Here is a 52,501-nt window from a genome sequence, read left to right on the forward strand (position 1 = left end):
CAGAGCTATGGGTTCGGCACCGTGGACACTCCCGCGTTCGCCGACATGCACGACGTGTCCGCGTTGATTGCGGGCGCCTCGATCGCCGCGGCCGACGCGGTGTGGCTGGGCCCGGAACACCCGGACGGCGCCGACCACGCGATCAACTTCGCGGGCGGCCTGCACCACGCGATGCCCGCCTCGGCGGGCGGTTTCTGCGTGTACAACGACCCCGCGCTGGCCATCGCCCGCCTGCTCGAACTCGGCGCCGAGCGGGTCGCCTACGTGGACATCGACGTGCACCACGGGGACGGCGTGCAGCAGGCGTTCTGGAACGACCCGCGCGTGCTCACCATCAGCCTGCACGAGAGCCCGCGCTTCCTGTTCCCGGGCACCGGCTTCCCGGACGAGGTCGGCGGGCCGGACGCCGAGGGCTTCGCGGCCAACCTCGCGCTTCCGCCCGGCATCGCCGACGCCGCGTGGCTGCGCGCGTTCCACGCGGTGGTGCCGCCGCTGCTCGCCGCGTTTCGCCCGGACGCGCTGGTGACCCAGCACGGCGCGGACACCCACGTGGAGGACCCGCTGGCCCACTTCGCGCTGAGCGTGGACGCGCAGCGCACGGCGCATGCCGCGTTGCACGCGCTCGCGCACGAACACGCCGGCGGGCGCTGGATAGCCACCGGCGGCGGAGGCTACGCGGCGGTGGACGTGGTCCCACGCACCTGGACGCACCTGGTGGCCGAGGCGGCCGGCCACCCCATCGAACCCACCCGGGACGTACCGCTCGACTGGCGCGAGGAGGTCCGCATGCTCACCCGCGAGTCGGGACCGCAGCGGATGACCGACGGCGGGACCGGCGATTTTCGGCCGTTCTCCACGGGGTACGACCCGGCGGACCGGACCGACCAATCAATTCTGGCCACCCGCCGAGCGGTCTTCCCGGCCCACGGCCTCGACCCGATGTTCGATCTGTGACCCGTGGTCGCGATGCCTCCCGTGACCTCGACCCGTGACTCAAGGAGCTGTGCGTGACCGTTGCGGTTCCCACCCCCTCGGAGCTTCGCTCCCACCTCGTGCGCGGCCGGATCGCCGGTGACGTGGCGACGTCGAGAGAGAACAACCTCCGGCACTACCGACTGATGAGCGAGCGGCACCCGGGCCATCTGTTCGGCCTCGAACCGGACGGTCGGTGGAACGCGGACGACGTGCTGGCGCTGATGGTGCGCCGTTGCGGAGTGGTCGCCGACCCGGCCCACCGCAGCGGCCAGGACACCATCGACCCGGACCTGACCATCGCCGCCCTGGACGCCTACGCCGATCGGGTCGCCCTCGCCGCGAAGCGCCGCGAGCGGGTCATCGTCGCGACGGGTCACCCGGACGGCCTACAGGATTGGTACCGCACGCTGGCGCGCGTGCTGCGCGACGCCGGGTGTACGCTCCTGCGCCCCGCAGCGGGCTGGACCTATCGCACGCCGACCGCCGAGGGCGGGCAGAGCCGCACCGTGCGCTACCGGGGCGACGTGGCGATGGTGGTCGACGACACGGGAGATTTCCGGCACACCCACTCCGCGCGCGGCGTTCGGGCGATGCTGGCCGAGCTGGCGGCCCGCAACGAGCCGCTCCCGGATCTGCTGATCGGCGACCACGGGTGGGCCGGCGGCGCGGGTCAGGCGGGGGTTCCGGCGATCGGATTCGCGGATTGCAACGACCCCGCGCTGTTCGTGGCGGCCGAGGAGGGCCGGGTCGAGGTGGTCGTTCCGCTGGACGACAACGTCGCGCCACACCTGTACAAACCGCTCATGGCCTACGTCCTCGATCGGTCCGGACTGTCCGGAATCAATCCATAAAACAGCCTGATGGGCGATTCAGGTGGGATAACTACTCCTCTTCCCCACTGGTACCACACGCCACTACTCTGGAGGGACGCACGTGCGTGTGGCAGTCGCCGGAGGGGAAGCCGGCGCCCGACGCGTGCTGAATGGTTCGGTGCGTCATGGCTTCTGGAGAGAGGCCTCTCAACGAGGTCAACTTCTTGACTGTGGCCGAGGTGGCCGCGGTGATGCGGGTGTCCAAGATGACGGTGTATCGCCTGGTCCACAGTGGCGAGATGCCGGCCATCAGGGTTGGTCGGTCCTTCCGGGTTCCGGAGCAGGCCGTCCACGACTACCTGCGAGACTCCTACGTGGAAACAGCGTAGGGGGGCATTACGGACCGCCTCGTTTAGAGGTGGGCCGGGGCGGCGAGTAGGCTGGCCCCCAGTTGTGCGGGCTGATCCGGCTCCGCGCGGTAGGAACGTCACGTGAGCGAGGGTTGTCGGTGGGCTCTGTCATCAAGAAGCGTCGCAAGCGCATGGCGAAGAAGAAGCACCGCAAGCTTCTCAAGAAGACGCGTGTGCAGCGTCGCAACAAGAAGTAGGCATCCCACCGGCGTATGCCGCTGAAGCCTTGGGCGACCGCCCGTCGTGTTCCCTTCCGGGGGGCGCGACGGGCGGTCGTCGTGCTTTTCGGGGCGTTGCCGGTGGGTTTCCCGATCCGCATATGTGCACCACCGGTGTGAACGCCTCGTAAACGTGCGTCCGGTGGGTAGTCGGTACGGATACGTTGGGAACCTGTCGTCTCGCGTATGCGTTCCGTCACCATTCGAGCGCATGGCGATCACCTGGCGAGCAAACATGGGCGGGGGGAGGCACAGCGTGGGACGTGTCGTGATGGTCACCGGGGTCGCCGGCGACCCGGGGGCCGATTTCGTGCGGATGATCCGCGACGAGCCGGGAGTCGACCGGGTGATCGGAGTCGACCTGGTCGAGCCCGGGTCCACTCCGGACGGCGTGGACTTCGTGCTCGCCGACATCCGCAACCCGATGATCGCCAAGGTGGTCGCCTCGGCGGCGGTGGACACCGTGGTGCACCTGAGTCCCAGTGAACTGCCGTCGACCCAGGGCGGTGCGGTCTCGATCAAGGAGACCAACGTCATCGGCACCATGCAATTGCTCGCCGCCTGCCAGAAGGCGCCCTCCATCCGCCGCCTGGTGGTGCGCTCGACCACCGCCGTCTACGGCGGTTCGCCGCGCGACCCCGCGCTGTTCGCGGAGGACACCGAACCGCGCGTGCAGCCCTCCGCCGGATGGGCCAAGGACGCCGTGGAGATCGAGGGCTACGTGCGCGGCTTCGCCCGGCGCCGGCCGGATGTCGCGGTCACGGTGCTGCGGTTCGCGCCGCAGCTCGGGCCGCGGACCGACTCGCCGATGGGCTCCTACTTCGCGCTCCCGGTGTTGCCGACGGTGCTCGGCTACGACCCGCGCCTGCAGTTCGTGCACGAGGACGACCTGCTGGAGGCGCTGCGGATCGCCGTACTGGCCGATCGGCCGGGCACCTACAACATCGCCGCCGAGGGGGTGCTGTTCCTGTCCCAGGCCGCGCGTCGGCTCGGTCGACCGGTGCTGCCCTTCCCGGCCGCCGCGGTCGGCCTGGTCAATCAGGGTTTGCGCCGCGCGGGTTCGGTGCACCTGTCCGCCGAGCAGGTGCGACTGCTCACCCATGGGCGTGTGGTCGACCCCACGCGCGCCCGGGAGAAACTGGGCTTCGTCGCGGCCAGGAGCACGGCCGAGACGTTCGCCGACTATGCCTGGGGTCGACGTTCGGCCGGCCTGCTCGACCCCAGGCGCCTGGCACAGGTGCCCGATCGACTGGCCACGTTGCTGCTCACCAGGAGGAGCCCCGATGGGTGACGCCCGGATCATTCCCTTCGACGGCGCCGCCTCCGGAGCGCGGACGCCCGCGCCCCGGTCGGCGCGGCGGCCCGCCCGACCCGCGCGGGCGGTCCGGGTGCCCGAGCCGGTCGAGGGCGAGGTGCCGGTGCGGTCGATCGAGGGGCGGGCGATCCGCGAGCGCGAGGAGGCGCCGGGCGCCGGGCCCAGGCGCGCGCCCGGGACCGGGCGCTCGCTGCTCGGCTCGCTCGCGGGCGCGGTGGGCGGGGTCGTGGGCGGTGCCGCCGCCGGACTCCTGGACGGTGTGGCCGGACCGGGCTGGGAGGACAAGGCCGCGGACGGGCTGGCCTTCCTGCGACGGCGGATCACCGGCGACTACGAGGTGGACGAGTTCGGCTTCGACCCCGAGCTCAACGACAAACTGATGGCCGCGCTGCGGGTGGTGTACGAGCAGTACTTCCGGATCGAGGTCAGCGGCCTGGAGAACATCCCGGCCAAGGGCGGCGCGCTGATCGTCGCGAACCACTCGGGCACGCTGCCCGTGGACGCGCTGATGACGCAGGTGGCGGTGCACGACCACCACCCCGACCAACGCAACCTGCGACTGCTCGCCGCCGACCTGGTCTTCCAATTGCCGCTGGTGGGCTCGGTGGCGCGCAAGAGCGGACACACCCTCGCGTGCCACGCGGACGCCGAACGGCTGCTCGCCAAGGGCGAGTTGGTCGGGGTGTGGCCGGAGGGCTACAAGGGCCTGGGCAAGCCGTTCAGCGAGCGGTACAAGCTCCAGCGTTTCGGGCGCGGCGGGTTCGTCTCGGCCGCGCTGCGCACTCAGGTGCCGATCGTGCCCTGCTCGATCGTGGGCGCCGAGGAGATCTTCCCGATGGTCGGCAACGTGCGCACGCTGGCCCGGTTGCTGAACCTGCCCTACTTCCCGATCACGCCTACCTTCCCGCTGCTCGGCCCGCTCGGCCTGGTGCCGCTGCCCACCCGGTGGCGGATCGAGTTCGGCGCGCCGATCCACACGGACGCGTACGCGGAGGAGGCGGCGGACGACCCGATGGTCGTTTTCAACCTGACCGACGAGGTGCGCGAGACCATCCAGCACACCATCTATCGGTTGTTGATGCAGCGGCGGTCGGTCTTCTTCTAGGGCTTCACGGGTTCCCCGGCTTCGCGGGCGCGCTCCGGCTTCGGCCTCCTCCGGGGCGCGCCTCCCGGGCTTCGGCACACGGCGCGAGCGGCTCGTGGACACTCGTCCACGAGCCGCTCGCGTCTTCACCGGTCGACCGGGCCCGGCCCGGTCGGGGTCAGCCCTGCGGTTCGTCCTCCGCGGGGCCGAGCAGGTTGAGCCCGATACCCGGCAGGCCGGGCAGCAGCGGCGGCAGGATCTGACCCTTGGGCGTCTTCGCCGGGGTCGGCGTCGTGCCCGCGCCACCGGACTGGGCACTGGGGCTCTGCGCGGGCGGGCCGCCGAGCAGCGGGATGTTCAGCCCCGGCAGCAGGCCGCCGTTCTGCGGCTGCTGCTGTGGAGCGGAACCGCCCGGTGCCGCCGAGCCGTTCGGCTGCGGTGCGCCGTTCGCCGCGGTGCCGCCCGAGCCGGGCGGTTGCGGGGCGAGCGGGTGTGACCCGGTGTCCGGCCCGCCGGGCGGGTTCGCGCCCGGAGCGGCCGGCGAGCCGCCGGAGCGCCCATTCTCGGCGGGTGCGGACGAGGTCTTGCCCGCGGTGCCCGCGATCGGGGCGACCTGTTCGTTGATCGCGGTGAGCAGGGTACGGACCCGGTCCCGCTCGGAGGCGAGCTCCGGTGGGAGGCGGTCGCCGATCCGGTCCATGCGCTCGTGGCCGGACCGGGCGAAGTCGGCCAGATTGCGCATCGGGCCTTCGCTGCCGCTCTTGCGGAAGTGGTCGGTGAGCAGCGCGCGGCCCTTGTCGGCCTCTTCGCGCCAGTCGTCGAGCACCTGCCGCAGGTGCCGCACCGTCGCCTTGTCGGCGGGGGTTCGGCCGGTCCGCTTGAGCAGTTGTTCGGCCTCGCCCATTCGGGTCTCGGCCTGCTGGAGATAGCGCTCGCCGCGCTCGTGGTCGTTGTCCGCGAGCGAGATCTTGAAGTCTTCGACCGTGCGCTTGACGCCGTACGTCATGTCGCCGGGCAGCGCGTCGGAGCTGGCGTACGCCACCCCGCCGAGGCCGCTGCCGGTGACCACGACGAACGTGCCCGCGATGGCCGCGCGCCGACGCCAGCGCACGGTGCGCGGCGGGGCCACGAGCTCCTTGCGCCGGTGCGCGCCGCGGGGCGCGGGCACGGTGGCGCTGCCCTCGGTCGCGGGCAGCGCCGCAGCCTCGTCCAGCAGCCGTTGCCGGAGCGCGGTTCGAAAGTCCGTGCTCGGCACGGGTGCCGACTCGGACCGATCTCGCAGCAGCTCGGCGGTCCGCAGTAGCGGGGCCAGCCCGGGCGGGGGCTCTGCCGATCGGTTGTTGCGGTCGTTCTCGTCGAGGGCTCGCGCGAAGGCGTTCGCGGGTCGCCGATCCAGGGCCGCAATGCTCACAGGCCGCACCTCCTCTCCCCGGATGTCCGTCCAGGGAAGTCTCCGGGTCGGGGGCCACAGGGCGGCTCCCCGCCGCAACGATCCCCGAAGGGGTTCGCTATCGAGGAGAACGATCCGGCGACCCCGAAGGTTACGGAAGTGTGATTCACCGCACGTCCTCGGGCAGCAGTCGGGCGAGGGTCCGTACGGCGCGGTATTGCAACGTCTTGATCGCCCCCTCGTTCTTACCCATGATCTGTGCGGTCTCCGCGACCGAGAGTCCCTGCAGGAAGCGCAGGGTCACACATTCCTGCTGCTGGGGGTTGAGCTTGTGCACGGCGTCCAGGAGGGCCGCGTTGGACAGCGATTCCAGGACACAGTCCTCGGGGCTGGACTCGACCTCGTTCGCGTCGAGCATCTCCCCGGTGGTGACCTCCAGGCGGAACCGGCTGGACTTGAAGTGGTCGGCGACCAGGTTGCGCGCGATGGTCACCAGCCAGGCGCCGAAGTCACGGCCCTGCCAGGTGAAGGTGCCGATCCGACGCAGCGCGCGCAGGAAGGTCTCGCTGGTCAGGTCCTCGGCGACGGCGCGGCCGCCGACCCGGTAGTAGATGTACCGGTAGACGGTGTCGAAGTAGTTGTCGTAAAGCTGGGCGAATGCGTCGCCGTCGCCGTCCTGGGCGAGTTCGACGAGGGCCATGATGCGGCGGGCCTCGCCGTCCGGACCCGGTCCCCGGGTGTACCCGGATCCTCGGGTCGGACGGGTCGGTTCGGTGGTGCCGGCGCGCGACGCGAGGGCGAAGCCCACGGGTCCGGCCGGGGTCGCGTAGCAAACCCCCGCGCCGTAACCGGCGGTGGCGGCGAAGCCGACGGACGGGGGGGCAAAGCTCGCGCACACCGCCGCACGCAGTGTCGCCAGCCCGGACACGTCAACCCGGACGATTCGGTGCACGGGACTCCCTGTTGCTTCAGCGGTAATTACGTTCGGTGCGGAATCGATCACCCATAGTAGGGAACTTGGATACCGCCGTGCGCCGATCGAGAATAACGCTTAGTAAAGGAAGGGATACCAAGTGTGCCCATCGGCGTTGTGAAGCTACCGGGATCGACCGCTGTTGTGTGCTCTTTGCGTGTTTGCCGGGTTGTCACGGGTCGGGTGTGCTATATGCGGACAACTCGCCGTCGATCGGGTGTCCCGGGACAGCCGCAAACGACCCCCTCGTCGCAGGTCGCGGGGGGTGTGGGGGTGTTCGGGCGGACCGCTCAGACGCGGCCCGGCACCCGGCGCCGAACGGCGGTGCCGGCGGCCAGCGCACCCGCGACCGCGCCCACGCCGGCGGCGGCCGGCAGCCCGATCCGGGCGGCCTTGCGACCGGTGCGGTAGTCCTTTACACGCCACCCGTTCGCCCGGGCGTGGCGGCGTAGTCGGGCGTCCGGATTGACCGCGCACGGATCGCCCACCAGGGTCAACATCGGGATGTCGTTGGCCGAGTCGCTGTAGGCCGAGCAGTCGGTCAGGTCCAGGCCCTCGCTCACCGCGAGCGCGCGGACGGCCTCCGCCTTGGCCTCGCCGTGCAGCAGTTCGCCGACCAGGCGCCCGGTGTACACGCCGTCCCGGGTCTCGGAGACGGTGCCCAGCGCGCCGGTCAGACCCAGTCGGCCGGCGATCGTGGTGGCGATCTCGATCGGTGCGGCGGTGACCAACCACACCTGGCGACCCGCGTCCAGGTGCATCTGGGCCAGTCCCCGGGTGCCCGGCCAGATCTTGTCCGACATGCACTCGTCGAAGATCTCCTCGCCGATCACCCGGATCTCCTCGACGGTGTGGCCCTTGGCGAACGACAGCGCCATCTCCTGGGCGTCGCCGACGTGCCCCATGTGCTCGCCGCCGAGCCGGAACCGGGCCTGCTGCCAGCCGAACCGGGCGATGTCGCGGGTGCCGAAGAACCGGCGCGCGTACAGCCCCCGGGCCAGGTGGAAGATCGACGCGCCGCGCATCACGGTGTTGTCGAGGTCGAAGAACGCGGCGCCGATCCGCGGCGGCAGGCCGTCGTCGCCGAGGGCGCGCGGCGGGACGCTCGCGTGTGCCGCCGCGGCGGCGGCCTCACCCGCCCGCACGGCACTGTCGTTGGTGTTCTTGGTCGTCGATCGCCGGCGCAAGAGAACCATGGAGCCGAGCGTAGTAGGCGCGTATTGCGGGTGTGTGGCGGTCGTCTTGCGACGGCGCGCCGCCCGGATGAAGCCCGGCCTCGTCCGGCGCGTCGCCGGGACCGGATCGGGCCGGTCCGGGAGCGGCCTTCTGGCCGGCGCCCTCGGCGGGTGACAATCGAGGACGTGAATCTCTTCCGCCGCCGTACCGACGCCGCGACCCGCACCGTGACGCTGTTGAGCAAGCCCGGTTGTCACCTGTGTGACGACGCCCGCGCCGTCATCGAACGGGTGACCGGGGAGCTGGGCGTGACCTGGACGGAGGTCGACATCACCCAGGACGCGGAGCTGCAGCACAAGTACTGGGAGCAGATCCCGGTGACCATGGTGGACGGCAGGCAGCACGACTTCTGGCGGGTGGACGAGCGGCGGCTGCGTCGCGCACTGGGCGGCTGAGCGGATCCCGGTCCCGGGCCGGCCACGTGGCGGACGCCGGGCGAGGGGCCGGCGAAGGGGCCGCCGGAGGGAAATATCGCCGACACGTACGGTGAGGGGGCGTGCGCGATCGGAGACCACGACTACGCATGGACCACGCGAAGGTCACCTCGTGTGATCGAGTTCACGCTCCGCTTCGGAACCAAGGCGTGACGAGCATCACGACAGGCGCGCAAATCGGACACCTACTTTGTGCGTACGTTCACAAAAGCCTAACCTGGCAATCGAAATCCCAGGTCCCACCCACAGGAGCAGCGTGGCTACAGGGCGTACCGAGCGACCGGCGCAACGGGGACGTGGCATCCCCGAGGCGACGGTGGCGCGGCTTCCGCTGTACCTCCGGGCGCTCAGTGCGCTGTCGGAGCGGGGTGTTCCCACGGTCTCGTCCGAGGAACTCGCCGCTGCCGCCGGGGTGAATTCGGCGAAGTTGCGCAAGGACCTGTCGTATCTCGGCTCCTACGGCACCCGCGGGGTCGGTTACGACGTCGAGTATCTCGTGTACCAAATCTCGCGTGAACTCGGGCTCACCCAAGACTGGCCGGTCGCCATCATCGGCATAGGAAACCTGGGTCACGCCCTCGCCAACTACGGCGGGTTCGCCTCCCGGGGATTCCGGGTCGCGGCGCTTCTGGACGCCGATCGGGCGGTCACCGGTCAGCGGATCGCGGGCATGGCGGTGCGCCATATGGACGACCTCGAGCAGATCGTGCGCGAGGACCATGTGTCGATCGGCGTGATCACCACGCCCGCGCCGGCCGCGCAGGAGGTGGCCGATCGGCTGGTCGCCGCCGGCATCACCAGCATCCTGAACTTCGCGCCCACGGTCCTCTCGGTGCCCGAGGGCGTGGACGTGCGCAAGGTGGATCTGTCCATCGAGTTGCAGATCCTGGCCTTCCACGAACAGCGCAAGTCCGGTCTCGATCCCGTCGCGGGACCGGTTCCGGCGCGACCCTCGAAGCCGGGGGAACGCGGCGACCTCCCCGAGGTGATGCCGGCGTGACCGGCTGTCGCGTGGGTGTCGCGCCCGCGAACACGGCGAACAACGGTAGGAAGACACCATGAGTGTCCTGGCGGTCGGTCTGAGTCATCGGACGGCCGAGGTCAGTCTCCTGGAACGGGTCTCGGTCACCGGGCAAGCCCAGGAGGCGCTGCTGCACGACCTGATCGCGGCCGAGCCGGTCGGCGAGGCCGTGCTGCTGTCGACCTGCAATCGGGTCGAGGTCTACGCGGACGTGGACCGCTTCCACGGCGGGGTCACCGAATTGGGCAACCTGCTGTCGCGGCACACCGGCGTCCCGGTGTCCGAGCTGACCCCGTGCCTGTACGTGCACTACGAGGACCGTGCCGTCCAGCACCTGTTCTCGGTGGCCTGCGGGCTCGACTCGATGGTGGTCGGCGAAGGGCAGATCCTCGGTCAGATAAAGGCGGCGCTGGCGCTCGCGCAGACCCACGGCACCGCCGGTCGGGTCCTGAACGAGCTGACCCAGCAGGCGCTGCGGGTGGGCAAGCGGGCGCACACCGAGACCGGCATCGACCAGGCCGGCCGGTCGCTGATGACCGTCGGGCTGGCCCAGGCCGAGCTGTCGATGGGCCCGATCGAGGGTTGCCGGGCGCTGGTGGTGGGCGCCGGCTCGATGAGCGCGCTGGCCGCGAAGACGCTGCACCGCGAGGGCGTCGGACACATGGTGGTGGCCAACCGCACCTACGAGCGGGCCGAGCACCTGGCCGAGTCGGTGGCCGGCCGGGCGGTGCCGATGTCCGCGCTGCCCGACGCGCTGGGCTCGGTCGACCTGGTGGTCTCCTGTACCGGCGCGGCCGGTCTGGTGATCGGCCGGGACGAGATCGAGGCGGTGCTGGCAGCCCGCCGCGAGCGCGGGGTCGAGCAGCCGCTCGTGTTGATCGACCTGGCGCTGCCGCGCGACATCGACTCGGGTGTACGCGACCTCGACGGCGTCGTGCTGATCGACCTGGAACTGCTCGCCGAGGTCTCCGCCGGCACGGCCGGCGAGGCCGACGTGGACCTGGTGCGCAAGATCGTCTGCGAGGAGGTCGCGGCGTTCGCGACCGCGCAGCAGGCCCAGCAGGTCGCACCGACCGTGGTCGCGCTGCGCAGCATGGGCTCGGACGTGGTCCGGGCCGAGCTGGACCGGCTCAGTGGCCGGGTCCCGGAGATGGACGACCGGGTGCGCGCCGAGGTCGAGCAGACCGTGCGGCGCGTGGTGGACAAGCTGCTGCACGCGCCGACGGTGCGGGTCAAGCAGTTGGCCGGCGAGCCCGGCGGATCCTCGTACGCGGACGCGCTGCGGATGTTGTTCGATCTCGACCCCGGCACCCCCGAGGTGGTCCGCCGGGCGGACGCCCCCGACGCAGTGGAAGGTGTGGCGTGACCGAAGCACCGTTGCGACTGGGCACCCGGCGCAGCAAGCTGGCGATGGCCCAGTCGGGCCATGTCGCCCAAGCCGTCACGCGCCTGACCGGCCGTGCCGTCGAACTGGTGGAGATCACCACGCACGGCGACGTCTCGCGGGAACAGCTCACGCAGATCGGCGGCACCGGCGTCTTCGTCAACGCGCTGCGCGACGCGCTGCTGGCCGGCGAGGTCGACTTCGTCGTGCACTCGCTCAAGGACCTGCCGACCGCCGACCCCGAGGGCATCACCCTGGTCGCGGTCCCGCCGCGGCACGATCCGCGCGACGCGCTGGTGGCCCGGGACGGGCTCGCGCTCGCCGAGTTGCCGGCCGGCTCCCGGATCGGGACCGGTTCGCCGCGCCGCGCAGCGCAGTTGTTGCTGCTCGGGCTCGGCCACGAGATCGTTCCGATCCGCGGCAACGTCGACACCAGGGTCGGCTTCGTGACGTCCGGCGAACTCGACGCCGTCGTCCTGGCCAAGGCCGGTCTCGGCCGCCTGGGCCGTGCGGAGGAGGTCACCGAGACCTTCGATCCGCTCCACATGCTGCCTGCCCCCGGTCAAGGGGCACTGGCCGTCGAGTGCGCGACACACGATGTCGCCCTCGTCGAACTGCTCGCCGGTTTGGACGACTCGGACACCCGAGCCGCCGTACTGGCCGAGCGCACGCTGCTCGCCGTGTTGGAAGCCGGATGTTCGGCTCCGGTCGGCGCCCTCTGTGAGGTCGCCGAGGGCGAGCAGGTCACCGAGCTGTACCTGCGGGCCGTAGTCGCGAATGTCGACGGCACCGACAGCGTACGGTTGTCCGCCACCGGAACCCTCGACGAGGCGCAGAAGATCGGTCGCGAACTCGCGACCGAACTGCTCGCCCGAGGGGCCTCCGGTTTGATGGGGGAGCGCGTCCCTTGAGCCCCAGAGCGAAGAAGAAGCCCAGCGGCATCGTGACCTTTGTGGGTGCCGGTCCCGGCGACCCGCGACTGCTCACACTGCGGGCCATCGAGGTGCTGGCCGAGGCCGATGTGGTGATCGCCGACGAGGCGACGCTGCGCCAGGTCCTGTTCCACTGCAAGAGCGGCGTCGAGGTCCTCGACCCGGTGACCGGCGACGACGGGGAACTCCTGTCGGCCGTTGCCCGGGCCAAGGTCGTCGTGGCCGCCGCGCGATCGGGCAGGCAGGTCGTCCGGGCCGTGGCGGGTGACCCGTGCGTGGACCAGTCGGTCACGGACGAGATCACCGCGGTCGCGAAGGCGAAGATCGTCTTCGAGGTCGTCCCGGGTGTCCCGGTCAGCACGGCCGTTCCCACGTACGCGGGCATCCCGCTGCACGCGGCCAAGGGCAGCGGTGGCGTTCGCGTCCTCGACATGGCCGAGGCCTCGATCGACTGGGCCACGGTCGGCTCCGTCGACGGCACGCTCGTGTTGCGCGGTGCGCTCGACTCGATCGCCGAGATCGCGCAGGAACTGGTCGCCGGCGGCCGCAAGCCGGCCACGCCGGTCTCGGTCACCGTCAACGGCACCACCACCGAGCAGCGCACCCTGGTGAGCACGCTCGCGCAGGTGGCGTCCGACGTGCGGTCCGCGAAGATCACGCTGCCGGCCGTCGTGGTCGTCGGCGAGGTGGTCGCCCAGCGCGACACCCTGTCGTGGTTCGAGACCAAGCCCCTGTTCGGCTGGAAGGTGCTCGTTCCGCGCACCAAGGAGCAGGCGGTCACGCTGTCCGAGCAACTGCGCTCGTACGGCGCGGTGCCGCACGAGGTGCCGACCATCGCGGTCGAGCCCCCGCGCACACCGCAGCAGATGGAGCGGGCGATCAAGGGCCTGGTCACCGGCCGCTACGAGTGGATCGCGTTCACCTCGGTCAACGCCGTGCGCGCGGTGCGCGAGCGGTTCGAGGACTACGGCCTGGACGCGCGCGCCTTCGCCGGGATCAAGGTCGCGGCCGTCGGCGAGGCGACCGCGCGGGCGCTGGTCGAGTTCGGCGTCAAGCCGGACCTGGTGCCGTCGGGGGAGCAGTCCGCCGCCGGATTGCTGGAGGACTGGCCGCCGTACGACCCGGTCTTCGACCCGATCGACCGGGTGTTCCTGCCGCGTGCCGACATCGCCACCGAGACGCTGGTGGCCGGTCTGGTCGAGTTGGGCTGGGAAGTCGACGACGTCACCGCGTACCGCACGGTGCGCGCGGCGCCGCCGCCGGCGGACACCCGCGAGGCGATCAAGGGCGGCGGCTTCGACGCGGTCCTGTTCACGTCGTCCTCGACGGTGCGCAATCTGGTCGGCATCGCGGGCAAGCCGCACGCGGTGACGGTGATCGCGTGTATCGGCTCGGCGACCGCGAAGACCGCCGAGGAACACGGTCTACGCGTGGACGTGATGGCTCCCGAGCCGTCGGTGTCCGCGTTGGCCGAGGCGCTCGCGGAGTTCGGTACGGCGCGGCGGGCCGCCATGGTGGAGGCGGGTGACCCCGTCACCCGGCCGAGTGAACGGCGGCCGGGGTCGCGACGGAAGGCAAAGTAGGTTACGTGGAGTGGCGCTCAGGATTCGTGGGGTGCCTCTCAGGGCTCGCGGGGTGACTCCGGGGCTCGCGGGGTGACCCTCGGGAGTCGTGGAGTGGCGCTCAGGTTTCGTGGGGTGGCCCGCACACCTCGCATGAGGAAGGCCGAGTAGTTCCGATGTCGTACCAGGCTGACGCATCGTCAGGGTTTCCCGCGCACCGTCCCCGGCGGTTGCGCACGTCCCCGGCGGTGCGCCGCCTGGTCGCGGAGACCCGGCTGCATCCCGCCGACCTGATCCTGCCGCTGTTCGTGCGCGAGGGTGTGCGCGAACCGGTGCCGATCTCGTCGATGCCGGGCGTTGTGCAACACACGCGCGATTCGCTGCGCAAGGCCGCGCACGACGCGGTCGCGGCGGGGGTCGGCGGGCTGATGTTGTTCGGCATCCCGACGGTCAAGGACGCGGTCGGCTCGGCCGGCTTCGACCCCGAGGGCGTGCTCCAGGTCGCCATCCGCGACGTGGTGGCCGAGGTGGGCGCCGACGCGGTGGTGATGTCCGACCTGTGTCTGGACGAGTTCACCGACCACGGGCACTGCGGTGTGTTGGCCGCGGACGGCTCGGTGGACAACGACGCGACGCTGGAGGCGTACGCGCGGATGGCCGTCGTACAGGCCGACGCGGGCGTGCACATGGTCGGCCCCAGCGGCATGATGGACGGTCAGGTCGGGGTGGTCCGGCGGGCGTTGGACGGCGCCGGGTATCAGGACGTGTCGATCCTGGCGTACAGCGTGAAGTACGCGTCGGGCTTCTACGGTCCGTTCCGCGAGGCGGTCGAATCCACGCTCAAGGGCGACCGGATGACCTACCAGCAGGACCCGGCCAACGCCGAGGAGTCCGTGCGCGAGGTCCTGTTGGACGTGGCCGAGGGCGCGGACCTGGTGATGGTCAAGCCCGCGATGTCGTACCTGGACATCGTCCGGCAAATCGCCGACGAGGTGCACGTGCCGGTCGCGGCGTACCAGGTCAGCGGCGAGTACGCGATGGTCGAGGCGGCGGCGGCGAACGGCTGGATCGACCGGGACCGGGTGGTGCTGGAGACGCTGACCTCGATCAAGCGGGCGGGGGCTTCGTCGATCCTGACGTATTGGGCTGCCGAGGTGGCGCGGAAGCTGCGCTGATGGTGCCGATGCGGCGTCGTCACTCGATCGGTTGATCGACATCGATCCGGACTCACGATGGCACGGCTGCCGGTTACGGTCGAGCGAAAGCTTGTCCGCTACCGGCGACCCGTGGTCCGGACTGGGTCAGGAGGTGTTTTCCGATGGCGATCGCGACGCATGAGTTTCATGTGACTGCTTCCGGCTTCGACGCGCTCGACGATGTGCTCTGGCAAGCGTGGAACGAGATGACGCTGCCCGAGGGACTGCGTGCCGAGATCATCGAAGGAGCCATCGAGGTGTCTCCCACCGGGTCCCGGCGCCATGGGAAGGTAGCGAACCGTCTGCGTGACGCGCTTGGGGATCACTTGGACGCGGATGATTCGCTCGCGGCCTACCAGGACATCAACGTCATTTGTCGCCGCAAGGTGTATATCCCGGATGTTTTCGTGGCTCCCGAGGATGTGGACGAGGCTCCGGATCCCGACGGGCTCGGCGTGTCCGCATCGGGTGTGATCCTGGTTGCCGAGATCGTGTCACCCGGGCGAGAGGCCGGGGCACGCGATCGAGACCGCAAGCGTCGCGCCTATGCCGAGGCCGGCATCGACGTCTACGTGATCATCGATGACTTCGATGAGGACGGGGTCGTTACGGTGCTGAGCAAGCCGGACGCTGTCAAGGGCGAGTACGGAATGGTGATTCGGGCGGCCTACGGAACTGTGGCCACCATTCCGGACGGCCCGCTGAAGGGCTTTGCGATCGGTCCGGAGATCACCGCCCGCTGATTCGGCGTCAGGAGCGTAGTCGGGTCAGGGTTGTCGGCGGCAGGTGCCGGCCAGGAGGGCCCGTGCTGCGGCGACTTCGGTGATCACCTGTTCGTCGGTGGTCGCGAGTGCCCGCGGGCGTTCGCGACCGGGCTGCGCGAGGTTGTGGGTCGCGTGGCCGGTGAGGTGGTCGTCGGGTGAGATTGCTGGGTGGCCCGGCCCGTAGTGCCCGTAGTGCCCGTAGCGCCCGTTGTGCCGGTTGTTCGGGCTTGGGTTCGCACTCGGGTTCGGGGGCTTGGGCTGGGGCTGGGGTGGTCACTCGTACGTGGGATTTTCGGGGGTTCGCTCGGGGTGATCCACTGGGCGGCGCCAACCTTGCGCCATGGCCAACTCTCGGTTCGCGGCGCGGTGTCTGCTGGTGGCATGTGTGTGCGTGCCGGCTGCTGGGGCCTGCGGTACGGCGGGCGCCGAGGGTGGTGGGCGGGCGGTCGTCGAGGTCGAGTCCGGTGGGGGTTCGGGCGGCGCACGGTACGAGGCGCGGGTTGGGCGGACGGGCGCCGGGTACGCGCCGGGGAGTGAGCGCTTCGAGGGGTCCGGGATGGCGCAGGGCCGGTGGTGAGGGTCGGGGGTGTCACCAAACCGCCGACGAAACCGACGAATCCGCGGCCACCTCGGCCTCCGGCGACCAAACCGCCGAAGCCGCCTGTGCCCAAGCCGCCGGTGTTGGGGTCGTCGGTGTCGAAGTGGTCGGCGCTGCGGTTGTTGGTGCTGGACCCGCCGGAATCGGCGGTGTCAGGGGTGCCGGTGGGGTCGACGCAGTGGCCGATTGCCGGATTGGTGATCGGGCTCGCGCCGGCTTTGCTGATATCGGTCGGGTCCGTGGCGCTTGTCGTCCCCAGGTCGGGAGTCGGTGGGCACGCGCGACGTTCGTGAGGGGACGAGAATGCCGTCGAGACTTGACGGCTAACGGTGTTAGCCGGATGATGGACGCGAGCGGCTAACATTGTTAGCCTCAGGCGAACGGAGGCGGCGGCATGAGCACCATTGCGCACACGGGAATCGGTGGCTCGGCCGTGGTCCGACGGATCCGACGCGGAGCGTGGATCGCGTTGACGTTGTTCCTGGCCGCCTTCGCGGTGTTCGAGAGCGTGAAGTACGGCTTCGTCACCTCGGCGGCGGCGCTGCTCTTCTTCGTGCTGCCCGACCTGACCATGTTCATCGGCGCCACGGACGCGGCGCGCGACGGTACGCACCAGCCCGGTCGGCTCCAGCCGCGCGCGGTGCCGTTCTACAACGCGCTGCACCGGGCCTGGGTCCCGCTGATCGTGCTGGTCGCGTACACCGTCACGCCCGTCGTCTGGCCGCCGCTGTTCACCGCCGGCCTCGGCTGGCTCACCCACATCGCGATGGACCGTGCCGCCGGGTACGGACTGCGCACTCCGGAAGGATTCCGCAAGCATGTCTGACGTGTTGTCATCGCCCCTCAGCGCCAGGGCTCGCGAGATCGTGGTCGCCGCGCGGGAACTCCTGGAGGGGGAGGGTCCGGATGCGGTGTCGATGCGGCGGATCGCGGACCGGATCGGCATCAAGGCGCCGTCGTTGTACAAGCATTTCCCGGACAAGTCCGCGGTCGAGAACGCACTGATCGCCCAGGGCATGGCCGAACTCGCGGAGGCGCTGGAGGCCGTCGAGGTGGCGGACGGTCCGGGCGATCGGGGGGCCGATGGCGTAGTCGGCGGGGCCGGCGGGGCCGGGGCGGGCAGTCGGGCGGGTGGCCCAGCGGCCGGGGGCGGCTCGTCCGGAGCGGCGAGTGCGGGTCGGGTGGCCGACGTGGTTCGGGGTGAGGGGCGGATCGCGGCGCTGGCGGGGGCGTACCGCGCGTACGCGCTGGCCCATCCGGATCTGTATCGACTGATGAGTGACCGGCCCCTGGACCGCGGCGCGTTGCCGGCGGGACTGGAGGCTCGCGCGGCGGCGCCACTGGTGCGAGCCGTGGGCGGCGACGCCGACGCCGCGCGTGCCGTATGGGGCTTCGCCCACGGCATGGTCGCGTTGGAACTGGCCGGCCGCTTTCCACCGGGTGCGGACCTCTCCGGAGCCTGGACCAAGGGCTGCGGCGCCTTTTCCGCGTACCCGACCGCGATCTGAGCGCGCGGTTGTCGGCTTCAAACGCCGGCCGGGCTGGGTGGGGCGTCGGTTGGGTTGGGGTGGCCTCAAACGCCGGCCGGGCTGAATTGGGTGGCTCGGGCTGTGGGCGTGGGTCGGGTGGGTGGTACTGAGTGGCCTCGCGTTTTTCGGGTGAGGCGGCTTTTTGGGCTTGGGGCCGCCAAGTGGTCGGGGGCCGCTCGGGTTCAAGCGCCCGTCGTTGCCTGCCCGCCTGCCCGCCGTCGCAGGCCGACGTCCGTCGCGCGGTGCTGCCTTCTCGTCGCCGGCCTGTGGTTTGGGAGCCGTGGCTCGGGGGGTCAGGGGGAGTCGAGGGGCGGAGTGGGGTTGGGGCAGGGGGATTTCTGGGCTTTGCGGGTGGGGCGGGGAGTGGGGGAGTGGTAGAGGAGGCCGTCTTGGAGCCAGGAGGTGTAGGTGTGGAGGGGGCGGCAGGGGAGTCGGCCGGTGGAGCGGCCGGTGGCCAGTTCGAAGGTGGCTTTGTGGGCCGGGCAGGTGAGGTGTTCGTTGGTCAGGGTGCCTCTGGAGAGGATCGCGCCGGCGTGGGGGCAGCGGTCCTCGAAGACGTGGACCGTGTCGCCGTGGCGCAGGATCGCGACCGGGGGGCTGGTGGCGACCCGGGTCGGGACGTCCTCGGGGAGGCTCGCGAGCGGGCCCAGGCACACCGGCGGGCGCTCCCGGCGGAAGGGTGACATTTTGCCCCCGGGGTAGGCGGTACCGCCCCAGGTTAGGCAGTCCCGGGTCGGTTGGCCAGTACTCGATCAAGCTTGCGAACGATCCGGTTGTGATGCGCGTGACCACGCGAAGTCTTTCTTCCCGCAAAGCTTCTGACGTACCGTCAGGTCAGCACCCGGGCGCTGGCCCCGCCATGCCCGGGCTCCGTACCCCCGGCCCCGGCTTCCCGCGCGGAGGACACGTGTCTGACCCGATCTACGACGCCACCACTCTCTGGGAGCTGGTGGAGCGCCGCGCGGCGGCGACTCCCGATGTGCCCATGTTGCTCGACCCGGAGGACCGTACGGTCACCTTCGGTGAGTTCAAGGCGTGGGCGGAGCGCGTGGCCGCGGGCTATCACGCGCTCGGTGTCACCGCCGGTACCCGCGTGACCTGGCAGTTGACCACGCGGATCGAGTCCATCGTGGTCTCCTTCGCGCTGGCTCGACTGGGCGCGGTGCAGAACCCGATCATCCCGTTCTACCGGGAGAAGGAGGTCGGCTTCTGTCTGCGGCAGACCGGCGCCGAGTTCTTCCTGTGTCCGCGTAGCTGGAAGGGCTTCGACTTCCTGGCGATGGGCGAGTCGCTCGCGAAGGACATGGCGCAGCCGCCGACCGTGTTGGTGGCGTACGACGAGCTGCCCGAGGGCGACCCGGCCGGGCTCCCGGCCGCGCCGACCGACGGGGACGAGGTGCGCTGGCTCTACTACACCTCCGGCACCACCTCCGACCCGAAGGGTGTGCAGCACAGCGACTCCACGCTGCTCGCGGGCGGCAAGGGCCTGGCCGTCGCGCTCGACATGTCGCGGTCCGACGTCGGCTCGATCGCCTTCCCGTACGCGCACATCGCGGGCCCGGACTACATCGTCACGGTGCTCGCCTCCGGTTTCCCGGCCGTGATCGTGGAGAACTTCGACCCGGCCGGCGTGGTGCCCGTGTACAAGCGGCTCGGCGTCACCATGGTCGGCGGCTCGACCGCGTTCTACGTCGCGTTCCTGAACGAACAGCGCAAGCAGCCCGGCGAGAAGATCATCCCGACGCTGCGGATCGTCTCGGGCGGCGGCGCGCCCAAGCCGCCGGAGCTGGTCGCCGAGGTTCGCGACGAGATGCGGGCGATCCTGTGCCACGGATACGGGATGACCGAGGTCCCGATGATCGCCCAGGGCGGCCCGCACGACTCCGAGGACCAGCGTTCGTACACCGAGGGCAAGCCTGTCACCGGTATTCAGGTGCGGATCGCCCGGGCCGACGGGAGCGTCGCGGAGACCGGCGAGGAGGGCGAGGTCCGGCTGCGCGGGCCGATGGTGTTCAAGGGGTACACCGACCCCGCGCTGACCGCCGACGCGTTCGACGAGGACGGTTTCTTCCGTACCGGCGACCTGGGCAGGCTGCGGGCCGACGGACACCTCTCGCTCACCGGTCGGCTCAAGGACGTGATCATCCGGAAGGGTGAGAACATCTCGGCCCGCGAGATCGAGGATCTGCTCTTCGCCCATCCGAAGGTCGCCGACGCGGCGGTGATCGGCCTGGTCGATCGCGAGCGCGGCGAGCGGGTGTGCGCCGTGGTCGAGCGGCAACCGGGTGAGGCCGACCTGGAGTTCGCCGAGATGGTCGGATACCTGCGCGAGGCCGGGTTGATGACGCAGAAGATCCCGGAGCAGTTGGAACTGGTCGACGCGTTGCCCCGGAACGAGACGCTGCGCAAGGTGTTGAAGTTCAAGCTTCGTGAGGAGTACGACAAGAAGCCCTGGACGCCCGATCGCTGACGGCCGGTCAGCCGTAGCCGCCCGGAGCGATTCTTCGATCGGGCGCTCTTCGATCGGGTCTGCTCCGGATCGGGCCCCACCCCCGGATCGGGCCTCCCCGGATCGGTGTTCGCCCGATCGGGTGCTTCCCGAATCGGGTGTTTCTCGGATCAGGCGTTCCGCGCTTCGCCTGATGCCCCGTCACCGACACGGTGACGGGGCATCAGGTTTCAGTTCCAGGCGGCCAGTACGGCGTCCACCGTGGTGATCGTGGCGATCGCGTTGAAGGTGTTCGCGAGCACCGCCTCGGCGTATTCGGGGGGAAATCCGGCCACCGCCTCGCGCGGGATGACGAACTGGAATCCGGCGTTGACCGCGTCCATCGCGAAGTTGAGCATCCCGACGTTGAGCGAGACGCCGACGCCCACGATCGTGCGTACGCCCATGTTCCGCAGTACCGCGGCCAATCCGGTGTCGGCCATCGGGCCGAGCCCGTGATAGCGGGAAAGCACCAGGTCGGAGGGCTCGACGGTGATTCCGTCGGCCACGTCCGCGGCGGGTGAACCCGGTTCCAACAGGATCGGTGCCTTGGCCGCGGCGCCGAACATCCGGGCGTTGGTGTTGGCGCCCAGACCGTCCGGCCGGCGGACCGCGAGGCAGTGCACGACCGGGAGTTCGGCCCTGCGGGCGGCCTTCGCGAGTCGGTCGACGGCCGGAATCAGCTCCCCGGTGTGGGCGGTCAGCGCGGGGAATACCGCGTGTGCGCCGATCACTCCGTTCTGGCATTCCTGGGTGATCAACGCGGTGTGCCCGGGGGCGATCAGTTCTTCGAGGCGCAGGGCCATCCGTGATTCTCCTGACGTTGAGTCAGCTTGTGGTTCCCTCCGCCCAGAGATTACGCTAAATCTGACGGTCCATCAGATTTCAGTGAGCGGGAGGGGCCGATGAGCACCAACCAGCCCGGACAGGCTGCCACGCGGTCCGGAAACTCCTTCGGTGAACTGCCGAAGATCATCAGCGTGGATGACCATGTCATCGAGCCGGCACATCTGTTCGAGCGCTGGTTGCCGAAGAAGTACCACGAGCGTGGCCCCAAGCCGGTCACCACCGGCATCGGCACGCTGGAGTACACCGGGGCGAGCTACAAGATCACCACCGACCCCGACGGCCCGCCGGCCGACTGGTGGTTCTACGAGGACCTGCGCTTCCCGTACAAGCGCAACATCGCCGCCGTCGGCTTCAGTCGCGACGAGATGACCCTGGAGGGCATCACGCGCGCCGAGATGCGCCCCGGGTTGTACGACCCGGCCGAGCGGCTCAAGGACATGGACGTCAACCATGTCGAAGCCTCGCTGTGCTTCCCGACCTTCCCGCGTTTTTGCGGCCAGACCTTCTCGGAGGCCGCGGACAAGGAGGTCGCGCTCGCGTGCGTGCGCGCCTACAACGACTGGATGGTCGAGGAGTGGTGCGGCGACTCCGGGGGTCGGCTGATCCCGCTGATCATCATCCCGCTGTGGGACGTGCGGCTCGCGGTCGAGGAGGTCGAGCGCAACCGGGCGCGCGGCGTCACCGCCGTGTGCTTCTCCGAGATCCCGGCGTTCCTGGGCCTGCCCAGCATCCACACCGGCTACTGGGACCCGTTCTTCCAGGTCTGCGCGGACCTGGGCGTGACGATCAACATGCACATCGGCTCGTCCTCGACGATGCCCGCCGCCTCGCCGGACGCGCCCGCGGCCGTGCAGGCGTCGCTGAGCTTCAACAACGCGATGGCCTCGATGGCCGACTTCATCTTCGCGGGCATCCCGGCCCGGTTCCCAAAGATCAAACTGGCCTACTCCGAGGGTCAGATGGGCTGGATCCCGTACGCGCTGGAGCGGATGGACGACGTCTGGTTGGAGCACCGCGCGTGGGCCGTCACCGGTGAGGTGCTGCCCGAAGCGCCGTCGTACTACTTCCGGCGGAACATGTTCGCGTGCTTCTTCCGGGACCGGCACGGGGTGAACTCGCTCGACGTGATCGGCGAGGACAACGTCACGTTCGAGACCGACTATCCGCACGTCGACTCCACGTGGCCGCACACCAAGAAGATCGCCGAGGAGCACCTCGCCGGGCTGAGCGAGGAGACGGTCTACAAGATCATCCGGGGCAACGCGATCCGGATGCTCGACCTCGACTTCGACAAGGGGCGGGTGGCCGCGACCGCGGTCTGAGTCGGGTTCGCGCCGGGATTCCTCGGGATCTCGTCGGTTTTCGGCGGGCCCGGTCGGGCTCGGTCGGGTTTTGGGTTCAGCGGCAAGGGGCGGCTCGTCGAATTCTCGGCGGGCCGCTTCCGAGGTATTCCGACTCGCGTCGGCACACGTCGTCAGTACACCGGAGGGGCCTGGAATGAGTGGGATCTGCGAGGGACGCGTCGTCATCGTCACCGGTGCCGGCGGCGGCATCGGGCGCGAGCACGCGCTGGCGTTCGCCCGTGAGGGCGCGCACGTGGTGGTCAACGACATCGGCGCCTCGCGCCAGGGCGACGGCCGTTCGCTCGGACCGGCCCAGCAGGTCGTGGCCGACATCGAGGCGCTGGGCGGCAAGGCGGTGATCAACGCGGACGACGTCGCGGACTGGGCGGGCGCGGAGCGCCTGGTACAGACCGCCATCGACGCGTTCGGCCGGCTGGACGTCGTGGTCAACAACGCGGGCTTCCTGCGCGACCGGATGCTGGTCTCGCTCGGCGAGGACGAGTTCGACGCGGTGGTACGGGTGCACCTCAAGGGCCACTTCGCGGTGATGCGGCACGCCGGCGCGTACTGGCGTGCGCGGGCCAAGGCGGGCGACACGATCGACGCGCGGCTGATCAACACCACGTCCGGCGCGGGCCTGATGGGCTCGGTCGGGCAGGGCAACTACGCCGCGGCCAAGGCCGGCATCACGTGCCTGACCCAGATCGCGGCGGTGGAGATGGGCCGGTACGGGGTGACCGCCAACGCGATCGCGCCCGCCGCGCGGACCCGGATGACCGAGGAAGCGATGCCGGACATGGTGCGCAAGCCCGAGGACGGCAGCTTCGATTTCTACGACCCGGCGAACATCTCGCCGCTGGTGGTCTGGCTCGGCTCGGCGCAGTCGCGCGAGGTGACCGGTCGGGTGTTCGAGGTCGAGGGCGACAAGGTCTCGGTCGCGACCGGCTGGCAGCACGGTCCCGAGGCGAGCGCGGGTCGGCGCTGGGAGCCGGCCGAGCTCGGTCCGGTGGTGGCGAAGTTGATCGACGAGGCGCCGACGCCGACGCCTGTGTATGGGGCGTGAGTTTGGGGTTGGGGCTCGGGGCCTGGGCTGAGGACTTGGGGTTCGGGCTCAGGGGCTCGTCCTCGGGGGCTTGGGTTGGGAGCTCGTCCTCGGGGGCTTGGGTTGGGAGCCCGGGTTCGGGCTCGGGGGGCTCGGGCCGAGGGGCTCGGGGCTCAGGGGTTGGGCTCGGGGGCTTGGGCTGGGCCTGGGGTCTTCGCTTTTTTGTTTTCCGGTCTTGGGGCCGGCCCGACTGTTCGTGACAGGGAGTCGAGATGGACCTCCGGTATACCGAGGCCGAGGAGAGATTTCGCGCGGAACTGCGCGCGTGGCTCGATCGGGCCATCCCGCTGCTGCCCGCCAAGCCCGATCGCAACGACTGGCCGGGGCGGCGGGCGTATGACACCGCCTGGCAGCGGCTGTTGTTCGAGGCCGGCTACGCGGGCCTGCACTGGTCGGTCGAGGCGGGCGGCAAGGGTGCCACGCCGACCGAACACCTGATCTTCCTGGAGGAGACCGAGCGGGCGGGCGCGCCGTACGTGGGCGCCAACTTCGTCGGCCTGCTGCACGCGGGACCGACCATCGACGCGGCCGGCACCGAGGAACAGCGTCGCCGCTACCTCCCGGGGATCCTGCGCGGCGACGACGTGTGGTGCCAGGGCTTCTCCGAACCGGGCGCGGGCAGCGACCTGGCGTCGCTGCGTACCCGGGCCGTCCGGGACGGCGACGACTACGTCGTCAACGGCTCGAAGATCTGGACCTCGCACGCCGAAGTGGCCGACTACTGCGAGATGTTGGTACGTACCGACCCGGACGCGCCGAAGCACAAGGGGATCACCTGGCTGATCGTGCCGATGGACACGCCGGGCATCACCATCCGTCCGCTGGAGACGGTGATGGGCACGTCGGAGTTCGCCGAGGTGTTCTTCGACGACGTACGCGTGCCGGTGGCCAACCGGGTCGGCGAGGAGAACGACGGCTGGCGGGTCACCATGGTCACCCTGTCGTTCGAGCGCGGTACCGCGTTCGTCAGCGAAGTGGTGGCCTGCCAGCGCTTGTTGCGCGAACTCGCGGCACTGGCCAAGAAGGTGACGCGACGTCAGGCAAGTGCCTGGGACGATCTCGCGTTGCGGCGCGAACTGGGGCACCTGACGGCGGAGTTCGAAGCGCTGTGGGCGTTGACCAAGTGGAACGTGTCCGAGGCGCAGCGCTCCGGCGTGCCCGGGGTCGGCGGTTCGGTGTTCAAGCTGCGGTTCTCCGAGACGAAGCAGAAGGTGTACGACCTGGCGCATCGGCTGCTGGGTCGGGCGGCCCTGGCCGTGGACGACGTCGCGGGGCTGCCCGGCGGCACGCTGATGGACGAGCGGCTGTCGTCGCTGTCGTACACGATCGCGGCGGGTACGTCGCAGATTCAGCGCAACATCGTGGGCGAGCGCATCCTCGGCCTGCCGAAGGAACGGTGATCGGGCGTGGGTTGCCGGCTGGGGGTCGAGGGGCGACCGGACGGGGATTTCCGGCCGAGCGTGGAGGGGCGACCGGGCGTGGGTTGCCGGCTGCGCAATGGGGTGGATTTCCGGCTGGGCACGGAACGGTCGGGCATGGACTTTCGGCTGAGCAAGGAACGGTGATCGGACATGGATTTCCAGCTGAGTGAGGACCAGCGCGATCTGCGGTCCGGGGTGCGGGAGTTCTGCGAGGGTCGGTTCGACCGGGAGCGCATGCGGAAGCTGGTCGACACCGCGCCGGTACCCGGGATGGTGGACCGCGCGCTGTGGCGGGAACTGGCCGAGACCGGCTTCTTCTCGCTGCGGATCGCGGAGGAGGCGGGCGGCGTCGGGCTGGGGGTGGCCGAGGCCGCGCTGGTGTACGAGGAGGCGGGTCGGGTGTTGTTGCCCGGGCCGTTGGTGGCCACGCATCTGGCGGCCTCGCTGCCCGGGGACCTGGGGACGGACGCGGCCTCGGGGGATGCGGTGGTCGGTTTGATCGAGGGCGACTCGTGGCCCTTGCTGGTCGAGCATCTGGACGCGTTGGACTGTTTGTTGGTGCTCACCGATGAGGGCATTCGGCTGGTCGACCCGAAGCATGTGCGCGGTGAGCGGGTCGCGCATCCGGTGGATCCGTTCACGCCGGTGACCTCGGTGGACGAGCTGCCGGTGGGCGAGTTGGTGGCCGATGCTCTCGTTGCTGAGCAGTGGCGCCGAATCGGAGCGGTGCTCACGGCGGCGCTTCAGCTCGGGATCGCGGGGCGGCTCACCGAGTTGGCCACGCAGTATGCCAAGGAGCGGGAGCAGTTCGGGCGGGTGATCGGCAGCTTCCAGGCGGTCAAGCACCTGTGCGCGGACATGCTGGTGCGGACCGAGATCGCGCGGGCCGCGGTGTATGCGGCGGCCGTGACGCTGGATGATCCGGCGGTGGGCGATCCGGAGGTCGCGGTACTCACGGCGAAGGTGATGGGGGACGACGCGGCGACGCGGAATGGGAAGGACGCCACGCAGGTGTATGGCGGGATGGGGTTCACCTGGGAGGTGGACGTGCACCTGTATCTGAAGCGGGCGTGGGTGCATGCGACGCAATTCGGTGGGGCGGAGGAGAACGAAGAGGCGTTGGCGGGGATGCTCTAGCCGGTGGGCGCGGGGTGGGATTTGGGGTTGGTTGGCCTCATGCGCGGGTCGGGCAGGGTTGGCCTCAAGCGCCGGCCGGGCTGATGTTGGCTGGGCGGTGTTGGTTGGTTGGGTGGGGTCGCCTTGTGTGTCGGGTGGGGCGGGGGACTTCAGTTTTGGCGCATTGGCCCGGATTTCGGAGGAGTGGCAGCGCGCGGTGCGGTCGTGGTCGCGCGGTCGGAGTCGACCGGTGGGCGGTACGCGCCATCCGGCCCCGTTGCCCCGGGGCCGGCGCCCCCAGGAAGCCGGGTCGACTCAGCCGAAGGGTGTGGCTCTCGAGTTCGTCGGCCGAAGGCGGATCCGGTCGGGATGTGAGCCCGCCCACCGTCGGGGCCCGGGCCCGGTGCGTCAGCCGGTTCCGCGTATGGCCGAGACGACCTGTTCGACCTGCTTTCGGACCAGCGCCTCGTCGGGGTGTTGCGGTGTGGCACCGTTGAGATTGACCCGCACCACCCGAATCACGGTGCTGCCGACGCGTACCAGGACGATCGAGTGCACCCAAGCCTGTCCGTTGTCGACTCGCGTCACGAATTCGGCGGCCAAGGTTTCGTCACCGAGCTTGTCCCACCGGATTTCCCGGGTCGTGAACTGCCCGGAGAGCTCGTCCGTCGTCAACCGCCGATCCCCACATCGCGGAATCAGCTCTCGGGTTACGGGGATGAGCCTTTTGGCGTCATCGACCGACAGGGACGTCAAGCCGGCGCCGAGAAGCGCGTACGCCTTGCCCCCGGGTGCCGGATCCCGAGCCGTGATCGACGCCGCCGCCAGGACGGGGTAGGCACCGGATATCGGATTGGCCATTCTCGTCAGTCGATCACAGTCGGCCGAGTTCGATTCCGTTTGCGAGTCGTCGCCACCTCGGTCGGTGTCGACGATCGATTCCCAGCCCTCGGGCATGTCGGTCTTCTTGAGGAGCGCGCGCTTGAGTTCGGCCGTCGTCAGTGGGGAGGCGGCGCCGGGTGCTCTTGGGGATGTGTTCGAAGGCGCGGACGAGGCCGGGGGCGTTGTGGACGACTTGTTCGTGGAGGAAGCCCTCGCGAGTTCCTCGGCCGGTCCCCCGCATGCCGTTGCCGTCGACAACAGGGCGATCACGAGCAGACCCGTCGGACGACGCGGGCGAACACGTACCAAGGTGGGAGACCTCCGCGAGAAGTGGCAGGGGGTGGGCAGGCCGGTTCAGTATGGCAGTGGCGTTTCCGGCCGTCGGCACCCCCGTGACCTGGGGAATCGCCGTATGGGTCACTCCTGTTCGGGGGCGGTGCCAGTGCTGGGGGCGGTGCTGGGGCCGGATTCGGGGTCGAGGTCGGGGCAGGCTGTGGAATTGGCGTGTCGTCGGTCCATCGGTTCGGGTGTTTTGGCTGGTCAGGGGTGGGATCCATTGACAGTTTCCCGGACTGGGGATATTCCTGACAGGTCGTCAGATTCGCGTGCAGCAGGGAGCCAGTCATGGAGCGCGACTTCGGGAAGCGGGCCGGCGCGGTCGTGGTGGTCGGTGCCGGAGGCGGGATCGGTGCGGCGATCTGTCGGATGTTCGCCGAGCGCGGGGCGGACCTGGCCGTCACCTATCGCAACGGCGCCGCAGGGACCGAGGCCGTCGCCGAGGAGGCCCGCGTCGAGCACGGTCGACGGGCCCGCGCGTGGCAGGTCGATCTCACCGACGCGGACGCCGTGGCGCGCTTCGTGGCGGAGGCGGCGGCGGAGTTCGGCGGCGTGCACACGGTGGTGTACGCGGCCGGCCCACACGTACCGATGTTGCACCTGAGTCGGGTCACGCCGGCGCAGTATCGCGAGCAACTCGACGGCGACGCCGCCGCGTTCTTCAACCTGGTCCATCCCTCGCTGCCGTACCTGCGCGCCGCCGGCAATGGCAGCCTGGTCGCGGTCACCACCGCCGCCACGAGCCGATTCCCGGTCCGGGACGGCCTGTCGTCGTGCACCAAGAGCGCGGTCGAGGCGATCGTGCGCGGCATCGCCGCCGAGGAGGGCCGGTTCGGGGTGCGCGCGAACAGTGTCGGCCCCGGGATGCTCACCGACGGCATGGCGGCGCGGCTGATCGACAGCGGCGACCTCGACGAGCGCGCGTTGGACGTCGCGCGCGCCAACATCCCGCTGCGGCGGTTCGGCGCGGCCCGGGACATCGCCGAGGCGGTCTGCTTCCTGGCCTCCGACCGGGCCGGCTTCATCAGCGGCCAGAAGCTGGATGTGGACGGCGGCTATGGTGTCTGACACGTCGTCATGAAGGGCCGAGTCGTGGACTCTGATCCGGACGCAACCGACGGAACTCGGGTCAGGCCGCGGCGGGCTCCACGGGGATCCATAGGGTCGCGTCGGCACGGGTGCCGTCGGAGGAGGGGCGGACGCGGAGGATTTCCGGACCCGGCCTGGTGCGGTACGGGTTGGACGGGAACCAATCGGTGAACACTTCGCGCCACAGGAACTGGAGCGATTCCGGGAATTGGCCCGAGTGTTCGAAGACCGCCCACATCCCGGCCGGCACGGCGAGGGCGTCCAGGTCGGCCGGCGCCTGAGCGTGCGTCACCACGCCGTGGTAGTAGTCGAGTTCGGTTCCCTCGGCGCGGTCGGGCGCGAGGTCGTCGGTGACCGCGACGAGTCCTTCCGGCTCCTGGTCGGACAGATCCTTGATCCGCCGGGTCGTCTCCTGGTCGATGCCTCGGACGAACTCGGCGATCGCCGGGTTCACCCCGACATGGACGAGTGGGACGCGGGCCTTCCTGCCGACCACCTGAAACGCGTCCTTGTGGACGATGCGGTATCGCATGCTGCTGCTCCCCTCGATGACGAGACGGAAGGACATCCGCTGCTGCGAGCTCAACACCGCACCGGTACGGCGGGCCTCGCCGGGACCCACACCGTGCATCGCGCGGAACGCCCGGGCGAACGCCTCGCCCGAGGAGTAGCCGTGGCGTACCGCGACCTCCAGCAGCGTTCGCTCGCCGGAGAGCACCTCGGCGCCCGCCAGCGTGAGCCGGCGGCGCCGGATGTACTCCGACAGCGGCATCCCGGCCAACGCGGAGAACATCCGTCGGAAGTGGTACTCCGACGTCGTCGCGATGCGTGCCGCCTCGGCGACGTCGATCTCCCGGTCGAGCCGCGACTCGATGTGATCCAGGGCCTGATTCAGGCGCTCCAGCACTGTGGACTCCTTCCCTTGCACCGACCACGGTAGGAAGCCTCGCGTATGCCGGACCCGACATCCTGTGCCCGGTTCGGTCGGGTAGGCGGGAGCGGAGCGGTGGCGAGGGCGTGGGGTGGCGAAGGGTGGGGGTTCGGTAAGTGGTGCGTGCGGCGTTGCGGGAAAGGTGGCGGGAGACGCGGGCGGCCTTGGATCAGGGCTGGTACGCGTATGGCGGGGGTCGGGTGGATCTAGCGGCCGGGCTCGATGAGATGGGTCGGGGGATTCGGCTCTTCGGACCCGAGGAGCTTCGTGGCCTGGGCTTTCCCCGGGGCTCGGGGGACACCCGGATCGAGGTGGTGCGGGAGACCACGCTGGAGGCCGTGGAAAGGCTGGGCGGGAGCGGACCGGTCGCGGCGCTGAACTTCGCGTCGGCGCGGAATCCGGGTGGGGGAGTCGAACGTGGGGCGCAGGCGCAGGAGGAGAGCCTGGCCCGGTCGAGTGGCCTGTACGACGCGTTGATCCGGTGTCCCGAGTTCTACGAGGCGCACCGGAACGATCGCGACCCGTTCTACAGCGATCGGGTCGTGCATACGCCGGGGGTTCCGGTGTTTCGCCGGGACGATGGGTCGTGGTTGCCCGTGCCCTTGCGGGTGGCCTTTCTGACGTCGGCCGCGCCGAATCGAGGGGCGATCGAACGGGATCGGCCCAGCGCGGTCGGCAGGACCGCGGGCGTGCTGGCGAACCGGGCACGCGGTGTGCTCGCCGTCGCGGCCCATCACGGTGAATCCCGTCTCGTGCTGGGTGCGTGGGGGTGCGGCGTGTTCGGCAACGAACCGGCGGAGGTCGCGGCGGCGTTCGCGGGGCACCTGCGCGGCGGGTTCGCGGGGGTCTTCGAACGGGTCGTGTTCGCGATCCCGGATCGGGACGACTCCACCCGCCGGGTGTTCGAGCGGGTGCTGGGCGACTCCCGGTAGAGGTGCATGGGGGCGGAGGGGGCGTTGGGCGGACCGGTTGGGCCGCCCTCGTCATCCCAGTTGGGTGTAGCGGGTGAGGGCTGCGCGGAAGGCGGTCGGGTGTACGGCGAGGGGGTCGGTGTAGGGGTTTCGCAGTTGGAGGACGAGCAGGATTCCGAAGGCGACGATCGTGCCCACGAAGGCCAGGGCGATGACGTGGCGGCGGTCTGCGGTCGGGACGACGAGCGCCGGGAAGACGATGGCGAAGATACCGGCGACGATCATGGCCACCGGTAGCACGATCGGTGTGGTGGAGGCCGGGTCGGCGAGGCGAACGTGGCGCTTGACGTACAGGTCTGCCACGGCCGCCTGGGTGTCGACGGCCCGATCGTGCGCCGTCTCCGAGACTGTGCCGACGCGGGCCGCGATCCGGTCGAGTTGGCGCCATGCGAGCGGGGTTTCGTGCTTGTCGGCCATCGCCGACCATTCCTTGTCGATCACCGTGCGGGTGTAGTCGCGTAGCCCGGTGCGCACGAAGTCCCGGTCCTGCGGCGGAAGTTGGCCGGCCGCCGCGTAGGTCTTGGTCAGCACGCGGGCCTCGTCGCTCGCGTGTTGGCGGACCGTGGACTGGAGTTCCCATGCTCCGACGATCTGGAAGCTGGTCAGCAGGACGAAGGAGGACAGGACGGCTCCGCCGCAGAAGGACAGCAGCTGGCCGTCGAAGCCGCTGTCCTTGGCACGTTCGGTGCGGCTCATCAGGATGACGGCCGTCGCGGCGATGCCGGCGCCGAGAAGGGCGCCGAGGATCCAGATGATCACGTCCGTACTCCTCGTCGGGCCGGGCTCGGAAGCAGCGCCGCCAGCGCGGCGGGGATGATCGACACGACCAGGACCGGCGTGATCCCGTCGGTGAATCCCGGGGGTGACGCCTCGTCCTCGGGCGGCACGGTGGTGGTGCGCAACGGCCGCCGGGTGGAGGGTGGTTCGGCGACGGGCGCGGTGATGCCCGGTGGTTCGGGCAGTGCGTCCACAGCGGAGGAGGCGTACGGGCGACGCATGGGCGCGGCGGGCGGCGGTCGGGTCCCGGAGGGTGCCTGCCCGGTGGTGGCCGGGGGCGCGGGTGATGCCGGCTTGCGGGTGGGCGGTAGGGCCGGCTCGGTCGCCGGCGGGCGGTGCGACGAGGTGGCGGAGGGTGTCGTGGTGGGCCGGGCCGAGCAGCCGCATCCGGGACGCACGGTCACCGAGACGTCGTCGCCGATCCGGACGGCAGTCAGCACGCCGGGTTGATACAAGACGTGTACGCGGCCGGCGTGCACCTCCGTACGTGGGCTCACGGGTCCGGACGGTCGGCCTGTGGCGGCCGGGTCGGGGCGGGTCTGCACGTTCACGGTGATGCGTTCGTCGGCGAACGCATCACCGGCGGCGGCCAGGACCGGCAGGCATCCGCACGCCACCAGCAGACACCGCGCCGCGAACCGAGAGTTGCCCATGGCGCCAGGGTGACGACGATGAGCCCACGCACTCGGATGAATACCCCGAAACCCCACTTTCGGGTGACTGGCGGCGGGAAGCCGAGCCGTCGCCCAAGGCGACGACTCCTCCGGGGCGGACGCGCGATCGCCCGCCCCGGAGCCGACCGGTCCACGGTTGCCTCGATCCACTCACACCCCACACACCACGAAGGCGGACCCGACCGGAGTCGGAGCCGCCTTCGTGGTGTGTGGCGTGTGTCGGGGTCAGCCCTTGTCGAGGACGTCCGCCGCGATCAGGTCTTCCAGGTAGCGGTCGTCCCACCAGTTGAGTTGGAGGGACTTGGCCCGGCGGAAGTAGAGCTGTACGTCGCATTCCAGGGTGAAGCCCATGCCGCCGTGTACGTGTACCGCCAGGTCGGTGACCTCGCGGTAGGTGCGGGCGGCGAAGAGCTTGGCCATCGGGGCCAGGCGCGCGGTGTCGCGACCCTTGTCCCGGGACCAGGCGGCCTCCCAGACCAGGGTCTCGGCGCCGTCCACGGCGGTCGAGGCGTCGGCCAGGTTGTGCGCGATGGCCTGGAACGCGCCGAGCGGCTTGTCGAACTGCTTGCGGTGCTTGGCGTATTCGACGGTGATCTCCAGGGCGCGCTTGGCGCCGCCGACGGCCTGGGCCGCGAGCAGGATCAGGCCGTCGTGCAGCACGTCCGACCAGACCGGCCAGCCGGCTCCGACCGCGCCGACCAACTCGCCGCGCGCGTCCGTCAGGTCGACCCGGTACTGGGTGTCCGAGGCGATCGTGGTCTGCTGGGTCAGGGTGACCCCGGCCGCCTTCGGGTCGACCAGGAACAGCGATACGCCCTGGGCGGGGTCGCCCGGGGTGCCCGCGGTGCCGGTCCGGGCGAGCACGAGCAGCACGTCGGCCGACGACGCGTACGCGACGTGCCGCTTCGTACCGGACAACACGTGGCCGTCGCCGTCCGCGCGGGCCGCCAGCGCCACGCCCTTGCCGCCGTAGCCGCGGTCCGGCTCCAGCCACGCGACGCTCGCGATGGTGGTGCCGGCCGCGATGCCCGGCAGGTACTTCTGCCGCTGCTCGTCGGAACCGGCCGCGGCGAGCACGCCGCCGACCAGGACCGAGCTGACGAAGTGCGGAGTCGGCGCCAGCGAACGCCCGAACTCCTCGTAGACCACGGCCGCGTCGAGCGTGGTCATCTCCGACCCGCCCCACTTCTCGGGCAGCGTCAGGCCGGTCAGGCCGGACTCGCCGAGCTTCTTCCAGAAGTCCTTGGGGTAGCCGACCGGGTCGTTCTCCAACTCGCGAACGACGGAGAGATCGGCGTGACGGGCCGTCAGGCCGCGCACGGTCTCCCGGAGGATGTCCTGTTCCTGGGTGAAATCGAGGTCCATCGCGCGTCTCCTCTAGGGCTTCCAGCGCTCGCCGCGCCGGTCCCACGGGTTGTCGTCGGGGTTGGTGGGCAACGCGATTCGCGCGGTGGCCGTGGTGCGGGGCGCGCCGTCCACGGTCAGCGAGATCTCGGCGCGGACCCAACCGCAGCCGGCCTCGTCCACCGAGACGTCGTCCACCGTGCCGGTGAGCAGCATGTGGTCGCCGGGGAAGACCGGCTTGGTCATCCGGAACACCATCCGGCCGATCCGGCCCTTGGGGCCGGTCCAGTCGTTGAGGTAGCGCTCGAACCAGGCGGCCTGGTTCGGGGTGTTCAGGAAGATGTCCTGCACGCCCTGGCGCTCCACCGCGAACTTGTAGTCGTGGTGCATCGGCCGCCAGTCGCGGCTGGCCAGCGCACCCAGGATGACCGTGGTCGCGGTGACGTCGACGCCGAACGTGGGCAGCGCGTCGCCCTTGGCCAACTGGTCCAGGGTCAGGTCGCTCATCCGGTGGCCTCCCGCCGGTAGCCGTAGCCGGTGTAGGACTCGGTGCCGAGCAGGGCGCCGTCCTGGTTGTGGTACTCGACGTCGATCACCCAGAAGCGGCCGATCCCGAGCTTGGTGCGCTTCTCCGGGCTGACCGAGCGGAGCACCTGATGCGACGTCACGATGTCGCCCAGGCGCACCGGTTCGTAGAAGACGTTGGTGTTGTCGGTCATGATCGCCTCGGGCAGTTCGAAGCGGATCTTCAGGTCGAAGTGCACCTGGAGGGAGAGTTGCTCGCCCTCCGCGCCGGGCGCCCAGTAGTGCGGGCGGGCCCACGCGGACAGCAGGCTCAGCGGGGCGATCGGGCCCCCGGTCAACTCCTTGGCGACCGCCTCGTCCCAGAACAGCGGGTTGCCGTTCTGCACGGACGCGCACGAGGTCCAGATGTAGCCGCGCTCGGCGGGGAAGTCACCCCGCTTCTCGTACTGGACCTTGCCGATGAGCGCCGCCACGTCCTCGGGCAGCGCGGTGTCTTGTGCCGTCATGCGACCACTCCTGAAGCGCGAAGCTCGGCGATGCGGTCCGGGCTGAGCCCGGCCGAGGCGAGCAGCTCGTCGGTGTCGGTGATCCCCGATTCCCGGACCGGGTACGGGTCCGCGGGTGCCTGCTGGCCGGCCAGCACCGGGCCCACCTGGCGGAACTCGCCCTGGACCGGGTGCTTGGCGGTGGTGAACGCGTCGCGCGCCAGGTACTGCTGGTCCTCCAGCAGTTCCGGTACGGACAGCACCGCCGACACACAGGTGTCGGCGGGGGCCAGCTCGGCCACCCAGTCGTCCCGGTCGCGAGTGGCGAAGGCCGCCGCCAGATCGGCCCGGATCGCGTCCTGCGCGTCGTCGTCGAGCTGGCGCGGGGCCCACTTGTCCAGCCCGGTCAGCCGGCACAGGTTCGCCCAGAAGCGAGCCTCGATCGCGGCCACCGCGAGCCACTTGCCGTCTCGCGCGCGGTAGGTGTCGTAGCACGCGTAGCGGCCGGTCAGGATGCCGTGCCTGGGCTCGGGTTCGACGCCGGTGGCCAGGTACTCGTCCACGCCCAGCGCCATCAGCGCGAGCATGCCGTCGGCCACCGAGACGTCCAGCCGGGCGCCCTCGCCGGTGCGCTGCCGGCGGAACAGCGCGCCCATGATCGCGATCACCGCGTGCATGCCGCCGCCCGCGCTGTCCGCCACGGTGGCGCCAGGGATCGGCGGACCGCCGTCCGCGCCGGGCCCGGACATGTGCAGGAAGCCGCCCACACCCAGGTAGTTCAGGTCGTGCCCGGCCTGTTGCGCGTGCGGGCCGGCCTGACCGAAGCCGGACGTCGAGCAGTAGACGATCCGCGGGTTGCGCGCCGCGGCCGCGTCCGGGCCGATGCCCAGGCGGTCCACCACACCCGGGCGGAAGCTCTCGATCACCACGTCGGCGCCCTCGACCAGGGTCAGGAACGCCTCACGACCCTCGGGCGCCTTCATGTCGACCAGCACGCGCTTCATCCGCCGATGCGCGCTGTACGAGTAGTAGGGCGGCGCGATCTGCACGCCGCTCTTGGCCGGGACCGGGCCGACCTTGATCACCTCGGCCCCGTAGTCCGCCAACCAGCGCGAGGCGCGGGCAGCGGGGCCCACGCTCGCGAGATCCAACACCGTGACGCCTTCCAGGAACTCTCCGGACATGACCGCGGCCCCGTCAGAAGTTCTTGGGAAGGCCGAGACCGCGGCGGGCGATGATGTTCTTCTGCACCTCGGAGGTGCCGCCGCCGATGGTGTCGAGCACGGTGTAGCGGTAGGTCGAGTCGGCGCGACCGGTCATCGGCGCGTCCTCGGTGCCCACCCGCAACTGGGTGCCCGGCGAGGCGATGTCCATCGACGCGTTCGCGAGCCGCTTGGACAGCTCGGTGGCGTACAGCTTGTAGCCGGACGCCTCGACCGTGGGCGGTTTTCCGCCACCGGCCGCGGCGGCGACCACGCGCAGTCCGAGCAGGCGCGCGACGGCGGCCTCGGTGACCAGCGTGGCCAACTGCTTGCGCACGATCGGGTCCTCGCGCAGCGGCTCGTCGTCGCGGGTGGCCTCCTTGACGTACTCGGTGAGCACGTTCAGGCGCTGCTGGATCGGAGCGAACGAGAACATCGTGAAGCGTTCCAGGTCGAGCGCCTGGGAGATGTACTGGAAGCCTTTGTTCAGCTCGCCGACCACATACTCGTCGGAGACCCACACGTCGTCGAAGAAGACGTCGTTGGTGCGCTCGTCGCCCATCGTCCAGATGCCCCGGACGGTGATGCCCGGGTGGTCCATCGGCACCAGGAACAGCGTGATGCCGTGGTGCTTGGGCGCGTCGGGGTCGGTGCGCGCGCCGACCCAGTACCACTCGGCGAAGTGCGCCGAGGTGGTCCAGGTCTTCTGGCCGTTGAGCCGCCAGCCCGCGCCGTCGCGGACCGCGCGCAGCTTCATCGAGGCGGCGTCGGAGCCCGCCTCGGGCTCGCTGTAGCCGACCGCGAACTCGACCTCGTTGTTGAGGATCTTCGGCAGGAACTCGGCCTTGAGCTTGTCGCTGCCGTGCGCCAGCAGGGTTTTGCCGATGATGCCGACGCCCTTGCCGATCTGCGGTCCGCCGCGCCCGGCGAGGGCTTCGTTGAGCAGGTATTCGTAGACCCCGTCGCCGTCCTGGCCACCCCATTCCTCGGGCCAGGTGATGCCGAGCCAGCCTTGGTCGGCCATCTTGCGCATGTACGCGCGGCGTGCGGGGGTGTCGACGACCTGGGCCATGTTCTCCCGGGTGACATCGAACACTTCAGGGTCGGGATTGGCGTCGAGAAACCGCTCGACCGTCTCGCTGAACGCGGTCTGGTCGGGGGAGAAGTCGAAGTCCACGGGTCGCCTTTCGGGGCGCGCCCATGCCGGCAGCCTCACCTGTGTACGTGCAGGTGAGGCAGCCGGCACAGAACCTGACGGATAGTCAGATCAAAGTAACACCGGCCCCGGTTCATTTCGAGTGGCGGTCGGCAATAGATGTGTGGGCCCCGTCTCGCTCCCGCGTGCGCGCCGGGCACGGCCGGGGCGCGACCGACGAACCGGTTCTGGACAAGTCCGGAAAAGTTACGGCGCGTCCGCGATCGACCACCTATCGTGGGTGGACATGAGCGGAAAAGCTTGCCCGCAATGTGGTCGTGATCACCCGTGGTGTGGGTTCGAGTGGTCGGCACGCGAGCCGGACGACGCGGACCGCCCGGACCCCGATGGCGGCGATGCCGAAGGGCCGCCGTACCGAGTCAGTGAACTGCTCCCCGACATCATCGACTTCCTGGCGCGCGGCAGCCGCGGGCCGGAGTGGGCCGGCGCGCGCGAAAGCCCGGGTCGGTCCCTGCGGGGACTGATACCCGGGCCCAGGCGCCGTTCTTGACGCCACGTCAGAGGCGGGGCGGCCGGCGCGCGGCGCGATGGGTCGCCGCGCGCGACCAGGCGACGTGCCGTCGGGTGCGTTGCGGTGACGTGCCGTCAGGCCCGCCGGAGTGACGTGCCGTCAGGCGCGTTGTGAGCTGACCGAGACGACCTCGCCGGTCATGTACGACGAGTAGTCCGACGCGAGGAAGACCATCACGTTCGCGACCTCCCACGGCTCGGCCGCGCGTCCGAACGCCTCGCGCGAGGACAGCTCGTCGAGCAGTTCCTCGGACGAGGCCTTGGCCAGGAACGCGTGCATCGCGATGCTCGGCGCGACCGCGTTGACCCGTACGCCGAACTCGGCCGCCTCCACGGCGGAGCAGCGGGTCAGCGCCATCACACCGGCCTTGGCCGCGGCGTAGTGCGCCTGACCCTTCTGCGCACGCCAGCCGAGCACGGAGGCGTTGTTGACGATCACACCCTTGCCGCGCGGCTGCATGTGCCGCAGCGCCGCCCGGGTGCAGCGGAACGTGCCGTTCAGCGTCACGTTCATCACCAGGTCCCACTGCGCGTCGGTCATGTCGACGAGGTTGGCCTCGCCGCCGAGCCCGGCGTTGTTGATCAGCACGTCTATGCCGCCGAGTTCGCGCGCGGCCGTGTCGATCAGGTGCTGCACCTCGTCCTCGACCGTGACGTCGCACGGGACGGCGAGCGGGGGGGATCCGATCAGCTTGGCGAGTTCGTCCGCGGCCTCGCCGAGGCGGCGCTCGTGCTTGTCGCTGATCGCGATCGCGGCGCCCTCCTCCGCGGCGCGCTTGGCCGCGGCGAAGCCGATCCCGGTGCCGGCCGCGGCGGTGATCAGGACGGTCTTGCCGGCCAACAGGCCGTGGCCCTCGACATAGGCGGGGGCGGGGGTGGGGCTCACTTGGCGTCTCCTCGCGGTTCACGGGGCATGCCGAGGACACGCTCGGCGATGATGTTGCGCTGCACCTCGTTCGACCCGCCGTAGATGGTGTCGGACTTGGTGAACAGGAACAGGCGTTGCGCGGCGGACAGTTCGTACGGGGCCTCGGCGGCCAGGGTGGCCTCGGCGCCGGCCACGTCCATCGCGAGCGCGCCGAGCCGCTGATGCCACCCCGCCCACACCAGCTTGGCCACCGAGGCCGCGCCGGGATCGGGCGAGCCGAGCGTGCGCAGCGCGTTGCAGCGCAGCACCTTGAGGTCGATCCAGCTCTGCAGCAGTCGGTCGCGCAGTACCGGGTCCTCGATCGCGCCGTTGGCCTTCGCCTCCGCGACCACCTTGTCCAGCTCGATCTCGAAGCCGATCTGCTGGGCCAGCGTGGAGACCCCGCGCTCGAACGCGAGCAGGCCCATCGCCACGCCCCAGCCCGCGCCGACCTCGCCGACCACGTGCTCGGCCCGCGCGCGGGCCTTGTCGAAGAACACCTCGTTGAACTCGCTGGTGCCGGTCAACTGGACGATCGGGCGGATCTCGATGCCCGGCTGGTCCATCGGCGCGAGCAGGAACGTGATGCCCTTGTGCCGCTGCGACGCGGGATCGGTGCGGGCCAGCACGAAGCACCAGTTCGCCTCGTGCGCGAGCGAGGTCCACACCTTCTGGCCGGTGATCAGCCAGTCGCCGGACTCGGGGTCGACGGTCGCGGTGGTGCGCAGGTTGGCCAGGTCGGAGCCGGCGCCCGGCTCCGAGTAGCCCTGGCACCACAACTCCTCACCGCGCGCGATGGCGGGCAGGAAGCGGGCCTTCTGCTCCTCGGTGCCGAACGCGAGCACGGTGGGGCCGAGCAGGTTCTCGCCCATGTGGTTGACCCGGCCGGGGGCCTGGGCGCGGGCGTACTCCTCGCCGAAGATCACCTGCTGCATCAAGGACGCCTCGCGGCCCCCGTATCGCCTGGGCCAGTCCAGGCCGATCCAGCCGCCCTCGCCCAGGCGCAGCTCCCAGGCGCGGCGGATCTCGAAGTGCTCGTGCTCGCTGCCGGGACCGCCGGTACCGACGGCCGCGGCGAACTCACCGGAGAGGTTCTCCCGGAGCCACTCGCGGACCTCGGCCCGGAACTCCTCGTCCTCGGCGCTGTACCGGAAATCCACAGCCTGTCCAATCTCGCGGGGGGTGCACGGACGGCGGCGCGCGGGGTTCGCCGTTCGCGACTTCGAACCCCGCGCGCACCGCCTGCCGAGGGCTGGGTCAGTTGCCGGCGGCGGCAGCGGCCTCGGCGGCCTTCTTCTTGGCCGCGGCGGCCGCGTACTCCTTGAGCTGCGCGAGTACCGGCATCGGGTCCTGGCCGATCTGGGTGGGCAGCTTCTCGGCGATCTCCTCGGCCGTCCAGCGGTCGGCCGCGTACATCGTCTTGATCTCGTGCGGCTGGTCCCACAGCGCGATCTTGGGGCCGGCGGTCGTGTACACCTGACCGGTGATGTTCTTGGCGTGGTCGGAGAGCAGGAAGACCACCAGCTCCGCGACGTCCTCGGGGTCGCCGATCTCCTTGAGCGTCTGCGGGACACCCTCGGACATCCGGGTCCGGGCCACCGGCGCGACGCAGTTGGCGTTGACGCCGTACTTGTTCAGGCCCAGCGCGGCGGAGCGCACGAACGAGACGATGCCGCCCTTGGCCGCGGCGTAGTTCGCCTGGGCGACCGAGCCGAGCGCGTACACGCCGGAGGTGAAGCCGACGATCGAGCCGAAGCCCTGGGTCTTCATCACCTTGGACGCGGCCTGCACGACGGTGAAGGTGCCCTTGAGGTGGGTGGCGATGACGCTGTCCCACTCGTCCTCGGTCATGTTGAACAACATGCGCTCGCGCAGGTTGCCCGCGACGGTGACGACGCCGTCGATCCGGCCCCACTTCTCGACGCCGGCGTTCACGATCCGGGCGCCGCCCTCCATCGTGGCCACGGAGTCGGCGACCGCGACGGCCTCGCCGCCGAGCGCCTCGATCTCCTTCACGACGGCGTCGGCGACCTCGCTGGTCGGCGCGCTGCCGTCCATCGCGACGCCGTAGTCGTTCACGACCACCTTGGCGCCGTGCGCGGCGGCGGCGAGTGCGACGGCCCGGCCGATGCCCCGGCCGGCGCCGGTGACCGCGATTACCTTGCCCGTGAGGAAGTCACCCATGTGTTGTCCGCTCCTTGTCGGTGGCCTCGCCAGTAGGCCCCGGAAGTCGAGGGCCGAGGCCCAGGTGGGGTCGGTCGTGGCGCGCTGCGCGGTCGTCGCGGTCTGGACCGCTGCGACCGCCCGCACAGGTCCGGCAGCCTTGCGGACGCAAGGTGCGCAGCCTGTGAGAACGCCCTCCCGACATTATCTGACGATCCGTTAGTTTTCCTGGATAGAGTGCCGCAGCACACAGCACGACGCAGCACCACACACGCACTTGACAGCGCGGTCGTCGGATTCCGAGAGTGCGCCTGTCGGTATTCGTGCCCATCGGCACGTGTCACCACCGCCTGGAGGAGGCTCCCCTATGTCGCTGCCCCCCGAGTTTCATGAACTCGCCGCTCGTGTGAACAACTGGGGCCGATGGGGCCGGGAGGACGAGATCGGGACGATCAACCTGATCACGGACGATGTGGTCAAGGCCGCGGCGGGTTGTGTGCGCACCGGCAAGCGCTTCTCGCTGGCCGTGGAACTGCGCGAGGACGGCATCCAGAACGGGATGATCCCGGGCCGGGACAACCCCAAGCGCACCACGTTCCTGGTCAACCACGAGGTCTTCGGCCCCGGCACGGTGGCCACCAGCGACGACTCGGTGGTGATGGGCATCCAGGCGGGTACGCACTGGGACGGGCTGACCCACGCGACCTACGACGACCGGCTGTACAACGGCCACTCGGCCAAGGAGACGGTCACGGCGGAGGAGGGCGCGCGCAAGCTCGGCATCCACAACGTCAAGACGCTGGTCTCGCGCGGCGTGCTGCTCGACGTGGCGCGGGCCAAGGGTCTGGACATCCTGCCGCCGGAGTACGCGGTGACCCCCGCCGACCTGGAGGCGGCCGAGGAGTTCGGCAACGTGCGGGTCCGGGCGGGTGACATCGTGCTGGTGCGCACGGGGCAGATCCGGCAGTACTTCGCGGGCGAGAAGGACATGTACTTCTACGGTCCGGGCCTGTCCGTGCGCACGCCCGAGTGGTTCCACGCGCGCGACGTGGCGGCGGTGGCCAACGACACCGTGACCTTCGAGGTCTTCCCACCGGAGATCGAGGATTGCTTCATGGCGGTGCACGCGCTGCACCTGGTGGAGATGGGCATGCTCCAGGGGCAGAACTGGAACCTGGAGGAGCTGTCCGAGGACTGCGCGGCGGACGGCGTGTACGAGTTCTTCCTGGAGGCCTCACCGGAACCCTTCGTGGGCGGCGTCGGCACGCCGGTGAACCCGGTGGCGATCAAGTAGGACGGGATGATTCGACCGGCTTCGGCTGTCGCCGGGTCGCCGAGTTGCCGGGTCGGCTGGTCCGGTGCCGGCCGGACCGGGGTCGGCCGGGTCGGCGCGGACCTCGAACACGCGTAGACCGGACGGCGTGCGGGCCCCGGACAGGATCGACCTGTCCCGGGGCCCGCATGCGTTCCGGGCACCGCGACGAGGCCCGGAACGATGGCGGTCCCACTTCGTCGAGGAAACCCAGGGCACGTCCCGGGCGCCTCGTCGTCCCCTCGCGAACGACCGCCACACTCAGGGTGATCAGTGTCGGACGAGGCGTCAATATCCTGTGGGCACCGATTTCCCTTCCCCGATCACGATTCGTCCGCGCACCCGCATGTGCGCCCCATCGGCACCATGCGCCCCACCGGGCTCGGGTGCAGCGTGCCACCCGCGGGACTCGACAGCTCTCTGGCCCGCGCACCATCCGAGGCCGCCGCGTCCCGGATGCCCGGCCATACACTTGTGTATGGGGATGATCCTTGCGCGAAGGGACAATCCTGATGAGCCATACGCGCTGGAAGCTCACCCGGGACTGGCGGCTTGTGGCCGGCGGCACCGAATCGCCCGAGGCCCAGGCCATTCATGTGGAGATCCGCATGGCCTCGGTTCTCGGCTTGGCGGTTTATGAGCGGCGTACCGCACTGGGCATCTCGCAGAGCGAACTCGGCAAGCGGGCGGAGATGACGCAGCCGGAGATCTTCAAGATCGAACTCGGCGGCACGATACCGACCCTCCCGCTGCTCGCCCGCCTGGCGAAGGCGCTCGACGCGTCGTTGAACATCGCCCTGGACGGGGACACCTCGACCGTCGTCTTCACGCCGCACACCGCTTGAGGCGGACGAGCCGACTCGGGCGGGTCTGTGGTGGCCGACGGGTTCCGCCTTTCCGGCGCGGTGAAGCCGTGGATCCTGGGTCTCGTGGACATTCCGAGCGGGGGCGGCACGTGACGGGGGCCGACGAGTTCTCGGGGTGCGGGTGCTGACCTGTCGTCACCAGGCGGGCGTCGGGCCGGAGTTGCTGTTACGGGCGTATCGGGACTTCCGCGGTTGCGGGCGGAGTCGGCTGATCTACCGCGCGGGTTTCCCGACCCACGGGCTCGCACGGTTCGCGGGCGATCCGGATCCGGGCATGCGCGAGCTTGTGCTGCGCGATCCGGACGCGCCGGCGGATGTGGTGCTCGGGCTGCTTGCCGATCCGGAGCGGTGTGTGCGAACCGCGCTCGCCAGGCATCCGGCAGTGCCGGTGGAACGGCTGCTCGCGCTCTTGGACGATGCCGAACTCGGGCCTTACGCGGCGCGCAATCCCGCTCTCCCGGTCGAGGCCATGCACCGGATCCTGGACGCGGCGGGGGCGCCGCGCGGTGTGTGAAGTGGCCGCTGTGGCACGGGTGATGAACCGTACGTCGATGCGACACGTGTGTGATCGACGGGCTGCTCAGAGGTGGTGTCGCGGTGTGACGAGAGGACTGTCACAACCGGCTGACTGCTCATCAGTTCCGGGCTAGAGTGCCGCGCGGGTACGCGTGCGCGCTTGAAGCTCCGGAGCCGGTCCGGCCGGTAAGCCGTCGAGCGCCCCGGCTCGTCAGCCCATTTCCGATGGAGGAGGAACCGGTGAAGGGCGTTCTTTTCGACGGCAAGGAAGCCTCGATCGTCGACGACCTCGAGGTGCGCGCACCCGGGGCCAACGAGGTCCTGGTGAAGATCGGTGCGGCCGGTCTGTGCCACAGCGACATCTCGGTGATCAACGGCACCATCCCCTTCCCGCCCCCGGTCGTGCTCGGGCACGAGGGCGCGGGCGTCGTGGAGGCGGTCGGCGAGTTGGTCACGCACGTCAAGCCCGGCGACCACGTGGCGCTGTCCACGCTGGCCTCGTGCGGCGCGTGCCGTGAGTGCGACCGGGGTCGGCCGACCATGTGTGCCAAGAGCTTCGGCCAGCTCAACCAGCCGTTCACGCGCGGCGGCAAGCCGGTCTACAACTTCGCGGGCCTGTCGGTGTTCGCCGAGCAGATCGTGGTCAAGGGTGTCCAGGCGGTCAAGATCCCCAAGGACATCCCGCTCGCGTCCGCCGCGCTGATCGGCTGCGGCGTGCTGACCGGCGTGGGGGCGGTGCTGAACCGGGCGAAGGTGCAGCCCGGCGACACCGTCGCGGTGATCGGCACGGGCGGCATCGGCCTGAACGTGATCCAGGGCGCGAAGCTCGCGGGCGCGGTACGGATCGTGGCCGTGGACGCGAACCCGGCGAAGGAGGCGGTGGCGCGCGAGTTCGGCGCGACCGACTTCGTGGACGCGCGCGCGGTCGAGGACTCGGTCAAGGCGGTCCAGGAGCTGGTTCCGGGCGGCGTGGACCACGCGTTCGAGTGCGTCGGGCACGTCGGGGTGATCCGCAACGCGATCGACATGCTCGGGCGGGGCGGCCAGGCGATCATCCTGGGCGTCGCGCCGTCGGACGCCGAGGCGTCCTTCCACGTGTCCTCGATGTTCCTGGACAAGTCGATCATGGGCTGCCGCTACGGCTCCTCGCGCCCGCAGTACGACATCGCGCGCTACGCGGACCTGTACAAGACCGGCGCCCTGCGCCTCGACGAACTGGTCACCCAGACCTACGCCCTGGACGACTTCCACCACGCGGTCGAGGACGCCGAGGCGGGCAAGGTCGCCCGAGGCGTCTTCGTCTTCTGACGCTCGTCGGTCCGGCTTTCCGGCGCGGCGCGCTTCTCAACCGAGAGGCGTACCGCGCCGTTTCCGACTTGGGGAAGACGGGCGGATGGGCAGTTCCCGCGCGGGCGTCTCGTACCAGGGGCGTTGCTCCACACGGCCGTTTCGGTCCACGGCGACGGTGAGGCCGAATCGGTCGGCTTCCGGTTGGCCGGCGGCGGTCCACCAGGCGTGCGCCGCTTCAACCTCGGTCCACAGATTGCGCGGTCCGGCCTGGTGGACGACCGGAGGGCCGTCCTCGGGGAATACCGCCTCGGCGAGGGATGGTTCGCCGCTGTCGTCCCAGCCGTAGAGGTACAGGCGGCGGTCATCCCAGATATCGGGCATGCAGTCGGGGACCATGAGGCCGGTGACGAACTCGGCGGCTCGGTGTGTGGCGCCGGCGACGTCGGCGATCGCCAGGGCCGGGGTGGAGGCGCGGGCGGTGCGTTTCCAGGTGGCCGGCCAGTCGACGTCCGGGAACTCGGCGCGCTGGGAGCGCAGTTTCATGAACGACAGCCCGCCCCGGAACGGGCCGCCGGCCTGGTTGCCGGTGACGGTCAGGTGGACGACCTGGTCATGGGGGTTGTAGTCGGTGCCCCAGGGCATCACGAGGACGGCGCCGGGCGCGGCCTGCTCGATCCACGCGGCCGGGATGTTGCGGACGCCTGCGGTGACGTGGACACGATCGTACGGCGCGTGTGGGATGTGGCCGAGCGCTCCGTCGCCGGTGACGACGGTGACATTCGTGGCGTAGCCGGTCCGGTCGATCGCGGCTCGGGCTTGGGCGGCGAGGTCGGGGTCGACTTCGACGGTGGTGACGTCGGCGCCACGTGCGGCCAGGAGCGCGGCCGTCCAGCCGGTCCCGGTGCCGATTTCGAGCACGCGCATGCCGTCGGCCAGGTCGAGCGTGGCGAGTTCGAGGGCGACGACGGTCGGCGCGGATGCGGACGAGGTGGCGAGTTCACCGGGTTCGTCGCGGGTGTGGGCGCCGTCGTCCCACTGGGTCACGAGCGGGATGTCGTCCTCGACGGCGGCGAGCCAGGCATCCGGGTCGCGGTCGCGGTCGATGGCTCGTTCGAAGCTGCCGTTGCGAAAGGGCCAGACACGAGTCGGGACGAAGTCCGCGCGCCGGACGGTGACGAACGCCCTTTCCCAGCCGGGCGGCATGGTCCCGGCCAAGACGAGGCGTTCGGCGATCGGCGCCGTCATTTGTTGTCTTTGCGATGATCGCCGCCGCCGGGCTGCGGGGGGCTGTCCGGGGTGGGGTTCGAGGGCTTACGGTCCTTGGGGTTGATGGGTCGCTCGTCGTCTGCCGGTGGACCGCCGTGGGTTCCCATGCCGGTTCCTCTCGCGGTGACGACGTTCCCGTCCGGGGTCGTCGCGGTGAGTGTGGCTTCTCGCAACGTACGGGCGACACGCACGGGCGTCAATCACGTTCAGCTATCGATATGCGACCCAACGTCATCGCATGACTCCCAGGCGCGCCTGGTGAGCAGGTGGTCGGCCTTGCCGGCTTTGATGTCGCGGATGAGGGTGCGGAGGGCGTCCATGGTGTCGGTGACGTACTCGTCCTCGTGTCCGGCGACGGCGATGTAGCCGTTGCCGTCCGCGTCGGTGCCGAGCCGGAAGCAGTTTCCGGAGTCCTGGCAGAAGGGTTCGTCCCAGGTGATGTCAGGCATGGGCGTTCCTGAAGTGACGGTGTGCGCGAACGGGTTGGCGTCGCGAGGTCGCGACAGCTGCCGTGATGGGTGATACCCGTCTGCCCGGTGGGTTACAGCAGGTGGTCGGCTTTGCCGGCTTTGATGTCGCGGATGAGGGTGCGGAGGGCGTCCATGGTGTCGGTGACGTACTCGTCCTCGTGTCCGGCGACGGCGATGTAGGCGTTCCCTTCGACGTCGGTGCCCAGGCGGAAGCAGTTGTTGCCCTCACCGCAGAATGGGGCTTCCCATGCGATGTCCTGCATCGAAACTCCTTCAGAGTTGGCGAGCGATGGTGTGGGCGACCTCTCGTGACTCACTGGCGGACGCCTGGGCCTAGAGCAGGTGGTCGGCCTTGCCCGCCTTGATGTCTCGGATGAGGGTGCGGAGGGCTTCGAGGGAGTCCTTGACGCAAGCGTCTTCATGTCCCGCGACCGCGATGTATCCGTTGCCGTTCGCGTCTGTACCGAGGCGAAAGCACGAGTTGCCCTCGGCGCAGAAGGGGTCTTCCCAAGTGATGGCGTGCATAGGAGTTTTCCTCACAGGTGGCGGGCGATTCGGTGGATGAAATCGCAGGACTGATCGGTGGGCAGGGCCAGGTCTTCCATCCAGTTCAGTTGTGCTCGGTACTTTGCCAACTGGTTCTCGGCCCACATGAACGCAGGCCCGTGCGAGCTGTCGACCTGAACGGTGTCGAGTAGCGGCACCGGACCCTCGGCGTAGAGGACGCTTTGACCCGCGCCGGGAAAGGCTCCTGCTTCGTAGGGGAGGACCAGCAGTGTGACGTTCGGTCGCTCGGACATGCCGATCAGGTGTTCCAGTTGGGCCCGCGCGACTGCTCTGCCGCCGAACTGCATCCGAAGTGCTGCTTCGTGGATGACGGCTCGGTACGTGGGCGGATCGTCTTGGACGAGGACCTTTTGCCGTTCTGCGCGATGGGCGAGTCGGAGCCCGACTTCGTGGTCCGGGAGCGTGGGCACGGCTACCCGGAAGACCGCGAGGGCGTGGTCTGACGTCTGGAGCAGTCCGGGGATGTGCACGGTGTTCGCCACTCGCATCCCGATCACGGAAGCTTCCAACTCGGCGATGTCCAGGAGACCTTGGGGCAATGTCCCCCGGTAGCGGTTCCACCAACCCTTGATGTCCGGCTGTGCCATGTCGATCAACGCCTCGATGTACCGCTCGTCGGTGCACTCGCAGCTGCATACCAACGTGCGCAGCCGGTCGGTACTGATCGAACGCGAGCCCGACTCCATGTTGGAGATCTTGCCCCGGTCCACGCCCAGCAGCCCTGCCGCGTACTCGGCGGACATGCCTGCCGAGGTTCGGATCCGCCGCAGTTCACTCCCCAAGCGCCTTTGTCGTTCGGTAAGCACCGTCCTGGGGGTCATGCCGGTTCCTTTCGCCCGCCGTCAAAGGCAGTCTGCCGCCCAACCGTGCGCACGCACCAAGAGGCGGCTCAGTAGTCCCGATCGCATGGCAAATTTGCCCCGCCATGTTCTACGCTCGGTATCGCATCACCTACGCAAAGCGATGTCGGAAGTGCACCGCGCGAGCATGCCCGCCTGTTTCGGGACGGGTGTGTTCGCGCTCGGGGAGGTAGGCCACCGGCGCCGCAGCGCGACGCGTTCACCGCGTAAGCGCCCATCCAGCCCGTGCTGCCCAGGAGTTGCCCATGCCCGGATCCCTCTGCCCCGCCGGTGAACCGGCGCCCGCCATCCCCACCGCCCCCGCGATCCCGGTCATCCCGTCGCACTGGAGCTTTCCCGCCGATCCCACCTCCGTGCGGCGCGCCCGGCGTGCCGTGATGGGCGCCGTGCCGCGCGGTTGTCGCCCCGAACTCGCCGACGAGCTCGTGTTGGTGACGTCCGAGCTCGTCACCAACGCACTGCTGTACGGCACTTGTCCTGCCGATGGGTGCCCGATCGAACTCGTGCTCTGGCCCGCCGACGGCTACTGCTGGCTCGCCGTCTCCGACCCCGGCGCGGCCCTGCCCGCACTCGCCTCGCCCGGGCCGAAGGAATGCGGAGGGCGAGGGCTCCTGGTGAGCGCGCTCACCGCCGCCTGGGCCGTGGTGCCGCGCCACGGGTGTGGCAAGTCGGTGGTGGTGGGGCTGAGACTCGCCGGCTGAGCGGGGCTTCGAGGGGCGACCGTAGCGCCGAAGTCGCCGTTCCCGAGCGCGAATCGACAACATTTCGATCTTGATAACGGATTCGGAGCGAGGTACCGGCCCGGATCGAAGTGTCGGTGATCGGGTTGTTTCGGATGTGGCGATGGCTGGTCGCCCCGGACCAACTCGGGCGAACTTGACGGTGGTTCGGTCGGTCGCGGTGAACTCGCGGGCAATTTCGGTCAATTCCGTGGGTGGTAGGAATTCGTGAGTTATCCGCGTAACCAGTCAGTCCCGCTTTCAGTTGATCGGATAGGTTCCGCGCGTCCCGGCGGCGCCTCTAAACTCGCTCCGCTGCGGCCCCAGGTCCCACGGACCGCGGTCAGGTACCCGATCGGCGCCTCGGGCCACGCGCGGGGTGTCCGCTGGAGAGGAGCCCTACCGCCCCATGCCGACTCCGCACGATGACACGCACGATCGTCCCCCCGAGTCCGATCCGGCGACCGAGAAGAGGGCGGCATCGGCCGCCGGCAAGGCGTCCGTTCCGGGCCAGCGCACCCCGTACGTGGACGACCGCACCGGATATCTGGAAATGGAGCAGGATCCGAGATTCGGGGCGCTCAAGAAGCGCCAGCGGTCCTTCATCTTCCCGGTCACCGCCGCGTTCCTCGCGTGGTTCCTGTTGTACGTGGTCATGTCCGCCTACGCGCGTGACTTCATGGCCAAGGAACCGATCGACCACATCAATGTCGCTCTCGTGTTCGGCCTGCTCCAGTTCGTCTCGACGTTCCTGATCGCCTGGGCCTATTCGCGATTCGCGCGCACCCGACTCGACCCCGTCGCCACCGAACTGCGAGAGGAACTCGAAGCGTGAATCTTTCTCTCGAACTCGCCGCGGAGTCCAGCAACCGAGGCTGGACCTTCGCGATGTTCGCCGTGCTGGTCGCGGTCACGCTCGGCATCACCTTCTGGGCGAGTCGCCGGAACCGTACGGCGGCCGACTTCTACGCCGGTGGCCGCTCGTTCACCTCGCTCCAGAACGGACTGGCGATCGGCGGCGACTACATGTCGGCCGCGTCCTTCCTCGGCATCGCGGGCATCCTGGCGCTGTCCGGCTACGACGGTTTCCTGTATTCGATCGGTTTCCTGGTCGCGTGGTTGGTGGCGCTGCTCCTGGTCGCCGAGCCGATGCGCAACTCCGGCCGGTACACGATGGCGGACGTACTCGCCAACCGCATGCGCGAACGCCCGGTCCGGATGGCCGCCAGCGTGTCCACGATCGTCGTGTCGATCTTCTACCTGCTGGCCCAGATGGTCGGCGCGGCGTCGGTGGTCTCGCTCCTGCTGGACGTCAAGAGCGACGCCGCGCAGATCTCGGTCATCGCCGCGGTGGGCGCGCTGATGATCGTCTACGTCACCGTCGGCGGCATGAAGGGCACCTCCTGGGTGCAGATCGTCAAGGCCCTGCTGCTCATGGTGGGCGCGTTCGTGATGTGCGTCTGGGTGTTGGCGAAGTTCGACTTCAACGTCGCCGACCTGCTCGGCACGGCGGCGAGCAAGTCCGGTTCGGGTGAGTCGTTCCTACAGCCGGGGCTCAAGTACGGTGCCACGGACGGCTGGTCGAAGATCGACCTGATCTCGCTCGGACTCGCGCTGGTGCTCGGTACGGCCGGCCTGCCGCACATCCTGGTGCGCTTCTACACCGTGCCCAACGCGCGCGTGGCGCGCCGCTCGGTGACCTGGGCGATCGGCATCATCGGGGTGTTCTACCTGATGACGCTGATCCTGGGCTTCGGCGCGGCCGCCCTGATCGGCAGCAAGGAGATCAAGAAGGCCGACCCGAGCGGCAATACGGCCGCGACCCGGCTGGCCGAGGAACTGGGCGGTGGCGCGGGTACCACCGGCGGCGCGCTGATGCTCGCCTTCATCGCCGCGGTGGCGTTCGCGACCATCCTCGCCGTGGTGGCCGGCCTGACGCTGGCCTCGTCCTCGTCGTTCGCGCACGACCTGTACGCGAATGTGTTCCGCAAGGGCCGTACCACCGACGCCGAGGAGGTCAAGGTCGCGCGGATCGCGGCCTTCGTGATCGGTACGGCGGCGATCGTGCTGTCGGTGTTCGCCCGCGAGTTGAACGTGGCGTTCCTGGTCGCGCTCGCGTTCGCCATCGCGGCGTCCGCCAACCTGCCCGCGATCGTGTTCTCGCTGTTCTGGAAGAACTTCAACACGCGCGGCGCGGTGTTCGGCATCTACGGCGGCCTGGTCACCTCGGTCCTGGTGGTGGCGCTGTCGCCGATCTGCTGGGGTGGGGCTTCCGACACCAAGCCGGCGATCAAGCAGCTCACCGCGAAGCAGGCGGCCGACTGCGACGTCTCGAAGGATCGCAAGGACGTGGGCAACGCGACGGCGTTGTTCAGCTGTACGACCCCGGCGCCGATTCCGCTGGAGAACCCGGGGATCATCTCCATCCCGGTCGGCTTCGCGTGTGCCGCGATCGGCGCGATGTCCGCGCGGCGCCGTCGCGATGACGACGACGACCGCAAGTTCGCCGAACTCGAGGTCAGGGCGCTGACCGGAGCCGGCGCGCACTGAGCGGGTACGCGTGTACCGATCCGGATCCGCGGCCCGGCGCCCGGGTCCGGATCGGGGCTACCCGTTGTTGCTGGGGTGGCCGAACCGGCCCTTGTAGAACAGCAGCGGGGCGCACTCCATCCGCGGCGCGTCCAGGGCCTGGACCCGGCCGATCACGATCTCGTGGTCGCCGCCGTCGACCACGCTCTCCAGCGTGCAGTCGATCCACGCGAGCACGTCGTCCAGCTTCGGCGAGCCGGTCGGCGCGGGGCTGTGCGCGACGCCGGCGAACTTGTCCGCGCCGCTGACCGCGAAGCCGCGGCAGAGCTGCTCCTGGTCCTCGGCGAGCACGTTCACGCAGAACCGGCCGCCCGGTCGGATCCGCGGCCACGTGGTGGAGGTCTTCGCCACGAAGAAGGTCACCAGCGGCGGGTCCAGCGAGAGCGACGCGAACGACTGGCAGGCGAAGCCGACCGGGGTGTCGCCGTCGAGCGCGGTGATCACCGTGACGCCGCTGGCGAAGTGGCCGAGGACGTGCCGGAAGGTGGCGGCCTCGACGATGCCCTCACCCTCCGGCAGGGCGATGGCCGCGGGATCCGCCGGCTTCGTGCTCGCTGCGTCGATCTGGCCCATGGTGGACTTCCTCGCAGGTGTCTTGGGGCGTCGGGTCTGTGACGCTACGTCACCCGATTTCCTTGCGTCAATCAAAGGAGAGGGGGTCCTTCGTCACATCTGACGACTCGTCAGTTGCCTTGTGGCGTAAGGCACAACGCTCGAACAACGACCGAACGGCGGGCGCTCGGCGGGCCGCCGCGGGCCCCACAGCGGGGCCCGCCGTTCGACCGTCGGGAGCGCGGCTACCAGCCGTAGTACTCCGGCTTGCGGCGCTCCATCAGCGACGCGACCCCCTCGTTGGCGTCACGCGAGGTCATGTTCAGCTCGACGATCCGCGCCTCCTCGTCGAAGGCCGAAACGCGGTCGCTCTCCAGCGAACGGTTGACCAGCTGCTTGGTGAACGCGTACGCCCGGGTCGGTCCGGTGGCCAGCCGCTCGGCCCATTCCTTGGCCACGGCCTGAAGCTCGTCGGCGGCGACTACCTTGTTCACCACGCCGATCCGGAGCGCCTCGGCGGCGGGCAGGTCGTCGCCGAAGAACATCAGCTCCTTGGCCTTCTGCGGGCCGACCAGGCGCGGCAGCAGGTACGCGCTGCCGCCGTCCGGCACCAAGCCGCGACGGGTGAAGATCTGGATGAAGCGGGCGGTGTCGGCGGCGATCACCAGGTCGCACGCGAGCGCCAGGCTCATTCCGTAGCCGGCGGTGGTGCCGTTGACCGCCGCGATCACCGGCTTCTCGCAGTCCAGGACGGCGTTGGTCAGCCGCTGTACGCCGGTCTTCATCATCCGGGTGGCATAGCCGGTGGGGCGGGCGGGGGGCTTGGGGGCGTCGGCGCCCTCGGCGCCCTCGGCGCCCTCGGCGCCCTCGGCGCCCTCGGCGGCCGCCGCGAGCAGGGACTTGGTGCCTGGGGAGCTGCGCAGGTCCATGCCGGTACAGAAGTGCTTGGGGCCCGCGGCGGTGAGGACCACTGCCCGGACCGTCTCGGTCGCGGATGCCTCGGCGAGGAGGTCGATCAGGAGTTCGCGTTGGGCCCAGGTGAGGGAGTTGCTGGCGGCAGGGCGGTTGAGGGTGAGCCAGAGGACGCCCTCGCTGACGCGGTGCAAGAGGTCCTGGTCGGTGTCGGTGGTCATGTGTGCGTTGGCTCCTTGGTGGTTTTTGGCCTCAAGCGCCGGCCGGGCTGAAGGGTTTTCGTCCGGCGTTGAGCGTTGGTCGGATTGGGTCGGGGGCCAAAACCCCGCGGGCGGGAAAACCCCGCCCGGCGGGTTGGGCCGCCCGCCCGCGGGGGGGGGCCCCCGGGGCAACCCCCCCCCCCCCGGCCCCGCGGGGC

At 70.0% G+C, this 52,501-nt stretch carries 52 protein-coding genes and 1 pseudogene (1 of these 53 running past the window's edge); 29 read left to right on the top strand and 24 right to left on the bottom strand.

Features of this window, described 5'->3' with window-relative positions:
• The 6 genes from ACIBSV_RS25785 to ACIBSV_RS25810 all read left to right on the top strand — a co-directional run.
• Positions 1–954, top strand: the 3' portion of a protein-coding gene (locus tag ACIBSV_RS25785) for an acetoin utilization protein AcuC (protein ID WP_395866891.1). The gene continues 249 nt to the left of window position 1, outside the view; the window shows 954 of its 1,203 coding nt (coding positions 250–1,203); its start codon lies beyond the left edge, outside the window; its stop codon occupies positions 952–954.
• Between the two features lie 53 nt (positions 955–1,007).
• Positions 1,008–1,826 (top strand): phosphatase, encoded by an 819-nt coding sequence (locus tag ACIBSV_RS25790; protein WP_395866893.1) that lies wholly within the window; start codon positions 1,008–1,010, stop codon positions 1,824–1,826.
• Positions 1,827–1,972: 146 nt separating this feature from the next.
• Positions 1,973–2,176 carry a helix-turn-helix domain-containing protein gene (locus tag ACIBSV_RS25795; RefSeq protein ID WP_020549639.1) on the top strand — a complete coding sequence of 68 codons (204 nt, stop codon included), beginning with the start codon at positions 1,973–1,975 and terminating at the stop codon, positions 2,174–2,176.
• A 119-nt stretch (positions 2,177–2,295) separates the two neighbouring features.
• On the top strand, positions 2,296–2,394 hold the full coding sequence (locus ACIBSV_RS25800) for a 30S ribosomal protein bS22 (protein WP_012854759.1): 99 nt from the start codon (positions 2,296–2,298) through the stop codon (positions 2,392–2,394).
• Positions 2,395–2,671: 277 nt separating this feature from the next.
• On the top strand, positions 2,672–3,706 hold the full coding sequence (locus ACIBSV_RS25805) for an NAD-dependent epimerase/dehydratase family protein (RefSeq protein WP_395866895.1): 1,035 nt from the start codon (positions 2,672–2,674) through the stop codon (positions 3,704–3,706).
• Positions 3,699–4,835, top strand: coding sequence for a lysophospholipid acyltransferase family protein (locus ACIBSV_RS25810; protein WP_395866897.1), 1,137 nt, complete (start codon positions 3,699–3,701; stop codon positions 4,833–4,835). The genes ACIBSV_RS25805 and ACIBSV_RS25810 overlap by 8 nt, the downstream gene beginning before the upstream one ends.
• A 157-nt stretch (positions 4,836–4,992) precedes the next feature.
• Here ACIBSV_RS25810 and ACIBSV_RS25815 read toward each other — a convergent pair whose 3' ends face one another.
• The 3 genes from ACIBSV_RS25815 to ACIBSV_RS25825 all read right to left on the bottom strand — a co-directional run bounded on the left by ACIBSV_RS25815 (position 4,993) and on the right by ACIBSV_RS25825 (position 8,373).
• On the bottom strand, positions 4,993–6,225 hold the full coding sequence (locus tag ACIBSV_RS25815; RefSeq protein ID WP_395866899.1) for a DUF5667 domain-containing protein: 1,233 nt from the start codon (positions 6,223–6,225) through the stop codon (positions 4,993–4,995).
• Positions 6,226–6,370: 145 nt separating this feature from the next.
• Entirely contained in the window at positions 6,371–7,156 is a 786-nt protein-coding gene (locus tag ACIBSV_RS25820; protein WP_395866901.1) for an ECF subfamily RNA polymerase sigma factor, BldN family, read from the bottom strand.
• A 311-nt stretch (positions 7,157–7,467) separates the two neighbouring features.
• The gene (locus ACIBSV_RS25825) at positions 7,468–8,373 is read right to left on the bottom strand and encodes an HAD family hydrolase (RefSeq protein WP_395866903.1); all 906 of its coding nucleotides are present in this window, start codon (positions 8,371–8,373) and stop codon (positions 7,468–7,470) included.
• Between the two features lie 165 nt (positions 8,374–8,538).
• Here ACIBSV_RS25825 and ACIBSV_RS25830 point away from each other — a divergent pair, with 165 nt between their 5' ends.
• From ACIBSV_RS25830 to ACIBSV_RS25870, 9 genes are all read left to right on the top strand, one after another.
• Complete coding sequence (locus tag ACIBSV_RS25830) at positions 8,539–8,808, top strand: glutaredoxin family protein (protein ID WP_395866905.1); 270 nt, start codon at positions 8,539–8,541, stop codon at positions 8,806–8,808.
• A 295-nt stretch (positions 8,809–9,103) separates the two neighbouring features.
• Positions 9,104–9,847 carry a redox-sensing transcriptional repressor Rex gene (locus ACIBSV_RS25835; protein ID WP_078976624.1) on the top strand — a complete coding sequence of 248 codons (744 nt, stop codon included), beginning with the start codon at positions 9,104–9,106 and terminating at the stop codon, positions 9,845–9,847.
• A 58-nt stretch (positions 9,848–9,905) separates the two neighbouring features.
• Entirely contained in the window at positions 9,906–11,234 is a 1,329-nt protein-coding gene (locus ACIBSV_RS25840; RefSeq protein WP_395866906.1) for a glutamyl-tRNA reductase, read from the top strand.
• Positions 11,231–12,163: a hydroxymethylbilane synthase gene (gene hemC / locus ACIBSV_RS25845; RefSeq protein WP_395866908.1), complete on the top strand. Its 933-nt coding sequence runs from the start codon at positions 11,231–11,233 to the stop codon at positions 12,161–12,163. The genes ACIBSV_RS25840 and hemC overlap by 4 nt, the downstream gene beginning before the upstream one ends.
• Positions 12,160–13,767 carry a uroporphyrinogen-III synthase gene (locus tag ACIBSV_RS25850; RefSeq protein ID WP_395866910.1) on the top strand — a complete coding sequence of 536 codons (1,608 nt, stop codon included), beginning with the start codon at positions 12,160–12,162 and terminating at the stop codon, positions 13,765–13,767. The genes hemC and ACIBSV_RS25850 overlap by 4 nt, the downstream gene beginning before the upstream one ends.
• A 155-nt stretch (positions 13,768–13,922) precedes the next feature.
• Complete coding sequence (gene hemB / locus ACIBSV_RS25855; protein ID WP_395866912.1) at positions 13,923–14,921, top strand: porphobilinogen synthase; 999 nt, start codon at positions 13,923–13,925, stop codon at positions 14,919–14,921.
• Between the two features lie 143 nt (positions 14,922–15,064).
• Positions 15,065–15,685: a Uma2 family endonuclease gene (locus ACIBSV_RS25860; protein WP_395866914.1), complete on the top strand. Its 621-nt coding sequence runs from the start codon at positions 15,065–15,067 to the stop codon at positions 15,683–15,685.
• Positions 15,686–16,698: 1,013 nt separating this feature from the next.
• A complete protein-coding gene (locus ACIBSV_RS25865) occupies positions 16,699–17,130 on the top strand; it encodes a DUF4260 family protein (RefSeq protein WP_395866916.1) in 432 nt (143 codons plus the stop codon).
• On the top strand, positions 17,123–17,812 hold the full coding sequence (locus ACIBSV_RS25870; protein WP_395866917.1) for a TetR/AcrR family transcriptional regulator: 690 nt from the start codon (positions 17,123–17,125) through the stop codon (positions 17,810–17,812). The genes ACIBSV_RS25865 and ACIBSV_RS25870 overlap by 8 nt, the downstream gene beginning before the upstream one ends.
• A gap of 314 nt (positions 17,813–18,126) precedes the next feature.
• Here the strand turns inward: ACIBSV_RS25870 and ACIBSV_RS25875 are convergent, their stop codons facing one another.
• Positions 18,127–18,519, bottom strand: coding sequence for a Rieske (2Fe-2S) protein (locus ACIBSV_RS25875; protein ID WP_395866919.1), 393 nt, complete (start codon positions 18,517–18,519; stop codon positions 18,127–18,129).
• Positions 18,520–18,740: 221 nt separating this feature from the next.
• On the opposite strand from ACIBSV_RS25875, the gene ACIBSV_RS25880 reads away from it, so the two are divergent.
• Positions 18,741–20,303 carry a class I adenylate-forming enzyme family protein gene (locus ACIBSV_RS25880; RefSeq protein ID WP_395866921.1) on the top strand — a complete coding sequence of 521 codons (1,563 nt, stop codon included), beginning with the start codon at positions 18,741–18,743 and terminating at the stop codon, positions 20,301–20,303.
• Positions 20,304–20,512: 209 nt separating this feature from the next.
• On the opposite strand, the gene ACIBSV_RS25885 is transcribed toward ACIBSV_RS25880, so the two are convergent.
• Entirely contained in the window at positions 20,513–21,127 is a 615-nt protein-coding gene (locus ACIBSV_RS25885; protein ID WP_395866922.1) for a cysteine hydrolase, read from the bottom strand.
• 99 nt (positions 21,128–21,226) lie between these two features.
• Here ACIBSV_RS25885 and ACIBSV_RS25890 point away from each other — a divergent pair, with 99 nt between their 5' ends.
• The 4 genes from ACIBSV_RS25890 to ACIBSV_RS25905 all read left to right on the top strand — a co-directional run bounded on the left by ACIBSV_RS25890 (position 21,227) and on the right by ACIBSV_RS25905 (position 26,173).
• Positions 21,227–22,492, top strand: coding sequence for an amidohydrolase family protein (locus ACIBSV_RS25890; RefSeq protein WP_395866924.1), 1,266 nt, complete (start codon positions 21,227–21,229; stop codon positions 22,490–22,492).
• Between the two features lie 175 nt (positions 22,493–22,667).
• Entirely contained in the window at positions 22,668–23,576 is a 909-nt protein-coding gene (locus ACIBSV_RS25895) for an SDR family oxidoreductase (protein WP_395866925.1), read from the top strand.
• A 251-nt stretch (positions 23,577–23,827) separates the two neighbouring features.
• Positions 23,828–25,015 carry an acyl-CoA dehydrogenase gene (locus tag ACIBSV_RS25900; RefSeq protein WP_395866927.1) on the top strand — a complete coding sequence of 396 codons (1,188 nt, stop codon included), beginning with the start codon at positions 23,828–23,830 and terminating at the stop codon, positions 25,013–25,015.
• A gap of 171 nt (positions 25,016–25,186) precedes the next feature.
• The gene (locus ACIBSV_RS25905; RefSeq protein WP_395866929.1) at positions 25,187–26,173 is read left to right on the top strand and encodes an acyl-CoA dehydrogenase family protein; all 987 of its coding nucleotides are present in this window, start codon (positions 25,187–25,189) and stop codon (positions 26,171–26,173) included.
• Positions 26,174–26,560: 387 nt separating this feature from the next.
• Here ACIBSV_RS25905 and ACIBSV_RS25910 read toward each other — a convergent pair whose 3' ends face one another.
• Positions 26,561–26,827: a hypothetical protein gene (locus tag ACIBSV_RS25910; RefSeq protein ID WP_395866931.1), complete on the bottom strand. Its 267-nt coding sequence runs from the start codon at positions 26,825–26,827 to the stop codon at positions 26,561–26,563.
• 831 nt (positions 26,828–27,658) lie between these two features.
• Between ACIBSV_RS25910 and ACIBSV_RS25915 the strand changes: the two genes are divergently transcribed.
• The gene (locus tag ACIBSV_RS25915; RefSeq protein WP_395866933.1) at positions 27,659–28,438 is read left to right on the top strand and encodes an SDR family NAD(P)-dependent oxidoreductase; all 780 of its coding nucleotides are present in this window, start codon (positions 27,659–27,661) and stop codon (positions 28,436–28,438) included.
• 61 nt (positions 28,439–28,499) lie between these two features.
• On the opposite strand, the gene ACIBSV_RS25920 is transcribed toward ACIBSV_RS25915, so the two are convergent.
• Positions 28,500–29,366: a GyrI-like domain-containing protein gene (locus ACIBSV_RS25920; protein ID WP_395866935.1), complete on the bottom strand. Its 867-nt coding sequence runs from the start codon at positions 29,364–29,366 to the stop codon at positions 28,500–28,502.
• Positions 29,367–29,509: 143 nt separating this feature from the next.
• On the opposite strand from ACIBSV_RS25920, the gene ACIBSV_RS25925 reads away from it, so the two are divergent.
• Positions 29,510–30,322, top strand: a complete 813-nt coding sequence (locus tag ACIBSV_RS25925) for a TIGR02452 family protein (protein WP_395866937.1) — start codon at positions 29,510–29,512, stop codon at positions 30,320–30,322.
• 51 nt (positions 30,323–30,373) lie between these two features.
• Here ACIBSV_RS25925 and ACIBSV_RS25930 read toward each other — a convergent pair whose 3' ends face one another.
• The 10 genes from ACIBSV_RS25930 to ACIBSV_RS25975 form a co-directional block, all read right to left on the bottom strand.
• The gene (locus ACIBSV_RS25930) at positions 30,374–31,120 is read right to left on the bottom strand and encodes a hypothetical protein (RefSeq protein ID WP_395866939.1); all 747 of its coding nucleotides are present in this window, start codon (positions 31,118–31,120) and stop codon (positions 30,374–30,376) included.
• Positions 31,117–31,791, bottom strand: coding sequence for a hypothetical protein (locus ACIBSV_RS25935; RefSeq protein ID WP_395866941.1), 675 nt, complete (start codon positions 31,789–31,791; stop codon positions 31,117–31,119). Before ACIBSV_RS25935 ends, ACIBSV_RS25930 begins: the two co-directional genes overlap by 4 nt.
• A 246-nt stretch (positions 31,792–32,037) precedes the next feature.
• Positions 32,038–33,177, bottom strand: a complete 1,140-nt coding sequence (locus tag ACIBSV_RS25940) for an acyl-CoA dehydrogenase family protein (protein ID WP_395866943.1) — start codon at positions 33,175–33,177, stop codon at positions 32,038–32,040.
• A gap of 12 nt (positions 33,178–33,189) precedes the next feature.
• Complete coding sequence (locus ACIBSV_RS25945; RefSeq protein WP_395866945.1) at positions 33,190–33,663, bottom strand: hypothetical protein; 474 nt, start codon at positions 33,661–33,663, stop codon at positions 33,190–33,192.
• The gene (locus ACIBSV_RS25950; protein ID WP_395866947.1) at positions 33,660–34,187 is read right to left on the bottom strand and encodes a MaoC family dehydratase N-terminal domain-containing protein; all 528 of its coding nucleotides are present in this window, start codon (positions 34,185–34,187) and stop codon (positions 33,660–33,662) included. Before ACIBSV_RS25950 ends, ACIBSV_RS25945 begins: the two co-directional genes overlap by 4 nt.
• Positions 34,184–35,350 (bottom strand): CaiB/BaiF CoA transferase family protein, encoded by a 1,167-nt coding sequence (locus tag ACIBSV_RS25955; RefSeq protein WP_395866949.1) that lies wholly within the window; start codon positions 35,348–35,350, stop codon positions 34,184–34,186. The genes ACIBSV_RS25950 and ACIBSV_RS25955 overlap by 4 nt, the downstream gene beginning before the upstream one ends.
• 13 nt (positions 35,351–35,363) lie before the next feature.
• Complete coding sequence (locus ACIBSV_RS25960; RefSeq protein ID WP_395866951.1) at positions 35,364–36,545, bottom strand: acyl-CoA dehydrogenase family protein; 1,182 nt, start codon at positions 36,543–36,545, stop codon at positions 35,364–35,366.
• A 649-nt stretch (positions 36,546–37,194) separates the two neighbouring features.
• On the bottom strand, positions 37,195–37,980 hold the full coding sequence (locus ACIBSV_RS25965; protein ID WP_395866953.1) for an SDR family oxidoreductase: 786 nt from the start codon (positions 37,978–37,980) through the stop codon (positions 37,195–37,197).
• The gene (locus tag ACIBSV_RS25970; protein WP_395866955.1) at positions 37,977–39,161 is read right to left on the bottom strand and encodes an acyl-CoA dehydrogenase family protein; all 1,185 of its coding nucleotides are present in this window, start codon (positions 39,159–39,161) and stop codon (positions 37,977–37,979) included. The genes ACIBSV_RS25965 and ACIBSV_RS25970 overlap by 4 nt, the downstream gene beginning before the upstream one ends.
• Before the next feature lie 97 nt (positions 39,162–39,258).
• Positions 39,259–40,185, bottom strand: coding sequence for an SDR family oxidoreductase (locus ACIBSV_RS25975; protein WP_395866956.1), 927 nt, complete (start codon positions 40,183–40,185; stop codon positions 39,259–39,261).
• Between the two features lie 346 nt (positions 40,186–40,531).
• On the opposite strand from ACIBSV_RS25975, the gene ACIBSV_RS25980 reads away from it, so the two are divergent.
• From ACIBSV_RS25980 to ACIBSV_RS25995, 4 genes are all read left to right on the top strand, one after another.
• Positions 40,532–41,458 carry a cyclase family protein gene (locus ACIBSV_RS25980; RefSeq protein ID WP_395866958.1) on the top strand — a complete coding sequence of 309 codons (927 nt, stop codon included), beginning with the start codon at positions 40,532–40,534 and terminating at the stop codon, positions 41,456–41,458.
• Positions 41,459–41,988: 530 nt separating this feature from the next.
• The gene (locus tag ACIBSV_RS25985; protein WP_395866960.1) at positions 41,989–42,321 is read left to right on the top strand and encodes a helix-turn-helix transcriptional regulator; all 333 of its coding nucleotides are present in this window, start codon (positions 41,989–41,991) and stop codon (positions 42,319–42,321) included.
• Between the two features lie 136 nt (positions 42,322–42,457).
• On the top strand, positions 42,458–42,856 hold the full coding sequence (locus tag ACIBSV_RS25990) for a hypothetical protein (protein WP_395866962.1): 399 nt from the start codon (positions 42,458–42,460) through the stop codon (positions 42,854–42,856).
• A 242-nt stretch (positions 42,857–43,098) separates the two neighbouring features.
• Positions 43,099–44,166, top strand: a complete 1,068-nt coding sequence (locus ACIBSV_RS25995) for a Zn-dependent alcohol dehydrogenase (protein ID WP_395866964.1) — start codon at positions 43,099–43,101, stop codon at positions 44,164–44,166.
• 36 nt (positions 44,167–44,202) lie between these two features.
• On the opposite strand, the gene ACIBSV_RS26000 is transcribed toward ACIBSV_RS25995, so the two are convergent.
• The 5 genes and pseudogenes from ACIBSV_RS26000 to ACIBSV_RS26020 form a co-directional block, all read right to left on the bottom strand.
• Positions 44,203–45,393, bottom strand: coding sequence for a methyltransferase domain-containing protein (locus tag ACIBSV_RS26000; protein ID WP_395866966.1), 1,191 nt, complete (start codon positions 45,391–45,393; stop codon positions 44,203–44,205).
• 281 nt (positions 45,394–45,674) lie between these two features.
• Positions 45,675–45,863 (bottom strand): annotated as a pseudogene (locus ACIBSV_RS26005) (hypothetical protein); the annotation flags it as partial.
• A gap of 92 nt (positions 45,864–45,955) precedes the next feature.
• Positions 45,956–46,147 (bottom strand): hypothetical protein, encoded by a 192-nt coding sequence (locus ACIBSV_RS26010; protein WP_395866968.1) that lies wholly within the window; start codon positions 46,145–46,147, stop codon positions 45,956–45,958.
• 70 nt (positions 46,148–46,217) lie between these two features.
• Positions 46,218–46,409: a hypothetical protein gene (locus ACIBSV_RS26015; protein ID WP_395866970.1), complete on the bottom strand. Its 192-nt coding sequence runs from the start codon at positions 46,407–46,409 to the stop codon at positions 46,218–46,220.
• An 11-nt stretch (positions 46,410–46,420) separates the two neighbouring features.
• On the bottom strand, positions 46,421–47,272 hold the full coding sequence (locus tag ACIBSV_RS26020; protein ID WP_395866972.1) for a helix-turn-helix domain-containing protein: 852 nt from the start codon (positions 47,270–47,272) through the stop codon (positions 46,421–46,423).
• Positions 47,273–47,556: 284 nt separating this feature from the next.
• Between ACIBSV_RS26020 and ACIBSV_RS26025 the strand changes: the two genes are divergently transcribed.
• From ACIBSV_RS26025 to ACIBSV_RS26035, 3 genes are all read left to right on the top strand, one after another.
• Positions 47,557–48,012 (top strand): ATP-binding protein, encoded by a 456-nt coding sequence (locus ACIBSV_RS26025; RefSeq protein ID WP_395866974.1) that lies wholly within the window; start codon positions 47,557–47,559, stop codon positions 48,010–48,012.
• A 427-nt stretch (positions 48,013–48,439) separates the two neighbouring features.
• Positions 48,440–48,865 (top strand): DUF485 domain-containing protein, encoded by a 426-nt coding sequence (locus ACIBSV_RS26030; protein WP_395866976.1) that lies wholly within the window; start codon positions 48,440–48,442, stop codon positions 48,863–48,865.
• A gap of 53 nt (positions 48,866–48,918) precedes the next feature.
• Positions 48,919–50,580 (top strand): cation acetate symporter, encoded by a 1,662-nt coding sequence (locus tag ACIBSV_RS26035; protein WP_395867038.1) that lies wholly within the window; start codon positions 48,919–48,921, stop codon positions 50,578–50,580.
• Between the two features lie 57 nt (positions 50,581–50,637).
• Here the strand turns inward: ACIBSV_RS26035 and ACIBSV_RS26040 are convergent, their stop codons facing one another.
• Together ACIBSV_RS26040 and ACIBSV_RS26045 are read right to left on the bottom strand one after the other, a co-directional pair.
• Complete coding sequence (locus ACIBSV_RS26040; protein ID WP_395866978.1) at positions 50,638–51,192, bottom strand: flavin reductase family protein; 555 nt, start codon at positions 51,190–51,192, stop codon at positions 50,638–50,640.
• 224 nt (positions 51,193–51,416) lie between these two features.
• Complete coding sequence (locus ACIBSV_RS26045; RefSeq protein WP_395866980.1) at positions 51,417–52,304, bottom strand: enoyl-CoA hydratase/isomerase family protein; 888 nt, start codon at positions 52,302–52,304, stop codon at positions 51,417–51,419.
• Positions 52,305–52,501 lie beyond the last annotated feature (197 nt).

The sequence above is a fragment of the Embleya sp. NPDC050154 genome (genome assembly GCF_044460165.1).
In the GTDB taxonomy this organism is placed as follows: domain Bacteria; phylum Actinomycetota; class Actinomycetes; order Streptomycetales; family Streptomycetaceae; genus Embleya.

Coding starts and splice junctions, on each gene's coding strand:
- ACIBSV_RS25795 (WP_020549639.1), top strand. CDS start 1,973: ATGGCTTCTGGAGAGAGGCCTCTCAACGAGGTCAACTTCTTGACTGTG.
- ACIBSV_RS25810 (WP_395866897.1), top strand. CDS start 3,699: ATGGGTGACGCCCGGATCATTCCCTTCGACGGCGCCGCCTCCGGAGCG.
- ACIBSV_RS25825 (WP_395866903.1), bottom strand. CDS start 8,373: ATGGTTCTCTTGCGCCGGCGATCGACGACCAAGAACACCAACGACAGT.
- ACIBSV_RS25840 (WP_395866906.1), top strand. CDS start 9,906: ATGAGTGTCCTGGCGGTCGGTCTGAGTCATCGGACGGCCGAGGTCAGT.
- hemB (WP_395866912.1), top strand. CDS start 13,923: ATGTCGTACCAGGCTGACGCATCGTCAGGGTTTCCCGCGCACCGTCCC.
- ACIBSV_RS25860 (WP_395866914.1), top strand. CDS start 15,065: ATGGCGATCGCGACGCATGAGTTTCATGTGACTGCTTCCGGCTTCGAC.
- ACIBSV_RS25865 (WP_395866916.1), top strand. CDS start 16,699: ATGAGCACCATTGCGCACACGGGAATCGGTGGCTCGGCCGTGGTCCGA.
- ACIBSV_RS25870 (WP_395866917.1), top strand. CDS start 17,123: ATGTCTGACGTGTTGTCATCGCCCCTCAGCGCCAGGGCTCGCGAGATC.
- ACIBSV_RS25875 (WP_395866919.1), bottom strand. CDS start 18,519: ATGTCACCCTTCCGCCGGGAGCGCCCGCCGGTGTGCCTGGGCCCGCTC.
- ACIBSV_RS25885 (WP_395866922.1), bottom strand. CDS start 21,127: ATGGCCCTGCGCCTCGAAGAACTGATCGCCCCCGGGCACACCGCGTTG.
- ACIBSV_RS25890 (WP_395866924.1), top strand. CDS start 21,227: ATGAGCACCAACCAGCCCGGACAGGCTGCCACGCGGTCCGGAAACTCC.
- ACIBSV_RS25895 (WP_395866925.1), top strand. CDS start 22,668: ATGAGTGGGATCTGCGAGGGACGCGTCGTCATCGTCACCGGTGCCGGC.
- ACIBSV_RS25900 (WP_395866927.1), top strand. CDS start 23,828: ATGGACCTCCGGTATACCGAGGCCGAGGAGAGATTTCGCGCGGAACTG.
- ACIBSV_RS25905 (WP_395866929.1), top strand. CDS start 25,187: ATGGATTTCCAGCTGAGTGAGGACCAGCGCGATCTGCGGTCCGGGGTG.
- ACIBSV_RS25915 (WP_395866933.1), top strand. CDS start 27,659: ATGGAGCGCGACTTCGGGAAGCGGGCCGGCGCGGTCGTGGTGGTCGGT.
- ACIBSV_RS25935 (WP_395866941.1), bottom strand. CDS start 31,791: ATGGGCAACTCTCGGTTCGCGGCGCGGTGTCTGCTGGTGGCGTGCGGA.
- ACIBSV_RS25940 (WP_395866943.1), bottom strand. CDS start 33,177: ATGGACCTCGATTTCACCCAGGAACAGGACATCCTCCGGGAGACCGTG.
- ACIBSV_RS25945 (WP_395866945.1), bottom strand. CDS start 33,663: ATGAGCGACCTGACCCTGGACCAGTTGGCCAAGGGCGACGCGCTGCCC.
- ACIBSV_RS25950 (WP_395866947.1), bottom strand. CDS start 34,187: ATGACGGCACAAGACACCGCGCTGCCCGAGGACGTGGCGGCGCTCATC.
- ACIBSV_RS25955 (WP_395866949.1), bottom strand. CDS start 35,350: ATGTCCGGAGAGTTCCTGGAAGGCGTCACGGTGTTGGATCTCGCGAGC.
- ACIBSV_RS25975 (WP_395866956.1), bottom strand. CDS start 40,185: ATGGGTGACTTCCTCACGGGCAAGGTAATCGCGGTCACCGGCGCCGGC.
- ACIBSV_RS25980 (WP_395866958.1), top strand. CDS start 40,532: ATGTCGCTGCCCCCCGAGTTTCATGAACTCGCCGCTCGTGTGAACAAC.
- ACIBSV_RS25985 (WP_395866960.1), top strand. CDS start 41,989: ATGAGCCATACGCGCTGGAAGCTCACCCGGGACTGGCGGCTTGTGGCC.
- ACIBSV_RS26000 (WP_395866966.1), bottom strand. CDS start 45,393: ATGACGGCGCCGATCGCCGAACGCCTCGTCTTGGCCGGGACCATGCCG.
- ACIBSV_RS26010 (WP_395866968.1), bottom strand. CDS start 46,147: ATGCAGGACATCGCATGGGAAGCCCCATTCTGCGGTGAGGGCAACAAC.
- ACIBSV_RS26015 (WP_395866970.1), bottom strand. CDS start 46,409: ATGCACGCCATCACTTGGGAAGACCCCTTCTGCGCCGAGGGCAACTCG.
- ACIBSV_RS26020 (WP_395866972.1), bottom strand. CDS start 47,272: ATGACCCCCAGGACGGTGCTTACCGAACGACAAAGGCGCTTGGGGAGT.
- ACIBSV_RS26025 (WP_395866974.1), top strand. CDS start 47,557: ATGCCCGGATCCCTCTGCCCCGCCGGTGAACCGGCGCCCGCCATCCCC.
- ACIBSV_RS26030 (WP_395866976.1), top strand. CDS start 48,440: ATGCCGACTCCGCACGATGACACGCACGATCGTCCCCCCGAGTCCGAT.
- ACIBSV_RS26035 (WP_395867038.1), top strand. CDS start 48,919: ATGTTCGCCGTGCTGGTCGCGGTCACGCTCGGCATCACCTTCTGGGCG.
- ACIBSV_RS26040 (WP_395866978.1), bottom strand. CDS start 51,192: ATGGGCCAGATCGACGCAGCGAGCACGAAGCCGGCGGATCCCGCGGCC.
- ACIBSV_RS26045 (WP_395866980.1), bottom strand. CDS start 52,304: ATGACCACCGACACCGACCAGGACCTCTTGCACCGCGTCAGCGAGGGC.